At 69.8% G+C, this 54,817-nt stretch carries 53 protein-coding genes and 4 pseudogenes (2 of these 57 cut by a window edge); 28 read left to right on the top strand and 29 right to left on the bottom strand.

Translation table 11 applies throughout. The annotated features are described in order from the left end of the window. Positions 1–269 carry the start of an O-methyltransferase gene (locus tag MCHUDSM44219_RS11685; protein ID WP_048418400.1) on the bottom strand. It extends 412 nt beyond the left edge of the window, so only the first 269 of its 681 coding nucleotides appear in the window; the start codon lies at positions 267–269; its stop codon lies beyond the left edge, outside the window. 180 nt (positions 270–449) lie between these two features. Here MCHUDSM44219_RS11685 and sigE point away from each other — a divergent pair, with 180 nt between their 5' ends. The 4 genes from sigE (at position 450) to tatB (ending at position 3,723) form a co-directional block, all read left to right on the top strand. Next, positions 450–1,244, top strand: coding sequence for an RNA polymerase sigma factor SigE (sigE, locus tag MCHUDSM44219_RS11680; RefSeq protein WP_082162154.1), 795 nt, complete (start codon positions 450–452; stop codon positions 1,242–1,244). Between the two features lie 82 nt (positions 1,245–1,326). Then, positions 1,327–1,722 (top strand): anti-sigma E factor RseA, encoded by a 396-nt coding sequence (rseA, locus tag MCHUDSM44219_RS11675; RefSeq protein ID WP_048418459.1) that lies wholly within the window; start codon positions 1,327–1,329, stop codon positions 1,720–1,722. A 108-nt stretch (positions 1,723–1,830) separates the two neighbouring features. Then, positions 1,831–3,318 carry a serine protease HtrA gene (gene htrA, locus MCHUDSM44219_RS11670; RefSeq protein WP_048418399.1) on the top strand — a complete coding sequence of 496 codons (1,488 nt, stop codon included), beginning with the start codon at positions 1,831–1,833 and terminating at the stop codon, positions 3,316–3,318. A 3-nt stretch (positions 3,319–3,321) separates the two neighbouring features. After that, the gene (gene tatB, locus MCHUDSM44219_RS11665; protein ID WP_048418398.1) at positions 3,322–3,723 is read left to right on the top strand and encodes a Sec-independent protein translocase protein TatB; all 402 of its coding nucleotides are present in this window, start codon (positions 3,322–3,324) and stop codon (positions 3,721–3,723) included. A 2-nt stretch (positions 3,724–3,725) separates the two neighbouring features. On the opposite strand, the gene MCHUDSM44219_RS11660 is transcribed toward tatB, so the two are convergent. The 4 genes from MCHUDSM44219_RS11660 to MCHUDSM44219_RS11645 form a co-directional block, all read right to left on the bottom strand. Then, positions 3,726–4,868, bottom strand: coding sequence for an Mrp/NBP35 family ATP-binding protein (locus tag MCHUDSM44219_RS11660; RefSeq protein WP_048418397.1), 1,143 nt, complete (start codon positions 4,866–4,868; stop codon positions 3,726–3,728). 51 nt (positions 4,869–4,919) lie between these two features. Continuing rightward, complete coding sequence (locus tag MCHUDSM44219_RS11655) at positions 4,920–6,236, bottom strand: lytic transglycosylase domain-containing protein (protein ID WP_082162153.1); 1,317 nt, start codon at positions 6,234–6,236, stop codon at positions 4,920–4,922. Positions 6,237–6,324: 88 nt separating this feature from the next. Continuing rightward, positions 6,325–6,867 carry a DUF1003 domain-containing protein gene (locus MCHUDSM44219_RS11650; protein WP_048418395.1) on the bottom strand — a complete coding sequence of 181 codons (543 nt, stop codon included), beginning with the start codon at positions 6,865–6,867 and terminating at the stop codon, positions 6,325–6,327. Next, the gene (locus MCHUDSM44219_RS11645) at positions 6,864–8,159 is read right to left on the bottom strand and encodes a magnesium transporter MgtE N-terminal domain-containing protein (protein ID WP_048418394.1); all 1,296 of its coding nucleotides are present in this window, start codon (positions 8,157–8,159) and stop codon (positions 6,864–6,866) included. Before MCHUDSM44219_RS11645 ends, MCHUDSM44219_RS11650 begins: the two co-directional genes overlap by 4 nt. 25 nt (positions 8,160–8,184) lie before the next feature. Here MCHUDSM44219_RS11645 and MCHUDSM44219_RS11640 point away from each other — a divergent pair, with 25 nt between their 5' ends. Next, entirely contained in the window at positions 8,185–9,144 is a 960-nt protein-coding gene (locus MCHUDSM44219_RS11640; RefSeq protein ID WP_048418393.1) for an HpcH/HpaI aldolase/citrate lyase family protein, read from the top strand. Here MCHUDSM44219_RS11640 and MCHUDSM44219_RS11635 read toward each other — a convergent pair. After that, a complete protein-coding gene (locus tag MCHUDSM44219_RS11635; protein WP_048418392.1) occupies positions 9,141–9,563 on the bottom strand; it encodes a DUF4190 domain-containing protein in 423 nt (140 codons plus the stop codon). The genes MCHUDSM44219_RS11640 and MCHUDSM44219_RS11635 overlap by 4 nt on opposite strands. Positions 9,564–9,599: 36 nt before the next feature. Continuing rightward, a complete protein-coding gene (locus MCHUDSM44219_RS11630; RefSeq protein WP_048418391.1) occupies positions 9,600–10,199 on the bottom strand; it encodes a DUF4190 domain-containing protein in 600 nt (199 codons plus the stop codon). 119 nt (positions 10,200–10,318) lie between these two features. On the opposite strand from MCHUDSM44219_RS11630, the gene MCHUDSM44219_RS11625 reads away from it, so the two are divergent. Beyond that, on the top strand, positions 10,319–10,834 hold the full coding sequence (locus MCHUDSM44219_RS11625; RefSeq protein ID WP_048418390.1) for a YflT domain-containing protein: 516 nt from the start codon (positions 10,319–10,321) through the stop codon (positions 10,832–10,834). Position 10,835: 1 nt separating this feature from the next. Further along, positions 10,836–11,414, top strand: a complete 579-nt coding sequence (locus MCHUDSM44219_RS11620; RefSeq protein WP_048418389.1) for a suppressor of fused domain protein — start codon at positions 10,836–10,838, stop codon at positions 11,412–11,414. 7 nt (positions 11,415–11,421) lie between these two features. Here the strand turns inward: MCHUDSM44219_RS11620 and corA are convergent, their stop codons facing one another. Beyond that, positions 11,422–12,528, bottom strand: coding sequence for a magnesium/cobalt transporter CorA (gene corA / locus MCHUDSM44219_RS11615; RefSeq protein ID WP_048418388.1), 1,107 nt, complete (start codon positions 12,526–12,528; stop codon positions 11,422–11,424). Between the two features lie 186 nt (positions 12,529–12,714). On the opposite strand from corA, the gene MCHUDSM44219_RS11610 reads away from it, so the two are divergent. Together MCHUDSM44219_RS11610 and MCHUDSM44219_RS11605 are read left to right on the top strand one after the other, a co-directional pair. Then, entirely contained in the window at positions 12,715–13,857 is a 1,143-nt protein-coding gene (locus MCHUDSM44219_RS11610) for an NAD(P)-dependent malic enzyme (RefSeq protein WP_048418387.1), read from the top strand. Positions 13,858–13,862: 5 nt separating this feature from the next. Beyond that, on the top strand, positions 13,863–14,708 hold the full coding sequence (locus MCHUDSM44219_RS11605; RefSeq protein ID WP_413783599.1) for a glycine betaine ABC transporter substrate-binding protein: 846 nt from the start codon (positions 13,863–13,865) through the stop codon (positions 14,706–14,708). 11 nt (positions 14,709–14,719) lie between these two features. On the opposite strand, the gene MCHUDSM44219_RS11600 is transcribed toward MCHUDSM44219_RS11605, so the two are convergent. After that, a complete protein-coding gene (locus tag MCHUDSM44219_RS11600; protein WP_048418385.1) occupies positions 14,720–15,091 on the bottom strand; it encodes a DUF732 domain-containing protein in 372 nt (123 codons plus the stop codon). Between the two features lie 124 nt (positions 15,092–15,215). On the opposite strand from MCHUDSM44219_RS11600, the gene MCHUDSM44219_RS11595 reads away from it, so the two are divergent. Beyond that, positions 15,216–16,043: an SDR family NAD(P)-dependent oxidoreductase gene (locus MCHUDSM44219_RS11595; protein ID WP_048418384.1), complete on the top strand. Its 828-nt coding sequence runs from the start codon at positions 15,216–15,218 to the stop codon at positions 16,041–16,043. 3 nt (positions 16,044–16,046) lie between these two features. On the opposite strand, the gene MCHUDSM44219_RS11590 is transcribed toward MCHUDSM44219_RS11595, so the two are convergent. Further along, entirely contained in the window at positions 16,047–19,814 is a 3,768-nt protein-coding gene (locus MCHUDSM44219_RS11590) for a multifunctional oxoglutarate decarboxylase/oxoglutarate dehydrogenase thiamine pyrophosphate-binding subunit/dihydrolipoyllysine-residue succinyltransferase subunit (protein ID WP_236695437.1), read from the bottom strand. A 255-nt stretch (positions 19,815–20,069) separates the two neighbouring features. Then, positions 20,070–20,813 (bottom strand): hypothetical protein, encoded by a 744-nt coding sequence (locus tag MCHUDSM44219_RS11585; protein WP_048418382.1) that lies wholly within the window; start codon positions 20,811–20,813, stop codon positions 20,070–20,072. A gap of 149 nt (positions 20,814–20,962) precedes the next feature. Between MCHUDSM44219_RS11585 and MCHUDSM44219_RS11580 the strand changes: the two genes are divergently transcribed. Next, positions 20,963–22,237 (top strand): multidrug effflux MFS transporter, encoded by a 1,275-nt coding sequence (locus tag MCHUDSM44219_RS11580; RefSeq protein WP_048418381.1) that lies wholly within the window; start codon positions 20,963–20,965, stop codon positions 22,235–22,237. Positions 22,238–22,306: 69 nt separating this feature from the next. Beyond that, positions 22,307–24,097 (top strand): MFS transporter, encoded by a 1,791-nt coding sequence (locus MCHUDSM44219_RS11575; protein ID WP_048418380.1) that lies wholly within the window; start codon positions 22,307–22,309, stop codon positions 24,095–24,097. On the opposite strand, the gene MCHUDSM44219_RS11570 is transcribed toward MCHUDSM44219_RS11575, so the two are convergent. The 4 genes from MCHUDSM44219_RS11570 to MCHUDSM44219_RS11555 all read right to left on the bottom strand — a co-directional run bounded on the left by MCHUDSM44219_RS11570 (position 24,094) and on the right by MCHUDSM44219_RS11555 (position 30,954). After that, positions 24,094–25,485 (bottom strand): NAD(P)/FAD-dependent oxidoreductase, encoded by a 1,392-nt coding sequence (locus MCHUDSM44219_RS11570; RefSeq protein ID WP_048418379.1) that lies wholly within the window; start codon positions 25,483–25,485, stop codon positions 24,094–24,096. The genes MCHUDSM44219_RS11575 and MCHUDSM44219_RS11570 overlap by 4 nt on opposite strands. 28 nt (positions 25,486–25,513) lie before the next feature. Continuing rightward, positions 25,514–26,872 (bottom strand): FAD-binding oxidoreductase, encoded by a 1,359-nt coding sequence (locus tag MCHUDSM44219_RS11565; protein ID WP_048418378.1) that lies wholly within the window; start codon positions 26,870–26,872, stop codon positions 25,514–25,516. Beyond that, entirely contained in the window at positions 26,869–30,285 is a 3,417-nt protein-coding gene (locus MCHUDSM44219_RS11560; RefSeq protein ID WP_048418377.1) for a TM0106 family RecB-like putative nuclease, read from the bottom strand. Before MCHUDSM44219_RS11560 ends, MCHUDSM44219_RS11565 begins: the two co-directional genes overlap by 4 nt. Positions 30,286–30,402: 117 nt before the next feature. Then, positions 30,403–30,954: an LppP/LprE family lipoprotein gene (locus tag MCHUDSM44219_RS11555; protein ID WP_048418376.1), complete on the bottom strand. Its 552-nt coding sequence runs from the start codon at positions 30,952–30,954 to the stop codon at positions 30,403–30,405. 89 nt (positions 30,955–31,043) lie between these two features. Here MCHUDSM44219_RS11555 and MCHUDSM44219_RS11550 point away from each other — a divergent pair, with 89 nt between their 5' ends. From MCHUDSM44219_RS11550 to MCHUDSM44219_RS11540, 3 genes are read left to right on the top strand one after another with little or no spacing between them, the layout of a single operon-like run. Further along, positions 31,044–32,744, top strand: coding sequence for a DEAD/DEAH box helicase (locus MCHUDSM44219_RS11550; protein WP_048418375.1), 1,701 nt, complete (start codon positions 31,044–31,046; stop codon positions 32,742–32,744). A 6-nt stretch (positions 32,745–32,750) separates the two neighbouring features. After that, on the top strand, positions 32,751–33,908 hold the full coding sequence (locus MCHUDSM44219_RS11545) for an acyltransferase family protein (protein ID WP_048418374.1): 1,158 nt from the start codon (positions 32,751–32,753) through the stop codon (positions 33,906–33,908). 14 nt (positions 33,909–33,922) lie between these two features. Continuing rightward, positions 33,923–34,627: a siderophore-interacting protein gene (locus MCHUDSM44219_RS11540; protein ID WP_048418373.1), complete on the top strand. Its 705-nt coding sequence runs from the start codon at positions 33,923–33,925 to the stop codon at positions 34,625–34,627. Here MCHUDSM44219_RS11540 and MCHUDSM44219_RS11535 read toward each other — a convergent pair. Then, positions 34,612–35,202 carry a TetR/AcrR family transcriptional regulator gene (locus MCHUDSM44219_RS11535; RefSeq protein WP_048418372.1) on the bottom strand — a complete coding sequence of 197 codons (591 nt, stop codon included), beginning with the start codon at positions 35,200–35,202 and terminating at the stop codon, positions 34,612–34,614. The two genes, MCHUDSM44219_RS11540 and MCHUDSM44219_RS11535, sit on opposite strands and share 16 nt — an antisense overlap. Beyond that, a complete protein-coding gene (locus MCHUDSM44219_RS11530; RefSeq protein ID WP_048418371.1) occupies positions 35,202–36,455 on the bottom strand; it encodes a cytochrome P450 in 1,254 nt (417 codons plus the stop codon). The genes MCHUDSM44219_RS11535 and MCHUDSM44219_RS11530 overlap by 1 nt, the downstream gene beginning before the upstream one ends. 145 nt (positions 36,456–36,600) lie before the next feature. Here MCHUDSM44219_RS11530 and MCHUDSM44219_RS11525 point away from each other — a divergent pair, with 145 nt between their 5' ends. Next, the gene (locus tag MCHUDSM44219_RS11525; RefSeq protein ID WP_048418370.1) at positions 36,601–36,867 is read left to right on the top strand and encodes a putative quinol monooxygenase; all 267 of its coding nucleotides are present in this window, start codon (positions 36,601–36,603) and stop codon (positions 36,865–36,867) included. 20 nt (positions 36,868–36,887) lie between these two features. Here MCHUDSM44219_RS11525 and MCHUDSM44219_RS11520 read toward each other — a convergent pair whose 3' ends face one another. Both MCHUDSM44219_RS11520 and MCHUDSM44219_RS11515 read right to left on the bottom strand, forming a co-directional pair. Beyond that, positions 36,888–38,255 carry an FAD-binding oxidoreductase gene (locus tag MCHUDSM44219_RS11520; protein WP_048418369.1) on the bottom strand — a complete coding sequence of 456 codons (1,368 nt, stop codon included), beginning with the start codon at positions 38,253–38,255 and terminating at the stop codon, positions 36,888–36,890. Positions 38,256–38,273: 18 nt separating this feature from the next. Beyond that, positions 38,274–39,929: an L-lactate permease gene (locus tag MCHUDSM44219_RS11515; protein WP_048418368.1), complete on the bottom strand. Its 1,656-nt coding sequence runs from the start codon at positions 39,927–39,929 to the stop codon at positions 38,274–38,276. 200 nt (positions 39,930–40,129) lie between these two features. Here MCHUDSM44219_RS11515 and MCHUDSM44219_RS11510 point away from each other — a divergent pair, with 200 nt between their 5' ends. Next, positions 40,130–41,173: a class I SAM-dependent methyltransferase gene (locus MCHUDSM44219_RS11510; RefSeq protein ID WP_109777706.1), complete on the top strand. Its 1,044-nt coding sequence runs from the start codon at positions 40,130–40,132 to the stop codon at positions 41,171–41,173. Between the two features lie 2 nt (positions 41,174–41,175). Here the strand turns inward: MCHUDSM44219_RS11510 and tap are convergent, their stop codons facing one another. Both tap and MCHUDSM44219_RS11500 read right to left on the bottom strand, forming a co-directional pair. Beyond that, a complete protein-coding gene (tap, locus tag MCHUDSM44219_RS11505) occupies positions 41,176–42,402 on the bottom strand; it encodes a multidrug efflux MFS transporter Tap (protein WP_048418367.1) in 1,227 nt (408 codons plus the stop codon). A 28-nt stretch (positions 42,403–42,430) separates the two neighbouring features. Further along, positions 42,431–43,108, bottom strand: a complete 678-nt coding sequence (locus MCHUDSM44219_RS11500; protein WP_048418366.1) for a sensor domain-containing protein — start codon at positions 43,106–43,108, stop codon at positions 42,431–42,433. A 139-nt stretch (positions 43,109–43,247) separates the two neighbouring features. Between MCHUDSM44219_RS11500 and MCHUDSM44219_RS11495 the strand changes: the two genes are divergently transcribed. Further along, a complete protein-coding gene (locus MCHUDSM44219_RS11495) occupies positions 43,248–44,078 on the top strand; it encodes a uracil-DNA glycosylase (RefSeq protein ID WP_048418365.1) in 831 nt (276 codons plus the stop codon). 38 nt (positions 44,079–44,116) lie between these two features. Next, positions 44,117–45,166 carry an LLM class flavin-dependent oxidoreductase gene (locus tag MCHUDSM44219_RS11490; RefSeq protein ID WP_048418364.1) on the top strand — a complete coding sequence of 350 codons (1,050 nt, stop codon included), beginning with the start codon at positions 44,117–44,119 and terminating at the stop codon, positions 45,164–45,166. Here the strand turns inward: MCHUDSM44219_RS11490 and MCHUDSM44219_RS11485 are convergent. Genes MCHUDSM44219_RS11485 through MCHUDSM44219_RS11475 form a run of 3 tightly spaced genes read right to left on the bottom strand, consistent with a single transcriptional unit; the run spans position 45,163 to position 46,546 of the window. Further along, positions 45,163–45,621, bottom strand: a complete 459-nt coding sequence (locus MCHUDSM44219_RS11485; protein ID WP_048418363.1) for a nitroreductase family deazaflavin-dependent oxidoreductase — start codon at positions 45,619–45,621, stop codon at positions 45,163–45,165. The two genes, MCHUDSM44219_RS11490 and MCHUDSM44219_RS11485, sit on opposite strands and share 4 nt — an antisense overlap. Before the next feature lie 4 nt (positions 45,622–45,625). Then, positions 45,626–46,063, bottom strand: coding sequence for an HIT family protein (locus MCHUDSM44219_RS11480; protein ID WP_048418362.1), 438 nt, complete (start codon positions 46,061–46,063; stop codon positions 45,626–45,628). Between the two features lie 9 nt (positions 46,064–46,072). Next, entirely contained in the window at positions 46,073–46,546 is a 474-nt protein-coding gene (locus tag MCHUDSM44219_RS11475; RefSeq protein WP_048418361.1) for a VOC family protein, read from the bottom strand. A 27-nt stretch (positions 46,547–46,573) separates the two neighbouring features. Here MCHUDSM44219_RS11475 and MCHUDSM44219_RS11470 point away from each other — a divergent pair, with 27 nt between their 5' ends. Beyond that, positions 46,574–47,413 (top strand): helix-turn-helix domain-containing protein, encoded by an 840-nt coding sequence (locus MCHUDSM44219_RS11470; RefSeq protein WP_048418360.1) that lies wholly within the window; start codon positions 46,574–46,576, stop codon positions 47,411–47,413. Here the strand turns inward: MCHUDSM44219_RS11470 and MCHUDSM44219_RS11465 are convergent. Further along, on the bottom strand, positions 47,403–47,894 hold the full coding sequence (locus MCHUDSM44219_RS11465; protein ID WP_048418359.1) for a DNA-deoxyinosine glycosylase: 492 nt from the start codon (positions 47,892–47,894) through the stop codon (positions 47,403–47,405). The genes MCHUDSM44219_RS11470 and MCHUDSM44219_RS11465 overlap by 11 nt on opposite strands. A 32-nt stretch (positions 47,895–47,926) precedes the next feature. Between MCHUDSM44219_RS11465 and MCHUDSM44219_RS11460 the strand changes: the two genes are divergently transcribed. The 6 genes and pseudogenes from MCHUDSM44219_RS11460 to MCHUDSM44219_RS30940 all read left to right on the top strand — a co-directional run. After that, a complete protein-coding gene (locus tag MCHUDSM44219_RS11460) occupies positions 47,927–49,054 on the top strand; it encodes an adenylate/guanylate cyclase domain-containing protein (RefSeq protein WP_048418358.1) in 1,128 nt (375 codons plus the stop codon). A 201-nt stretch (positions 49,055–49,255) separates the two neighbouring features. After that, a pseudogene (locus MCHUDSM44219_RS29410) lies at positions 49,256–49,545 on the top strand (DUF222 domain-containing protein); the annotation flags it as partial. Positions 49,546–49,670: 125 nt separating this feature from the next. Continuing rightward, positions 49,671–49,772 (top strand): annotated as a pseudogene (locus tag MCHUDSM44219_RS31705) (hypothetical protein); the annotation flags it as partial. 53 nt (positions 49,773–49,825) lie between these two features. Then, positions 49,826–50,037: pseudogene (locus tag MCHUDSM44219_RS30950) on the top strand (DUF222 domain-containing protein); the annotation flags it as partial. A 1-nt stretch (position 50,038) separates the two neighbouring features. Next, positions 50,039–50,422: pseudogene (locus MCHUDSM44219_RS30945) on the top strand (DUF222 domain-containing protein); the annotation flags it as partial. A gap of 1 nt (position 50,423) precedes the next feature. Continuing rightward, positions 50,424–51,000 (top strand): HNH endonuclease signature motif containing protein (locus MCHUDSM44219_RS30940; RefSeq protein ID WP_236695430.1); only part of this gene is annotated, 577 nt, incomplete at its 5' end. Between the two features lie 72 nt (positions 51,001–51,072). Here MCHUDSM44219_RS30940 and MCHUDSM44219_RS11440 read toward each other — a convergent pair. From MCHUDSM44219_RS11440 to MCHUDSM44219_RS11435, 3 genes are read right to left on the bottom strand one after another with little or no spacing between them, the layout of a single operon-like run. After that, positions 51,073–53,286: a heavy metal translocating P-type ATPase gene (locus tag MCHUDSM44219_RS11440; RefSeq protein WP_048418355.1), complete on the bottom strand. Its 2,214-nt coding sequence runs from the start codon at positions 53,284–53,286 to the stop codon at positions 51,073–51,075. Next, positions 53,283–53,426: a hypothetical protein gene (locus MCHUDSM44219_RS30285; protein WP_165762009.1), complete on the bottom strand. Its 144-nt coding sequence runs from the start codon at positions 53,424–53,426 to the stop codon at positions 53,283–53,285. Before MCHUDSM44219_RS30285 ends, MCHUDSM44219_RS11440 begins: the two co-directional genes overlap by 4 nt. A gap of 5 nt (positions 53,427–53,431) precedes the next feature. Beyond that, on the bottom strand, positions 53,432–53,638 hold the full coding sequence (locus tag MCHUDSM44219_RS11435; RefSeq protein WP_048418354.1) for a heavy-metal-associated domain-containing protein: 207 nt from the start codon (positions 53,636–53,638) through the stop codon (positions 53,432–53,434). A 94-nt stretch (positions 53,639–53,732) separates the two neighbouring features. Here MCHUDSM44219_RS11435 and MCHUDSM44219_RS11430 point away from each other — a divergent pair, with 94 nt between their 5' ends. Continuing rightward, positions 53,733–54,359 carry a DUF305 domain-containing protein gene (locus MCHUDSM44219_RS11430; RefSeq protein WP_048418353.1) on the top strand — a complete coding sequence of 209 codons (627 nt, stop codon included), beginning with the start codon at positions 53,733–53,735 and terminating at the stop codon, positions 54,357–54,359. After that, positions 54,360–54,791: a D-aminoacyl-tRNA deacylase gene (dtd, locus tag MCHUDSM44219_RS11425; RefSeq protein WP_048418352.1), complete on the top strand. Its 432-nt coding sequence runs from the start codon at positions 54,360–54,362 to the stop codon at positions 54,789–54,791. It begins immediately after the preceding gene. Between the two features lies 1 nt (position 54,792). On the opposite strand, the gene MCHUDSM44219_RS11420 is transcribed toward dtd, so the two are convergent. After that, on the bottom strand, positions 54,793–54,817 hold the 3' portion of the coding sequence (locus tag MCHUDSM44219_RS11420) for an AIM24 family protein (protein WP_048418457.1). It continues 869 nt past the right edge of the window; only the last 25 of its 894 coding nucleotides appear in the window; its start codon lies beyond the right edge, outside the window — the gene reads right to left on this strand; its stop codon occupies positions 54,793–54,795.

Raw genomic sequence — 54,817 nt, 5'->3', positions numbered from 1 at the left:
CCCGAGAGCAGCCACAAACCGCTGACACCCGCCCCGGTGCCGACCTCGACCACCGCCTTGGCGCTGGTCAGCTTCGCGAGAACGCACAGGAGGGCGCCGACGGCCGGGGTCACCGCGCCCGCGCCGATGTCGACGGCGCGTTCCCGCGCGGCGGCGACGATCGCGTCCTCGGAGATCGAGTGCTCGGCGTGACGGACGATCGCCTCGGCCGGGCTGGGCCGGGATCCAGAATCGCCGGCGCCGCCTGCGGGCTCGTCGGTGCTCGCCATGCCCGCGAGCGTAGAGCGTCGGCGGCGACGCCGGGACGTCGACACGCCCGTCCCCGGAATTCGCCCGCCGCGGCCCCGACCCGCACCGTTTCCGCAGGTCGAAATTGGGTAGCACTCATTCTCAGGAAATGTTCAGTTTGCTCATATGCCTGGCACACCAGCACGGGAGAACGTGATCGCATGACAGACGGCGCGCACCGCGACCAGATCGGACTGCCCGACGGCGGGAAGAAAGCGTCACTGCGCCGTGTTGACTCCATCGAGCGGTCTCTCGACGACCGCGACTCGCACGACATGGAGGATCCGACGACCACCACTGTGACCGGCCCTACCGCCGCTCCTGTTTCGATGGCACACCTCGAGCAGTTCACCGATGCCGAATGGGTGGAGACGACCGACGAGCTCACCGGCACCGCGGTCTTCGACGCCACCGGTGATCAGGCCGCGATGCCCAGCTGGGACGAGTTGGTGCGTCAGCACGCCGACCGGGTGTACCGGCTGGCCTACCGCCTCTCGGGTAATCAGCACGACGCCGAGGACCTGACGCAGGAGACCTTCATCCGGGTGTTCCGCTCCGTGCAGAACTACCAGCCCGGCACGTTCGAGGGCTGGCTGCACCGCATCACCACCAACCTGTTCCTCGACATGGTCCGCCGCCGCGGCCGCATCCGGATGGAAGCGCTGCCCGAGGACTACGAGCGGGTGCCCGCCGACGAGCCCAATCCGGAGCAGATCTACCACGACTCCCGGCTGGGCCCCGACCTGCAGGCCGCGCTCGACTCCCTTCCCCCGGAGTTCCGCGCCGCCGTGGTGCTGTGCGACATCGAGGGGCTCTCCTACGAGGAGATCGGCGCGACGCTGGGCGTCAAGCTGGGCACCGTGCGCAGCCGCATCCACCGTGGCCGCCAAGCGCTGCGCGACTACCTGGCCCGGCACTCCGACACCGACGTGCGCGACGCGGCCAGATCGGCCTGACGTTCGTCGGCGGGTTCACAGCATGCCGCGCTACATTCGAGGAAGACCCGTCGATACGACATGACCGGAGAGGAGTCAGGTGGTGTTCGATCCCGGACACGCGTTCCGTCGCGCTTTCTCCTGGCTCCCCACCCAGTTCGCCTCGCAGAGTGACGCCCCTGTCGGGCCGCGGCAGTTCGGTTCCACCGAGCATCTGTCCACCGAGGCCGTCGCCGCGTTCGTCGACGGTGAGTTGCGGATGAGCGCGCACCTGCGCGCCGCGCACCACATGTCGATGTGTCCGCAGTGCGCCACCGAGGTCGACGCCCAGCGTCAAGCGCGCGAGGTGCTGCGTGACGCCTGTCCGGTGGCGATGCCGAGTTCACTTCTGGGGCTGTTGTCCCAGATCCCGCAGCACGCACCGATCGAGCACCCGGAACCGGCCGACTCGGCGCAGTGGGCCGACGGCGCGCCGCGCGCCCGTCGCAAGCGTCGGTAGGGTGAGGGCGCGTCGACCGGACATGCGCGTCGGGGAATCGCCGGCACCGTGATCGTGGTGCGTTGGGTACGGAAGGGCACGAATGGTGCACGAAAGGTTGATGTACGGGTGACCAATCTGGACCAGACCGGTCGGGAACGTCTCGAACCGCGCCCCGTGTCGCGTCCGCCGGTTGATCCGGCGGCTCAGCGCGCCTTCGGCAGGCCCGACGGCGTGGACGGCTCGTTCGTCAACAAGGGTCAGGCGCGCGATCAGGGCGAGTACGCCCCCAAGGACCAACCCCCGGACCCGGTGCTGGCCGAGGCCTTCGGTCGGCCGTACCAGGGCGGCGACTCGCTGCAGCGACACCCCACCGACGCGGGAGCGCTCGACTCCGAGCGCGACGGCGCCGGGGACGATGCCGACGATCCGTGGCGTAATCCGGGCGCGCCCGTCGGGCTGGGCACCCCGGCGCTCACCCACAGCGCCCCCGCCGCGGTCAGCGCGCCGGCCGCCAAGTTGGGTGTGCGCGACGTGCTGTTCGGCGGGAAGGTGTCCTACGTCGCGTTGGGCGTGCTGGCCATCGTCGCGCTGGTGATCGGCATCGCCGGCGGCCTGGTGGGCCGCAAGACCGCCGAGGTGGTCGAGGCGTTCACCACGTCGAAGGTGACGTTGGAGACCAGCGACAACGGCGAGCCGCCGCAGGGTCAGTTCGCGAAAGTGGCTGCCGCCGTTGCCGATTCGGTGGTGACTGTGGAGGCGACCAGCGACACCGAGGGAGCCCAGGGCTCCGGGGTCATCGTCGACGGCCGCGGCTACATCGTGACCAACAATCACGTCATCTCCGAGGCGGCCACCAACCCGAGCAAGTTCAAGATGTCGGTCGTCTTCAACGACGGCAAAGAGGTCCCCGCCAACCTGGTCGGCCGTGACCCGAAGACCGACCTGGCGGTGCTCAAGGTCGACAACGTCGACAACCTCGTCGTTGCCCGGCTCGGGGACTCCGAGAAGCTGCGCGTCGGCGAAGAGGTGATCGCCGCCGGTGCCCCGCTGGGCCTGCGCAGCACGGTCACCCACGGCATCATCAGCGCGCTGCACCGACCCGTGCCGCTGTCCGGCGACGGTTCGGACACCGACACCGTCATCGACGGCGTGCAGACCGACGCGTCGATCAACCACGGCAACTCCGGCGGCCCGCTGATCAATATGAACTCTGAGGTCATCGGCATCAACACCGCGGGCAAGTCGCTGTCGGACAGCGCCAGCGGGCTCGGGTTCGCGATCCCGGTCAACGAGGTCAAGCAGGTCGTGGAGACGCTGATCCAAAGCGGCAAGATGGCGCACCCCACCCTGGGTCTGACCGCGCGCTCGGTGAGCAACGACGTGTCCAAGGGCGCCCAGATCGCCAATGTGACGGCGGGCGGTCCCGCCGAGCGGGCCGGCATCCTGGAGAACGACGTCGTCGTCAAGATCGGCAACCGCGAGGTCGCCGACGCCGACGAGATGGTCGTCGCCGTCCGTCAGCTCAAGATCGGCGAACCCGCCCCGGTCGAGGTCGTTCGCGACGGCCGTCGCGTCACCTTGACGGTGACCCCCGGCGCCGACAACAGCACGTAGGCCATGTTCGCCAACGTCGGCTGGGGCGAGATGCTGGTCCTGGTGATCGCCGGGCTGGTGATCCTCGGACCTGAGCGGCTGCCCGGCGCGATCCGCTGGACCTCCGGTGCGGTGCGCCAGGCGCGCGACTACATCTCCGGTGCCACCAGCCAGCTGCGCCAGGATCTGGGCCCGGAATTCGACGATCTACGCGAACCACTGTCGGAGCTGCAGAAGCTGCGGGGCATGACGCCGCGCGCGGCGCTGACCAAGCATCTGCTCGACGGGGACGACTCGATATTCACCGGCCGCTTCGACACGCCGAGCACGCCGGAGAAGCCGCAGACGCCACCGGAGAAACCGCAGTCGGGGCCCGGTCCGGTCGACAACTCGGGGCCGACGCGATTCGACCCGGACGCCACCTAGCGCTAGCGGCCGGCGGGGTCCAGGCCCAGCGACATGCCGGCCAGCCCGCGTTTGCGGCTGGACAGCGAGTCCGCGACCTTGCGCAGTTCGACACCTGCCGGCGAGTCGGGGGCGCTGAGCACCAGCGGCACCCCGGTGTCCCCGGCGGCCACCAGCGCCGGATCCAGCGGCACCTGGCCCAGCAGAGGAACGTCGGCGCCGACGGAGCGCGACAGGCTCTCGGCGACCTGGCGGCCACCGCCCTCGCCGAACAGCTGCATCACCGACCCGTCCGGCATCAGCAGCCCGGACATGTTCTCGACGACGCCGGCGATGCGCTGACGGGTCTGCAGCGCGATTGCACCCGCCCGCTCGGCGACCTCGGCCGCCGCGAGCTGGGGAGTGGTGACCACCAGGATCTCCGCGCCGGGGATCAGCTGCGCCACCGAGATCGCGATGTCGCCGGTGCCCGGCGGCAGGTCCAGCAACAGCACGTCGAGGTCGCCCCAGTACACGTCGGCGAGGAACTGTTGCAGCGCGCGGTGCAGCATCGGGCCGCGCCACACCACCGGGGTGTTGCCCTGGGTGAACATCGCGATCGAGATCACCCGCACGTCGTGGGCGACCGGCGGCAGGATCATCGAATCGACCTGGGTGGGCCGGTCGGTGGTGCCCATCATGCGGGGCACCGAGTGGCCGTAGATGTCGGCGTCGAGCAGGCCCACCGAGAGGCCGCGGGCGGCCATCGCGGCGGCCAGGTTCACCGTGACGCTGGACTTGCCGACCCCGCCCTTGCCGGAGGCCACCGCGTACACGCGGGTCAGCGAGCCGGGCTGGGCGAACGGGATCACCGGTTCGCGCGAGTCGCCGCGTAGCAGCGTGCGAAGTTCGGCGCGCTGTTCGTCGTTCATCACGTCGAGCGTGACCCGCACCGCGCCGGTGCCGGGCACGTCGCTGGCGGCCCGGGTGACGCGCTCGGAGATCTCGGTCTTCTTCGGGCACGCCGAGGTGGTCAGGTAGATCTCGACGTGCACGGATCCGTCGTCGTCGACGGTGACGTTCTTGACCATGCCGACCTCGGTGATGGGGCGCCGCAGTTCGGGGTCGATCACCTTGGTCAGCGACGCGCGCACAGCCGCGGTCAGGTCAGCAGTATTCGCAGGCATCACCCGCGAGTGTAGGCCGCAGTCGACGGTCCTCCGGCGGCGGCCGAGAGCTCAGGCGGCCGGGCCGGGCGCCGGACCCAGCGCGGGAGGCAGTACGGGGCCGGGGGCCACCGGGTCGGCCGGCATGGGCGGCGCCCACGGCGCGACCGGTGGGGCGGCGGGAGCCGGGAGAACGGGCGCCGCGGCGGGAGCAGGGGTGTTGGTGATGCAGAACACCGCGCACTCGGGCTGCTGCTGGGCCGGCGGGGGCGTCACCCACGGCGGCACCCAGGCCGGCGGCGGGGGCGCCACGGGTTGCGGCGCGGCCTGCGGGGCCGGCGCGGGACCGGGCAGCGGGCCGAGTGACTGCCCGGGCGCGAAGCCGGGCACGTTGGTGCTGATCAGGCTGGCGACGTCGGTGCGCTGCCCGAGTTGGAGCAGGGCCAGCGGATCGTTGGCGGGCAGGCCGGCGGCGTTGAGCGGCAGGCCGGGCCCGAGCCCTTCGGGTCGGTCGAGGTGGCTGTCCCCGAGGGCGGGCACCTCACCGGTGATCGGCGGCAGGTCGACGGGCACCACGCCGGTGGCGTACGACGCGGCCCAGGCCAGCACGTTGCGGGCGTAGGCCATCGAGTTGTTGTAGCGCAGAATCGCGCTCAGGACATCGGTCTGGCTGCGCAGGTTCAGGCCGCCGCTGCACAGGTATCGGGCGGCGGCCAGCGACGCGTCGAAGACGTTCTGCACGTCGGCTTTGCCGTCGCCGTCCCCGTCGGCGGCGTACCGCGACCAGGTGCCGGGCAGGAACTGCATGGGTCCCAGCGCCCTGGCGTACACGACGCGATCGGCGTTGCGGCTCTGCACGATGACCTCGTTACCGGGCAGGGTGCCGTCGAGGCTGGGGCCGTAGATCGGCCGCACCGCGGTGCCCCGCGCATCGGTGGCGCCGCCGTTGGCGTGCATCGACTCGATGCGGCCGATGCCGGCCAGCAGATTCCAGCTCACGCCGCAGCCGGGCGCGGCCGAGGCCATCTTTGTTTCGGCGTTCCGGTAGGCCGCCAGTGCCATCGACGGGATACGCAGCGTGCCAGGCGAATTCACGACGACCGCGGGTGGGGGAGCAGACACCGTGGCCGCGGCGATGCGCATCGGGGTCGGGGTCTTGGCCACCGCCACCACCGACACGCCGGATTCGCCGGGCGATGGCGCAACGGCCGCCAGCGGCATCACCGCCGCATCGCGGGTCGGGGCGTTGGTCGACGGCGCGGAGGCGCCGACGGCGCCGGCGAGCACCAGGGGGGTCAACACTGCGGCAACGCCGAAAGCCGGCATCCGGACGATGCGTCCGGCACGACTCCTCGCTGCTCCGAGGGCCGCTCCTCCCCCTATGTGCACTCAACCGTCCTAGCTGTGAGATCGCCTGTGAACCCCGTCACCATACCTATTCGGCTACGACCGTGTAACAGCATTGGCCACAGCTGTCTCATCCGGATTTCCGGGACCGCCGCTCAGCGTCGGGTTTGCTCGATTCGCCGTCGCCCGCGGCATCGTCGGGACGGAGCTCAAAGATCATCTCGCGGATCTCCTCGAGCTCGCGGCGCAGGTAGTCACGGGTGGCCACCTCGCCGACCGCGAGCCGCAGCGCCGCGAGTTCGCGGGCCAGGTACTCGGTGTCGGCCTTGGTCTGCTCGGCGCGCCGGCGGTCCTCTTCGAGCGACACCCGGTCCCGGTTCTCCTGCCGGTTCTGCGCCAACAGGATCAGCGGTGCGGCGTAGGCCGCCTGGGTGGAGAACGCCAGGTTCAGCAGGATGAACGGATAGGGGTCCCACTGCCAGGCGAAGGCGCCGATGTTCAGGAACACCCAGACGATGACGAAGATCGTCTGGATGGCCAGGTAGCGCCCGGTGCCGAGGAAGCGCGCGATCCGCTCGCTGACCCGGCCGACCGCCTCGACGTCCAGCCGCGGCGCGAACGAGCGGGAGCTCTTGGGCGTGTCGAGGCGCTGCCGAGCTGACAGGTCGCTCATGTCGTCCTCTCGGCGGTCACGATCTCGGGTTCGGCTTCGCGTTCCCGCCAGTCGTCGGGCAGCAGGTGGTCGAGGACGTCGTCGACGGAGACCGCGCCGAGCAGGTGGCTCTCCTCGTCGACGACCGGGCCGCACACCAGGTTGTAGGCGGCGAAGTATCGGCTCAGCGCGCCCAGCGAATCCTCCGGCCGCAGGCTGGGCAGGTCCTTGTCGACCATGCCGCTGACGAGCGCGGCCGGGGGTTCGCGCAGCAGCCGCTGCAGGTGCACGCAGCCCAGATAGCGTCCCGTCGGTGTCGCCGTCGGCGGCCGGACCACGAACACCAGCGACGCCAGCGCCGGCGTCAGATCCGGATCACGCACGCGCGCAAGGGCTTCGGCAACCGTGGTGTCGGGTGCGAGCACCACCGGCTCCGAGGTCATCAGACCGCCGGCGGTGTTCGGTGAGTGGCTGAGCAGGCGCCGGACGTCCTCGGAGTCCTCCGGGTCCATCCGGCGCAGAAGCTGCTCGGCGTCGGCCGGGGTCATCGTTCCCAGCAGGTCGGCGGCGTCGTCGGGGTCCATCGCCTCGAGCACGTCGGCGGCGCGCTCGGTCTTGAGCTGCCGCAGCAGCGCGACCTGTTCGTCTTCGGGGAGCTCCTGCAGCACGTCGGCGAGTCGTTCGTCGTCGAGCGCGTTGACCACTTCGTTGCGCCGCTTGGCGGGCAGTTCGCGGATCGCGTCGGCCACCTCGATGGGGCGCTGACCCTCGAACTGCTCGAGCAGCTGAGCCACGCCCTGGTCGGGCATCGCCAGCCCCGAGGGCGTCAGGCCTTGGACGTGCTGCCAGTCCACGGTGTGGACGTTGCTGCGCCGGCCCAGCCGCCGCTGTGGACGGACGGCGACCCTGGTGACCACCCAGTCGCGCGTGCGGGTCTGCTCGATGCCCAGATCCACCACCACGACGTCGATCCCGGCCAGCTCGGTCAGGTCGGGATCGTCGACGCGCACCCGGGTTTCGAGTACCTGGCCCAGCACCAGCACCTCGCCGGGGCGCTGGGAGAAGCGGCGCAGCGACACACTTCCGGTGGACAGTGTGACCGCCCCCGGCTCGATCGCCGTCACGCGCAGGATCGGCACGAAAATTCGCTTGCGCGTGAGCAATTCGATGACCAGGCCGAGAACACGAGGTTGTTGCCGGACCAGGCTGATACTGATCACCACGTCACGCACGCGGCCGATCGATTCGCCGTCGGGACCCAGCACCACCATTCCCGCGAGCCGGGCCGCATAGACCCTGTTGACCGACGCCATGGTTGTCAGAGTAGAGAGTGTGGTTGTGGAAAACCGGTATCGACCCCGTCGAACGTGCCTGTCAGTGCCGGGCAGCAGCGCGAAGATGATCGAGAAGGCCAAGACGCTGCCCGCCGACGAGGTGTTCCTCGACCTCGAGGACGCGGTGGCCGCCGACGCCAAAGCCCAAGCGCGCGAGCAGGTCGCGGCCGCGCTGGCGGCACCGGGATGGGCGGGACAGCTGCGCGGTGTGCGCGTCAACGACTGGACCACGCCGTGGACCCATACCGATGTGATCGACGTGATCGGCCGGGCGGGAGCGTCGGTCGACATCGTCGTGCTGCCGAAGGTGACCGACGTCTCACATGTGCATGCGCTGGATCTGCTGCTCGGTCAGGTGGAGGCCGCGCACGGTCTGCCGGTCGGACGCATCGGCATCGAAGCCCAGATCGAGGACGCCCGCGGGCTGACGAACGTCGACGCGATCGCCGCCGCCCCGCGCGTGCAGGCGCTGGTGCTCGGTCCCGCCGACCTGATGGCCAGCCTGAACATGCGCACGCTGGAGGTGGGGGAGCAACCCGAGGGGTACGACGTCGGCGACGCCTACCACCATGTGCTGATGCGGATCCTGATCGCGGCGCGCGCCAACGGGATCAACGCGATCGACGGGCCGTATCTGAAGGTGCGCGACGTCGAGGCCTTCCGCCGGGTGGCCGGTCGGGCCGCGGCGCTGGGTTTCGACGGCAAGTGGGTGCTGCACCCCGACCAGATCGCGGCGGGCAACGAGATCTTCAGCCCCCGCCAGGAAGCCTACGACCACGCCGAGCTGATCCTCGAGGCCTACGAGTGGCACACCTCCCGGGCGGGCGGGGCCCGGGGTGCGGTGATGCTGGGCGACGAGATGATCGACGAGGCCAGCCGCAAGATGGCGCTCGTCATCGCCGGCAAGGGCCGAGCGGCCGGTATGCGCCGCCTGGGCGAGCGGTTCGTCCCCCCGAGTGGCTAGGGCGCCCACTGCCAGTTGCCGGCGTACAGCACCGTCGTGAGCGCGACATAGAGGACGCCGACGATGATCAGCAGCGTGCTGATCACCACGGCGGCCACGGCCAGCCCGAAGCCCTTCTGGCCGGTGCGCCGGGTCTCGCGCATCGCGATCACGCCGAGCACCAATCCCACGATCGAGGGCAGCCCGCAGCAGATCAGACCGCCCAGCGCCGTCGCCAGCGCGGCGATCGCCTTGCCGTTGGTGCCCGGCGGCCGCGCCGGATACCCCGGATACGACGGATAGGCCGGGTACGACGAATAGTCCGAGTACGACGGATAGGCCGGGTACGGCACGGCGCCGTAGCCGGGCGGTGCACCCGGATACACCGGCGGCGGCAACCCGGCGTCGTCGTAGGGTTGCTCGGGGCCGCTCGTGGTCATCGGTGCAACTTCGGGAAGGTCAGGAACTGAAGACTGTCATGAACTGAAGACGTAGATGTTCCACACCAGGCTGATCACCAGCGATACCGCGCCGACCGCGATACCGGCGACCGCCAGCCCGTGACCGGCCTGACGGGTCTGCTTGATCTGGTTGAGCGCCAGGATGCCGAGCACGATCCCGATGATCGAGCCGATACCGCAACACACCCCGACGATCGACGCGACCAGCGATGCGATCGCCATCGTGTTGGTGCCCGGGGGAGCCTGCGGCGCTCCGTAGCCGTAGTCGGCGTTCGGGTAACCGCCCATCGGCGGCGGCGGGTACCCGCCAGGCGCGGTCCCGTAGGGCGGGGGCGGCGGGTAGGACGGACCCCCGTAGCCGGCGCCCGGGTAGGGCGACGGGCCGGTGTTCTGATCCGGGTACGGCGGTGCGTAGCCGGACGGGGGCGGGGGATAGTCCGTCGGCGACGAGTACTGCGGCGGCGCCGGGTTGTATGCCGGCGGCGGCGTGTAATCGGGGGGAGTGGAGGACTGCTCGATCGGGGGGGCTTCGTAGCCCGCGGACGACTGCTCGGACCCGCCGGCAGGGGAGTCGGAACGGTCGTTTCGGCCTGCGTCGTCGTCCGAACTTGTCATGCTGATCAACCTAGCGTACGTACAGGTGAGTCGAGAGGAACGCGCAGCGGGGCACCTTTGGCCCGTCCCGGGCGTTGACAGAGCAACGAGGTTCTTGCGGATCGAAGGAGTGCACGACCATGACCAGCCCGTTCCAGCCAGGCCAGACACCGGGTGCTGCCGCGTCGGGCCGTGGCCGTCCGGTGGGTCTGCCCACCCCGCCGAAGGGGTGGCCCATCGGGTCCTACCCGACGTACGCCGAAGCCCAGCGCGCGGTGGATTACCTGTCCGACCAGCAGTTTCCGGTCGAACAGGTCACCATCGTGGGCGTCGATCTGATGCAGGTCGAACGGGTCACCGGCCGACTGACCTGGCCCAAGGTGCTCGGCGGCGGCGTGCTCACCGGCGCCTGGTTGGGCCTGTTCATCGGCCTGATCCTGGGATTCTTCAGCCCCAGCCCCTGGGGGTCGCTGATCACCGGTCTGATCGCCGGTGTGTTCTTCGGCCTGATCACCTCCGCTGTGCCGTACGCAATGGCCCGCGGCACAAGGGATTTCAGCTCCACGCTGCAACTGGTGGCCGGGCGCTACGACGTGCTGTGTGACCCGCAGAGCGCGGAGCGGGGCCGGGATCTGTTGGCCCGTTTGAAGATCTGACGTGGCCGATGTCCTGGCGACGGTGCGGGCGAGCTTGCTCGACCACTTCGCGACGGAGCCCGACGAGGCCAGCGTGACCTTCCTGGGTGCCGACCGGATGGTCATCCTGCGCTTCGGCAGCCCCGATGACGGTGCAGCGCACTATGTTTCGCTCGGATGTTCGGCGCACCCGATGGGGGATCCCGCCGACCTGATGGCCGATCCGGTGCGGGGTCCCCGGGCCGAGGTGATCGTGTCCCTGCGCGGCCCGTCGCCGGTCGGGCTGGCCCGGTCGGTGGCGGTGGTCGCGGCTGCGCCGGCCGTCGAGGGCCTGGTGCTCGAACCCGACGCGCTGATCGACCTGGAGACGCCGCTGTGGCAGGGCGCGCCGTTCACCGCGTTCCTGTTGGGCCGCAGCGACATCGACGACGTCGCGCTGCCGGGGCCGTTGTCGCCGGTGAGCGTGCTGTCGGCGGTGCCGATCACCGCGACCGAGGCCGCCTGGGTCCGGCTCAAGGGCGCGCCGGCGATGCGGGAGGCCTGGGAACAGGACGGCGTCGACGTGACCGACCCACGCCGACGGGCGGCCAGCCCGGCCTGACGGGCCGCTACAGCCAGTGGTTGTGCCGGAACGTGCGGTGCAGCAGCAGGCACACGGTGACCATCACCAGCAGCACGGCCGGATACCCCCACGTCCAGTGCAGTTCGGGCATGTTGTCGAAGTTCATGCCGTAGATGCCCGCCATCGCGGTCGGCACCGCCGCGATCGCCACCCAGGCCGAGATCTTGCGCATGTCGACGTTCTGCTGCATGGCGACCTTGCCGAGCGCGGCCTGCACCAGGGAGCTGAGCAGTTCGTCGAAGCTGGCGATGCGGTCGGCCGCCTTGATCGTGTGGTCGAGCACGTCGCGCATGTAGCGGCGGATCTCGACATCGACCAGGTCGTCGTGGTGGGTGCCGATCCGTTCCAGGTCGGTGGCCAGCGGGCTCACCGCACGGCGCAGCTCGACGACCTCACGCTTGAGCAGATAGATGGTCTCGATCTCGGTCAGCGGCCGCGGCGAGAAGATGTCCTCCTCCATCGCGTCGATGTCGGTCTCGATCAGATCGGTGACGTCGAGGTAGGTGTCGACCACGCTGTCGGCGATCGCGTGCATCACCGAGTAGGGCCCCAACCTGAGCGAGGCGGGCGTGGCCTCCAGCCGCTTGCGTACCCCGGCCAGTCCGCCGTGTTCGCCGTGGCGCACGGTCACCACGAAGTCGGGGCCGACGAAGATCATGATCTCCCCGGTCTCGACGATCTCGCGCACGTTGGCGATCGACTCGTGGTCGACGTACTTCACCGTCTTGAGCACGAGGAACAGCATGGTGTCGTAGCGCTCGAGTTTGGGTCGCTGGTGGGCGTGCACGGCGTCCTCGACGGCGAGCTCGTGGAGACCGAACACATCGGCCACGGCCTGCATCTGGTGCTCGTCGGGTTCGTGCAGGCCGATCCAGACGAACGCCGGCCGGCCCTCGGCCTCGATCTGGTGCACCTTGTCCAGCGCCGCGGCGTGGGTGTACTTGCCGGGCAGCCGGTTGCCGTCGCAGTAGACGCCGCAGTCGACCATCGCGCGCGCGACCGGCACGTGGATGCGGCGGGCGTCCGGATCGTCGGGGCGGGGCCGGCCGCCCTGACGCATGAGCGACGGCGGCAACGCGCGAAACGACGGCATGCGCAGACCTCCCTCCGGGCACGCCGTGCCCTCCAGCTAGTCGGATCGTACGCGGGGAGCCTGATCGAAACCTCTCAGCGACGGCCAACCCGGTCCTGAGAGAACGGGTGGTCGGTTACCCTGACGCCCGTGGCGGACAGTGTGGTTTCCCCTTCGCGTGAGCCTTCGGCGGCGCGGACCCCCCAGGTGGTCGTCGAGGACCACGAGATCTTCGAAGCGCACGAGGGCGGCAAGCTCTCGGTCGGGATGAGCTCGCCGCTGGACACCCAGCGGGCGCTGTCGATCGCCTACACCCCCGGGGTGGCGAAGGTCAGCCGGGCGATCGCCACCGACAAGACGCTGGCGGCCCGCTACACGTGGGCGCACCGGCTGGTCGCGGTGGTCAGCGACGGCAGCGCGGTGCTCGGACTCGGCGACATCGGCGCCGCTGCGTCGCTTCCGGTGATGGAAGGCAAGAGCGCGCTGTTCAAGGCCTTCGGCGGGCTGGACTCAATCCCGATCGTGCTCGACACCAACGATCCCGACGAGATCGTCGAGACGCTGATCCGGCTGCGTCCGACCTTCGGGGCGGTGAACCTCGAAGACATCTCGGCGCCACGCTGTTTCGAGATCGAGCAGCGGGTGATCGAGGCGCTCGACTGCCCGGTGATGCACGACGACCAGCACGGCACGGCGATCGTCGTGCTCGCGGCGCTGCACGGCGCGGCCACGGTGCTGCAGCGGGACATGCACACGCTCAAGATCGTGATCTCCGGCGCCGGTGCCGCCGGGATCGCCTGCGCGAACATCCTTCTGGCCAAGGGCATCAACGACATCACGGTGCTCGACAGCAAGGGCATCCTGTCGTCGGCCCGCACTGACCTCAACCCGTACAAGGCCGAGCTGGCCACCCGGTCGAACCCGCGCGGCCTGCACGGCGGGCTGGCCGAGGCGCTCGACGGCGCCGACGTGTTCATGGGGGTGTCGGCGGGGCTGGTGCCCGAGGAGCTGATCGCCACGATGGCCCCGGGCGGCATCGTGTTCGCGATGTCCAACCCCGATCCCGAGATCCACCCGGACGTGGCGCGCAAGTACGCCGCGGTGGTCGCGACCGGACGCAGCGACTTCCCGAACCAGATCAACAACGTGCTGGCGTTCCCGGGCGTGTTCCGCGGGGCGCTCGACGCCGGCGCCCGGCGCATCACCGAGAAGATGAAGGTCGCGGCGGCCGAGGCGATCTTCTCGGTCGTCGGCGACGAGCTGGCCGTCGACCACATCGTGCCCAGCGCACTGGATCCGCGCGTGGGCCCGGCGGTGGCGGCGGCGGTGGCCGCCGCGTCCGAGGACTGAGTCGGCTGCGCAGGACATGGCGGCTGGCGGCCGCACTGGCCGTGGCGGTGCTCGTCGGCGCCTGCGGCGCACGGCCGGGACCGCCCCCGGTCCCGGTGGCGGCGAGCGCTGAGCCCGAGTCGCAACTCGTCGCGCACCTCTACGCGGCGGCGCTGGGGTTCTACGGCAGCCCCGCCTATGTCCGCGCCTCGGAGGATCCGCTGGCGGAGCTCGACTCGGCCGAGGCCACCGTCGTGCCGGGATTCACCGGGCGACTGCTCGAGCGGTTCGACCCGGACGCGCCTGCCCGCTCCGACGTCCAGGTGTACCGCTCGCTGCTCTCCGCGCTGCCCGAAGGCGTCGCCGCCGGCGATTACACGGTCTCGGCCGAGGACAAACCCGCCGTGGCGGTCACCGACGCCGCGGCCGGGGAGTGGGGCCGGGACGTGTCGGCGTTCGCGCGCCGCTGCCCGGACATCTCGGTCGGCGCGGTGACCGGCGCGCCGCGGCCATCGTCGCTCGGCACGTGCACACTGCCCCGCGCCCGTGAGTTCGCCGATCCGACAACGCTTTTCGCGTCACTGCGGGCCGGGGAGGTGGACGCGGCGTGGACGTCGACGGCCGCCGCCGATGTGCCGTCGGACGTGGTGGTGCTCTCGGACAAGACGTCGCTGATCCGCGCCGAGAACCTGGTCCCGCTGTACCGGCGCAACGTGCTCAGCGAGTCACAGGTGCTCGCGCTCAACGAGATCGCGGGCGTGCTCGACACCGGGTCGCTGGCCGACATGCGGCGCAAGATCGCCGAGGGCGCCGACCCGGGCCTGGTCGCCGGGCAGTGGCTCGACGCCCATCCGCTCGGCACCAGCAACTAGCCCGGCAGCGATCAGCCGAAGAAGGAGAACGGCACCCCGTCGGTCAGCGCGGTGACCGCCCGCGGGCAGAAGATCTGGATCGCCAGTCCGGTGAACATCGTCGCCGGCCCGAGGGGGCGGCCCAGTTCGTCGGCCACCTTCGCGGCGACGTTCGCGGCGTTCTGTCCCGGTTCGGCCAGCATCGGGCACACCTGTTCGCCGACGCGGGTGGCGGTGCCGGCATCGATGTCACCGAGGCGGTAGTGGTCGAGCGCCGAGAGGAAGACATCGGTGGTGGAGTCGGCCCGGGCGGGGGCCGCCGCCGCGACGGTCACGGTGGCCGCCGCCGCGATCGTCACGGTGGCCGCCACCAAGGTCGCCACGGCCGGGAACTTCAACGTCATGCCTTTATTGTCGTCGATGGGACGCGCGGCATTACGCGTCCCGGCCCGCCCCCTGCGGATACCGGTACCCGCGGTACCGCTATGGTGGGCCGAACTGGACACACGTCGAACAACAGGAGCGGATATGCAGGGCTTCGCCGGAAAGGTGGCCGTCGTGACCGGCGCCGGCTCGGGCATCGGTCAGGCGCTGGCGATCGAACTGGGCCGCTCGGGCGCCCACGTCGCGATCAGCGACGTCGACACCGAGGGGCTGGCCGCCACCGAGGAGCGGCTCAAGGCGATCGGGGCGCAGGTCAAGGCCGACCGCCTCAACGTCGTCGAGCGTGAGGAGTTCCACCTCTACGCCGACGGCGTGGCCGAGCACTTCGGCAAGGTCAACCAGATCTACAACAACGCCGGCATCGCGTTCACCGGCGACGTCGAGATCTCCCAGTTCAAGGACATGGAACGGGTGATGGACGTCGACTACTGGGGTGTCGTCAACGGGACGAAGGCGTTCCTGCCGCACCTGATCGCCTCTGGCGACGGTCACGTCGTCAACGTCTCCAGCGTGTTCGGGCTGTTCGCCGTGCCGGGGCAGGCCGCCTACAACTCCGCGAAGTTCGCGGTGCGCGGGTTCACCGAGGCGCTGCGCCAGGAGATGGCGCTGGCCGGACATCCGGTCAAGGTCAGCTGCGTGCATCCCGGCGGCATCAAGACCGCCATCGCCCGCAACGCCACCGCCGCCGAAGGGCTCGACGCCGACGAGCTGGCCAAGACGTTCGACAAGAAACTCGCCAGCACCACGCCGGAGAAGGCCGCCCGGATCATCCTCGACGGCGTCCGCAAGAACAAGGCCCGGATCCTGGTCGGCAACGACGCGCGGATGTTCGAGTACGTCATCCGCTTCGTCGGCGCCGGCTACCAGGGCCTGTTCCCGCGGGTCGTCGCCCGGTTGACCCCCAAGCAGTAGGGGTCAGGCGAACGCCTCGTCGATGATCTCCTGCTGCTCGACGGCGTGCACCTTCGACGATCCTGACGACGGCGCCGACATCGCCCGCCGGGAGATCCGCTTGATCCCGGCGAGGTGGTCGGGCAGCAGCTCGGGCAGCGTCAGCCCCATCGTCGGCCACGCACCCTGGTTGGCCGGCTCCTCCTGCACCCAGAACTTCTCCGTGGCGTTCGGGTAGCGGTCCAGCGTCTCGGCGAGCCGCCGCTTCGGCAGCGGCGCCAGCTGCTCGACGCGCAGAATCGCCACGTCCTCGCGCTTGTCCTTGCTCTTGCGCGCCGCCAGCTCGTAGTACAGCTTGCCGCTGGTCAGCAGGATGCGGGTGACCTTGGACCGGTCGCCGTCACCCTCGTCGTAGGTGGGCTCCTCGAGCACCGAGCGGAACTTCTGCTCGGTGAACTCCTTGAGGTCGCTGACCGCGGCCTTGTTGCGCAGCATCGACTTCGGCGTGAACACGATCAGCGGCCGGTGGATCCCGTCGAGGCCGTGACGGCGCAGCAGGTGGAAGTAGTTCGCGGGGGTCGAGGGCATCGCGATCGTCATCGACCCCTCGGCCCACAGCAGCAGGAACCGCTCGATGCGGCCCGACGTGTGGTCGGGGCCCTGCCCCTCGTGACCGTGCGGCAGCAGCAGCACGACGTCGGAGAGCTGACCCCACTTGGCCTCACCGGAGCTGATGAACTCGTCGATGATCGACTGCGCCCCGTTGACGAAGTCGCCGAACTGCGCCTCCCACAGCACCAGCGCGTCGGGGTTGCCCACCGAGTAGCCGTACTCGAAGCCGACCGCGGCGTACTCCGAGAGCGCCGAGTCGTACACCATGAACCGGCCGCCGGTCGGGTTGCCGTCGGAGTCGACGGTCAGCAGATCCAGCGGCGTGAACTCTTTGCCGGTCTTGCGGTCGATGATCACCGAGTGCCGTTGGGTGAACGTGCCGCGACGGGTGTCCTGCCCGGTCAGCCGGATGGTGCGGCCCTCGGACAGGAACGACCCGAGCGCCAGCAGTTCCGCGAAGGCCCAGTCGACCTTGCCCTCGTAGGCCATCTCGCGGCGCTTCTCGAGCACCGGCTTGACGCGTGGGTGGACGTTGAAGTCCTCGCCGGCCGCCAGGTGGGCGTCGCCGATGCGCTGCAGCAGCGACTTCTCCACCGCCGTGTTGGTGCCGGCGGGGACCATCTGGTCAGCCTCGACCGAGTGGCTGGGTTCGATGGCGTGCTTCTCGAGGTCCCGGACCTCGTTGAAGACCCGCTCCAGCTGCCCCTGGTAATCGCGCAGGGCGTCTTCGGCTTCCTTCATCGAGATGTCGCCGCGGCCGATCAACGCTTCGGTGTAGCTCTTGCGGACGCCGCGCTTGGTGTCGATGACGTCGTACATGTTGGGCTGCGTCATAGACGGGTCGTCGCCCTCGTTGTGCCCGCGCCGGCGGTAGCACAGCATGTCGATGACGACGTCCTTCTTGAACTTCTGCCGGAAGTCCATCGCGAGCTTGGCCACCCACACCGCGGCTTCGGGGTCGTCGCCGTTGACGTGGAAGATCGGGGCGCCGATCATCTTCGCGACGTCCGTGCAGTACTCCGAGGAGCGCGAGTCGAACGGCGAGGTGGTGAAGCCGATCTGGTTGTTGACGATGATGTGGATCGTGCCGCCGGTGCGGTAGCCGCGCAGCAGCGCCAGGTTGAGCGTCTCCGCCACCACGCCCTGCCCGGCGAACGCCGCGTCGCCGTGCAGCATCATCGGCACGACGGTGAAGTCGTTGGACCCGTTGGTCTCCTCGCCGGTGTCGAGCATGTCCTGCTTGGCGCGCACGATGCCCTCGAGCACCGGGTCGACGGCCTCGAGGTGGCTGGGATTGGCGACCAGGGACACCGCGATGTCGTTGTCGCCGAACATCTGGATGTAGGTGCCGGTCGCGCCGAGGTGGTACTTGACGTCGCCGGAGCCGTGCGCCTGCGACGGGTTCAGGTTGCCCTCGAACTCGGTGAAGATCTGGCTGTAGGGCTTGCCGACGATGTTGGCCAGCACGTTGAGTCGGCCGCGGTGCGGCATGCCGATGACGACCTCGTGCAGCCCGTGTTCGGCGGCCTGGTCGATCGCCGCGTCCATCATCGGGATGACGGTCTCGGCGCCCTCCAGCGAGAACCGTTTCTGCCCAACGTATTTGGTCTGCAGGAAGGTCTCGAACGCCTCGGCGGCGTTCAGCTTGCTCAGGATGTACTTCTGCTCGGCGACCGTCGGCTTCTCGTGCTTGATCTCGATGCGGTCCTGCAGCCACTGCTGCTGCTCGGGCTCGAGGATGTGGGTGTACTCGACGCCGACGTGGCGGCAGTACGCGTCGCGCAGCAGGCCCAGGATGTCACGCAGCTTCTTGTGCGTCTGGCCGGCGAAACCGTTGACCTTGAACTCGCGGTCGAGATCCCACAGCGTCAGCCCGTGGGTGTTGACGTCCAGGTCGGGGTGGCTGCGGAAGCGGGTGTTGTCCAGCCGCAGCGGGTCGATGTCGGCCATCAGATGGCCGCGGTTGCGGTAGGCCGCGATCAGCTCGATGACGCGGGCGTTCTTGTCCTCGATCGAGTCCGGGTTGTCGATGCGCCAGCGCACCGGCTCGTAGGGGATGCCGAGCTCGCGGAAGATCTCGTCGTAGAACTCGTCGTCGAGCAGCAACTGGTGGATGGTGCGCAGGAAGTCGCCCGACTCCGCGCCCTGGATGATGCGGTGGTCGTAGGTCGACGTCAGCGTCATCAGCTTGCCGATGCCGACCTCGTTGATGCGCTCCTCGCTGGCGCCCTGGAACTCCGCCGGGTACTCCATCGCGCCGGCGCCGATGATCGCGCCCTGGCCCTGCATCAGTCGCGGCACCGAGTGCACGGTGCCGATGGTGCCCGGGTTGGTCAGCGAAATCGTCACGCCCGCAAAGTCTTCGGCGGTCAGCTTGCCGTCGCGGGCCCGGCGCACGATGTCCTCGTAGGCCGCGATGAACTGGCCGAACCGCATGGCCTCGCAGTTCTTGATCGACGCCACGACGAGCTGGCGGCCGTTCTTACCCACCAGGTCGATCGCCAGACCCAGGTTCGTGTGGGCCGGCGTGACCGCGGTGGGCTTGCCGTCGACCTCGGCGAAGTGCCGGTTCATGTTCGGGAACTTCTTGACCGCCTGCACGATCGCGTAACCCAGCAGGTGGGTGAACGAGATCTTGCCGCCGCGCGTGCGCTTGAGGTGGTTGTTGATGACGATGCGGTTGTCGATCATCGCCTTGGCCGGGATGGCCCGCACGCTGGTGGCAGTCGGCACCTCCAGCGACGCGGACATGTTCTTGACGACGGCCGCCGCGGCGCCGCGCAGCACCTGGGTCTCTTCGCCGTCGCTCGCCGGCGCGGCCTTCTTCTCGGGGGCCTTCTCCGGGGCCTTGGCGGCCGGGGCCGGTTCCTTCTTCTCCGGAGCCTTCTCCGACGTCTTCTCGGACGCCTTGGGCTTCTCGGCGGATTTCTCCACGGGCTTCTCGGGCGCCTTGTCCTTCGGCGCCGCCTCAGCGGTTTTCGGTGTGCCGTTGCTGCTCGCGGCCTTCGGCGGCGGTGCCGGCGCGGGTTCGGGCGGACTCACCGGGGTCGACCGGCGTGGGGCGGAGGCGCCGTTGCCGCCGGAGGTGGCGTCGGTGGTGGGTTCGGGGGAGTAGTCGACGAGGAACTCGTGCCAACTCGGGTCCACCGACGAGGGATCCTCGCGGAACTTGCGGTACATCTCTTCGACCAACCACTCGTTCTGACCGAATGGTGAAGGTGAATTCACGGCTGCTGTTCGCCTCAATTCTTCGTTCCCGGCCAGTGCTCCGCTGCAGCCGGCCACCCCTTGTTGAACCCGGTGTGCGGTTACCCGCGTTTCCGCCGTATAAAGGCTAGCGCTTCGGCGACCGGCGGGACCACGCAACGTCCTTATGGTCATTGCGGACACGGCGAGCGGCGCACGGGGTGCCGCTCAACGGTCTGCGGAGCGCGCTCAGGCGCGCGGTGCGGGCAGCAGATGCAGCGGCGCAGGCCACCGCGGCGGCGGGGCGCCGAACGCATTGCGGGCGTTCGCGACGATCTTCTTGCCCATCATCCGGTTGCCGACGCCGCCGACGACCGCCCCGATGCCGACCGGCAGCATCTTGCCGAACATCATCACGCCGCGCTTGAGCGTGTAGCGCTTGACGAAGTATCTGAGCAACCGGTTGTTGAGCTGGGACACCGCGGGCAGCGGCAGCGACGCCGCGCCCTCGGACAGCCAGCCGCCGCTGGTGCGGCCGCGGCCGAGCAGGTCGGCCACCGCACCCTTGCTGTCCTCGCCGACGAGCACCGCCAGCACGAGCGCGCGGCGCCGTTCCCGGTGGTCGGCGGGAATGCCGTACACCTCGGCGACGGCCAGCACGTAGACGGCCGTCGCCTCCAGGAACACGACGGTCTCGCCGGCCACCGCGGACATCGCCACCAGCGTGCCGATGCCGGGGAAGGCGGCCGCCGAGCCGACGGCCGCTCCGCTGGCCATCACCGCCGCCATGTAGTGCTTCTCGAGCTTGCCGACGATCTCGGCCGGGCCGGCTTCGGGGTTGGCGGCCCGCAACCGTGCGACATACGACCGGACGGCGGGCCCCTGCACCCGCGCTCCACGCTCGATGATCTGGCTCAGCGCCTTGGCCGCGGCGCCGGGGTCCTCGTCGTTGACTGCGAGCTCCTGGCTCTTGGCCCGTGACCATGCACTCATCGGCGACCTCTCGTCGTGCGAACCTCCAGGCTAGTCCCTGGAAACATGCAGACAACGAACGGCGGTCCGCGCGGGGTGCCGCACCGTGACGGCGGTCACTGTTCGCCGCGAGGGGAAGGATTTATCGGGAAGCCGCGCTAACCAATTGCATGGCAGTATCCCCAGACGTGGACGTGACGCCGCTGGACACCGCACCCGCGGCCCAGCCCGGCCGAATCCGGATGATCGTGGTGCTGGGCCTGCTCGTGGCACTGGGCCCGCTGACCATCGACATGTACCTGCCCGCGCTGCCCAAGATCGCCGACGACCTGTCGGTGTCGTCGTCGGTGGCGCAGTTGACGTTGACCGGCACGCTGGCCGGCCTGGCGCTCGGGCAGCTGATCATCGGTCCGCTGTCGGACTCGCTGGGCCGCCGCAAACCGCTGATCGGCGGCATCGTGCTGCACATGCTGGCGTCGCTGCTGTGCCTGTTCGCCCCGAACATCGCGGTGCTGGGCATCGCCCGCGGGCTGCAGGGCGTCGGCGCCGCGGCGGGCATGGTGGTGGCGATCGCGGTGGTCGGCGATCTGTACAAGGACAACGTCGCGGCGACGGTGATGTCGCGGCTGATGCTGGTGCTCGGCGTCGCACCCGTGCTGGCTCCGTCGCTGGGCGCCGCGGTGCTGCTGCACGCCTCGTGGCACTGGGTGTTCGCCGCCCTCGTCGTCGCCGCGGGTGCACTCCTGGTGATGGCGGTGCTGGCGCTGCCCGAGACTCTCCCGGTGCGGCATCGGCGGCCGCTGAAGGTGACCGGCATCGCCCGGACCTACGTCGAGCTGCTGCGCGACACCCGGTTCGTGATGCTGGTGCTGGTCGGCGCGCTGGGCATGTCCGGGCTGTTCGCCTACATCGCGGGCGCCTCGTTCGTGCTGCAGGGCCGCTACGGCCTCGGGCAGACGGCGTTCGCGCTGGTGTTCGGCGCGGGCGCGATCGCGCTGATCGGGTCCACCCAGTGCAACGTCGTGCTGCTGCGGCGCTTCTCGCCGCAGCAGATCATGGTGTGGGCGCTGGCCGCCGCCGCGCTGGCCGGTGTGGTGTTCGTCGCGGTGTCCGCGGCGCACGTCGGCGGACTGTTCGGCTTCGTCCTGCCGGTGTGGGCCATCCTCGCCGCGATGGGTCTGGTCATCCCGAACGCCCCCGCGGTCGCGCTGACGCGCCACCCCGACGCCGCGGGCACCGCCGCGGCGCTGCTGGGCGCGTTCCAGTTCGGGATGGGCGCCGCCGTCGCGCCGGTCGTCGGCGTGCTCGGCAACGACGAACTGGCGATGGCGGCCGTGATGGCCACCGGCGTCATCGTCGCGCTGGGCGCACTCCTGCTGACCGGCGAGCACCGTGCCCCCGCCGCCGACCCGGACGCCGTCGCGGCGGGCGCCGACTTGTCGTGAATCTCGCCGGTCCGTAGCGTCGGCCGAAACCGTAGCCATTCGTCGATTGATGCCCAGTTGTCTTCCACCATGCTCGAATCCGTGACGCCGCGCGCGCCGGGGGTCAACCCCTGGCACGCCCTGTGGGCGCTTCTCGTCGGCTTCTTCATGATCCTGGTCGACGCGACCATCGTCGCGGTCGCGAACCCGGCGATCATGACCAACCTCGGGGTCGGCTACGACGCGGTGATCTGGGTGACCAGCGCCTACCTGCTGGCGTATGCGGTGCCGCTGCTGATCGCCGGGCGCCTCGGCGACCGGTACGGGCCCAAGAACGTCTACCTGCTCGGGCTCACGGTGTTCACGCTGGCCTCGCTGTGGTGCGGGCTGGCCGACACGATCGGCGTGCTGGTCGCGGCCCGCGTGCTGCAGGGGGTGGGCGCGGCGCTGCTCACCCCGCAGACCCTCTCGGTGATCACCAGGACGTTCCCGGCGGAGCGGCGCGGTGTCGCGATGAGTGTGTGGGGGGCGACGGCCGGGGTGGCCACGCTGGTGGGGCCGCTGGCCGGCGGCGTGCTGGTCGACCACCTGGGGTGGCAGTGGATCTTCTTCGTCAACGTGCCGGTCGGCCTGATCGGGCTGGCGCTGGCCGTGCGGCTGGTGCCCTCGCTGCCGACCCAGAGCCATCACTTCGACCTGCCGGGTGTCGTGCTCTCCGGGGTCGGCATGTTCCTGATCGTGTTCGCGCTGCAGGAGGGCCAGTCCCACGACTGGGCGCCCTGGATCTGGGCGACGATGGCGATCGGTGTCGCGGTGATGGCGGCGTTCGTGGTGTGGCAGTCGGTCAACCGCGGGGAGCCGCTCATCCCGCTGGTGATCTTCGGTGATCGCGACTTCTCGATGTCCAACATCGGTGTCGCGACGATCGGGTTCGTCGCGACGTCGATGATCCTGCCGCTGATGTTCTACGCCCAGGCGGTGTGCGGGCTCACCCCGACGCGGGCGGCGCTGCTGACCGCGCCGATGGCGGTCGCGACCGGGGTGCTCGCCCCGGCGGTCGGCAAGATCGTCGACCGCGCGCACCCGCGCCCGGTCATCGGCTTCGGGTTCTCGGTCATGGCGATCGGGCTCACCTGGCTGTCGGTGGAGATGACGCCGACGACCCCGATCTGGCGGTTGGTACTTCCGCTGACCGCCATGGGTGTGGGGATGGCGTTCATCTGGTCGCCGTTGGCCGCCACGGCCACCCGCAACCTGCCGCCGCAGCTCGCCGGCGCCGGATCCGGGGTGTACAACACGACGCGGCAGGTCGGCTCGGTGCTGGGCAGCGCCGGCATGGCCGCGTTCATGGCGTCCCGGCTCTCGGCGGAGATGCCCGGCGCGGCCGACGCGGCTCCGCAGTCCGAGGGCTCCGTCGCGCAGCTGCCCGGCTTCCTGCACGCCCCGTTCGCGGCCGCGATGTCGCAGGCGATGCTGCTGCCCGCCTTCATCGCGTTGTTCGGTGTGGTGGCCGCGCTGTTCCTGATCGGCATGGTCGGCAGCCGTGTCACCCCGGCCGCGCCGCAGGCCGAGCCGGACGCTCGCGTCGACGATGACGGTGACTTCGCCGCCGACGACGACGAGTACGTCGAGTACGTCGTCGACTGGGGCGGCACCGATTCCGGCACTGATTCCAGCGCCGAGGCCGACACCGACGTCCTGAACCGGGCCACTCCCGAGCCGCCGGCCGGCCCGGACGCCGAGACGACGACCCACGAGTGGCGCACCATCCTCGACCAGCTGCTGGCCGAGTCGGCGCCCCGCAACGGGCGCAACGGATCCGGCGCCGACGGCGAGGCGAACTCCTACGGCCGGCACTCGCGCGGCCCGGAATCCGCTTAGCCGCGCTCCATCAGGGCTTCGAGCTGCGCGTTGGTCTTCGTCAGCGCCGAGGTCAGTGCCCCGAACGCCCGGTCACGCACCCGCGGCTTGTCGGTGAAGTCGGGGAACAGGTCACGCAGCACATTGAGCCGGCACGCCTTCAGCCAGTCCATCAGCTCGGGGTCCTTGAGCCAGCGCACCTGGGCTTCGTTGTCGGAGAGCAGGATTCGCAGCCAGTCGACCGGCGCGTCGGGGTGGGGGATCGGCGCGCACAGGTCGTTGCGAGTGGCGTCGTCGGCGTAGCCGGCTTCGACATGGGCGATGAACGCCGAGCTGAACACCTGCTGGCATCCGCGCACGCTCTGCAGCGTGATCCGGTCACCGTCGAACACCGGCACCGACGGGGGTCGCGGCAGCCCCTGGGTCGTGCAGTCCACGTACAGCGACGGCGCCGGCACCTCCAGTTCGCCGCCGCGCAGCACGATGCGGTCGTGCTCGGCGCGTTCGAGGTGGCCCTGCCGCACCACGTCCTGGATGAGACGCAGTTGCTCGAGTTCCCCGGCGGAGACGATGGCGCAGTGGTACATCGTCGGCGTCCTGTCCGGGTCCAGCCGGAAGACGGTGCCGTCGGCCTCGAGTCGCAGGAACAGGTCGTCGATCGACGTCGCCTCGGCGATCGCGGCCATCCGGGAGGCGATCGACTCCCGCAACGTCTTGACGAACCGTTCGCCGGGCTGGATGTTGGCACGGTTGAGCAGCCACGAGTCACGCGGCATGATCCACCGCAGTCTCTCGGGCCCGACTCCGGAGCGCATCAGCCACAGGCAGCAGTCCATGCCGGTCTTGCCGCCGCCGACGATCGTGTAGTGCTCACGGCCCGCCGCCCGGCGCGGCAGGTCGTTGGGGGTGACGACGTCCACGCCGTCGTCGACCGAGAACGGCGCCGAACGCATCGACTGCACGACCGTCAGCAGGTACGTCGCATCGACCACCCGGCGCCGCACCGCCACCGTGTGTTCGGCGCCGTCGAGGGTCCGAAACCTGTTGTCGCCCAGATAGTGTGACGAGGGAAAGTACGACAGTCGGCCGGTGGGCAGCAGCTGGTGGCGCATCACCTGGTCGTAGTAGGCACACACCTCGTGTCCGGTGGCCAGCTCGAAGAAGCCCGCGTTCGGCCCGGCCTCGTCGATCCAGTCCTCGTTGCCCAGCGCCCGCGAGTTCACGCCGTAGTACGCGGACGGCTGATGCAGCCGCACGAACGGATACACCCAGTTCCAGTGGCCCCCGGGCTGGTGATTGTCGTCGACGAGCACGATCGTCGAGCCGGTCTCGGTGAGCATCGTGTCGACGAACGCCATACCCATCGCGCCCGCGCCGATGACGAGATAGTCAGCCTCGATGCTGGTCATCGCCGCCACGCTACGTCACGTCGCCGCGTCAGCCGAACAGCACCGCGGGGTTCAGGTAGCCGGTGGGGTCGAACGCCGCCTTGACCGCCCGCATCGCCGCGATGTCGGCGTCGGTGCGCGACATCGACACGTAGTCCCGCTTGCGGGTGCCCACCCCGTGTTCGGAGCTGACGTTGCCGTCGTGACGGGCGATCAGCGCCATCATCGCGGTGTAGAGAGCGTGCTCGCGGTCGCCGCTCAGTGTGCACCGCACGATGTTCAGGTGCAGGTTGCCCTCCCCGACGTGCCCGAACAGCACGGGGATGGCGTCAGGGGCGTGGTCGGCGATCAGCCCGGCGGACTCGGCCGCGAACCCGTTGATCGATGAAAGAGGCAGCGACACATCGAATTTCAGCGGGGGCCCGTAGACGCCCAGCACGTCGGCCACCGCCTCGCGCACCTGCCACAGCCGCTGCTGGGCGGCACCGTCGATTCCCACGGCGGGCTCTCCGCACAGATCGGCCTCCGACAGCGCCTCGGCGAGCCGGTCGGTCAGGTCGGTCTCCCCGGCCAGCTCGATCAGCAGCTGCCAGGCGCCCTCGACCGGGGCGGCGACGCCGGCGTGCTCGGCGGTCAGCGCGCTGGCCCGGGCGTCGATGAGCTCCAGAGCCGCGATGCCGTCCATGTCGCGGAACACGCGGGCGGTCGCGATCAGCGCTTCGAGATCGGCGTAGCCGCAGATCGCGGTCACCCGCTGCCGCGGGGTGGGGTGCAGGCGCAGATCGAGCCCGGTGATCACCCCGAGCGTGCCCTCGGCGCCGACGAACAGCGATGCCAGGTCGTAGCCGGTGTTGTCGCTGCGCACCTGGCTGTGCCGGTGCACCACCGACCCGTCGGGCAGCACCACGTCGAGGCCGAGCACCTGCTCGCCCATGTTGCCGTAGCAGACGGTGCGCAATCCGCCGGCGTTGGTCGACGCCATGCCGCCGACCGTGGCCGAGTCGCGCGCCGCCAAGTCCACCCCGAACACCAGTCCCGCCGCCGTCGCGGCCCGCTGCACCTCGGCCAGCGTCACCCCGGCGCCGACGTGCACCCGGCGCTCCACCGTGTCGACCTCATCGATCCCGCGCAGCCGCTCGGTCGACAGCAGCACGTCGTCGTGCTCGGGCACGGTGCCCGCCACCAGCGACGTCCGGCCGCCCTGCACGGTCACGCTCACCCCGGCGTCGCGGCACGCGGTCAGCACCGCCGCGACCTCCTCGGCCGACCCCGGCCGCACCAGCACGGCCGCGCGGCCCCGGTACCGGCCGGTGTAGTCGACGCTGCGGCCGCCGAGCACGTCGGGATCGGTGCTCACCTGCGAGGCGCCCACGATCGCGGCGAGCCGTCCGGTCAGCGCTTCGGTCATCGGCCCGGTGTATCACATGAGCTCAGCGACAGGAACGCGCCCAGCTCGACCAGGCGGTCGGGCGTGCCGGGCAGGTAGTCCGTCAGCTGGGCCGACCGCACGATCACCGCCAGGTACTTCGCCCGGCTCACCGCGACGTTCAACCGGTTCCTGTTGAGCAGGAACGCGATTCCGCGGGGCACGTCGTCGATCGAGGACGCGGTCATCGACAGGAACACCACCGGCGCCTGCTGACCCTGGAACTTGTCGACCGTGCCGACCGCCACGTCGGTGAACCCCGCCGCGTCGAGGTGGCTGCGCATCAGCACCACCTGCGCGTTGTAGGGGGTCACGACGAGCACGTCGCCCTGGCCGAGCGGTCGGGTGCCGTCCTCGTCGGTCCACGGGGTGCCGAGCAGTTCCCGCAGCGTGGCGACGATGGCCGCGGCCTCCTCGGGGCTGTCGGTGGCGTTGCCCTGATGGTCGACGGCCAGGGTGCGGACCCCGGGCGCGACGCCGTCGAGCCGGCGGGCCGCGGTGACGTCCACATGGGAGTGCAGCCGGTTGTCGTAGGACAGCCGGGACACTCCACGGCACACGTCGGGGTGCATCCGGTAGGAGCGGTCCAGGAAGTAGCCGCGTTCGGCCGGCAATGTGTGGTGACCGTCGACCAGCCAGGCCAACGCCGACCCGTCGACCGGCTCGGGATGGGTGCCCTGGCTGACCTGCGGCAGCTGCTGCGGATCGCCGAGCAGCAGCAGGTTGCGCGCCGCGCGCGCCACCGCGATCGTGTTGGCGAGGCTGAACTGGCCCGCCTCCTCGACGACGAGCAGGTCCAGCGATGCGGCCGGAACACGACGGTCGTTGGCGAAGTCCCATGCGGTACCGCCGATCACGCAGCCCTCGCAGTCGGCGATGAACGCCGGATATTCCTTCTCGTCGATGTCCCGCCATGGTGCGCCCGCGGACTTCTTCTTGCCCACCCGATCGGCGTCGACACCCGCCCGCAGGATGCCGGCGAACAGGTTCTCCACGACGGCGTGCGCCTGCGCGACCACCCCGACCCGCCAGCCGTGTTCCACGACCAGCGATGCGATGACCTGCGCGGCGGTGAACGTCTTGCCGGTGCCCGGCGGGCCGTGCACCGCGAGGTACGACGCGTCGAGATCGAGCAGCGCCGCGGTGATGTCGGCGACGACGGCGCCGGTGCCGGGCAGGGCGGCGCCGCTGAGAGTGCGCGGCGCACGCCGCAGCAGCAGGTCGGTCATCGCGCCCGGACGGAGCCGGGGGAGCGCGTCGGCGACCTCCTGCGCGGCGGCGGCGATCGACTCGGCCAGCGGCTTGGTGCTGATCGGCGGTCCCGGGGTCAGCGCGAACGGCACCTGGGTGAAGACGTCGCCGCCTTTGGGTTGCCGCTCGACGACGGTCACCTCGGTGGGCGCCTCGACGTTGTCGCAGTCGACGACCGTCACGGTGCCGTAGCCGCGGCGGTCGGGGTCGTCGGCCAGTCCCGCCGGGGCGGGTGGGTCGTAGAGCGCGTACATGTCGCGGTCCAGGTCGCCGTTGGCGATCTCGCCGCGAAGGATCAGGCGGCGCTGCGGTTTCCGGGCTTTCGGCGGCTGGTGCCAGTCCTCGGCGATCTCGTGGCTGTCGACGAGGAACACGCCGCTGCTGTCGGACCACTCCTCCACCGGGTTGTTGACCCGGTCGAAGTGCCCCCACCAGAACGGTTTGTCCTCACGTTTGTGGAAGCCCTTCGCGGCGGCGATCAACGCGACCGCCGTCTGCTCGGGCGTGCGCGCCTGGACGCCGTCCCCGGCGAACTTCAGTAGCCGGCGCTCGACGGCGTCCACCTGGACCGCGTCGGGCTTGGCGCCGTCGACCGGCACCGGTCCGCGCGGTGGCACCCCGCACTCGATGGCGCGCGCCACCAGCCAGTCCCGCAGCCGGCGGGTCGACCGGCAGTCGTAGCGGTTGTACTCCTCGATCTCCTTGAGCACCGTCGCGGCGTCGTCGGCGCGGCCCGCGTCGCGCAGCTCGCAGTAGCGGGCGTACTCGGTGATCGACGCGGTGGCCGTGGTGACCTCGCCGTCGCGCAGCTCGTTGCCCATGTAGAGCGGCTCGAGCGACTTGATGCTGTAGTTCTCGGTACCGACGCGAATGCTCTTGCGCACCAACGGATACAGGTCGACTAAAACGCCCTCGCGCAGCAGCTCGTCGACGTCGCGCTCCCCGACGCCGTAGCGGCCGGCCAACCGCAGCAGCGTGCTCTTCTCGTAGGCCGCGTAGTGGTAGATGTGCATGCCGGGGTAGCGCCGCCGCCGCTTGCGCACCAGGTCGAGGAACGCGCCCAGCGCCGCGCGTTCCTCGGCGCGGGTGTGCGCCCACAGCGGGGAGAACTCGTCGGCGACGGTCAGCACACCCCAGAGGTATTCCAGCCCCCACTCGTGGCCGTCGGCGGTCCACAGCGGATCGCCCTCGAAGTCGAAGAACAGGTCGCCCTTGTCGGCGTCGGGCAGCACCATCAGCGGTTGCGGATCGACAAGCCGATAGGGCGGTTTGCCGTCGGGCCGCTCGGCGATCTGCAGCCGGGCCTGCGCCGTCAGGGCGCCGACGGTGCGGGCCGGGAGTTCGGCGACCGGGCCCTCGTGGGCGGCGAGGTCGCGCACGGTGGTGATGCCCGCGTCGAACAGCCGGGCCCGTTGACTGACCCGCATGCCGGCGACAAGCAGCAGATCGTCGCGGGCGCGGACCTCCTGCTCGCATTCGGCGCAGCGGAAGCAGGCGCGCACCGACTCGTCCTCCCAGGCCACCGGCGCGTCGCCGGCCAGGTGGTCGTCGAGCAGGCGTTGCAACGCGGCGCGGCGGGGGCGGTACACCGGCAGCAGCTCGTCGACGGGGTAGCTGACGGTCGCGCCGTCGCCGAGCACCAGGTCCACCTCCGGTGCGACCGGCACCCCGGCCGCGGTGAGGGTGTCGACGTAGGCCGCCAACTGCAGCAGCGCCTCGACCTTGACCGAGCGGGCCAGCTTGGTGTCCCGGAGCCGGTAGCGCGGCCCCTGCTCGGAATCCTCGAGCAGCAGGAAGTCCGCGAAACCGACGAACCGGCCGTCGAACATCGCGGCCTGGAAGATCACCGGCGCCCTGCGCTCGATCGCGCGCAGCGTGTGGTCGGCGGCCGCGGTCAGGCCGGCGAGGGTGTAGTCGGGACGGCCGATGACGGTGACCTCGCTGTCGCGGCGCAGCGCGTCGAGGTGCCGCTGCTCGTGCTGGTCGCCGAGTTGCGAAGTGCGAGCCAGCAATTCGTCGTCACCGGACACCGCGGGCCCGCGGCCGAGCTTGACGTCGAAGGCCCGTAGCAGCGCGTACTCGCAGCGCGCGGCCGCGGCGAGATCCGAGGCGCTGTAGACCACGCGGCCCTCGATGACGAACACGTCGCCACTGTAAGGCAGGGGTCCGACGCCCTCGTCCTCCGCGGAAGCGCATTCCTGGTCGCTGCCCGGCGGAAATCGCAGCCCGGAATGCTATTCCGCGGCGGGGTCAGCCGCGGGTCAGCGCGGCGTGTTGCCGATCAGCTCGACACCGCTGCCGTTCCAGCGGAACTTCACGATGCTGTCGAGGCCGGGCACGCCGTTGGAGTACTTCAGCGCCACGGTGTCGCCGGTGGTGCCGACGCTGTCGAGGCCGTTGAAGCCGTAGGTGTCGGGCACGCCGGTGGGGATGAACTTGCCGCGGTGGAACATCACCGCGCGGGTGTTGGGGTTCTGCGAGTTCGTGTTCGCCTTGACGATCACCGCCGACAGTTGGGCGCACTCGTTGTAGTTGCCGGCCACCGGTTCGGGGCTCCACGCCTGGTTGCTGCGCGGGTCGCGGGGCAGTTCGGAGACCGCCTTGGCGATCTCGGGCGCGGCCAGGTCGGTGGCGCACGGGTCCTCCGACGCCGTCGGCCCCGGCGGCGGACCCAGGGGCGCCGGCGCTGACGGCGGGGAAGCCGCGGGCGGTGACGCCGCCGTCGGCCCGGGGGTTTTCGACGCCGTCGAGTCCCCGGAGCCGCACCCCGCCAGAACGAGCGCGGCGGCGCCGACGACCGCTGCCCATTTCACAAGTGGCGACCGTACCGTCCCCACCCTGGGGCTGGCCAACAGGCGCGCGGTGCGGTAAGGCGCCCGAAGGGCACTAGACTGCCACCACGATGACCTCCTCCGATACCGCCTCCGACACCGTGGATCTGCCTGGTGAAACGACGTTCGCCGACCTGCAGATCCACCCGTCGGTGCTGCAGGCGGTCAACGACGTCGGCTACGAGTCGCCTTCGCCCATCCAGGCGGCGACGATCCCGGCGATGCTGGCCGGCTCCGACGTCGTCGGTCTGGCGCAGACCGGCACCGGCAAGACCGCCGCGTTCGCGATCCCGATCCTCAGCAAGATCGACACCTCCAGCCGCACCACGCAGGCGCTTGTGCTCGCCCCGACCCGGGAATTGGCCCTGCAGGTCGCCGAGGCGTTCAGCCGCTACGGCGCGCACCTGAACGTCAACGTGCTGCCGGTGTACGGCGGCAGCTCCTACGGCCCCCAGCTGGCCGGGCTCCGGCGCGGCGCCCACATCGTGGTCGGCACGCCGGGCCGGGTGATCGATCACCTGGAGAAGGGCACGCTGGACGTCAGCCACCTGGACTACATGGTGCTCGACGAGGCCGACGAGATGCTGCAGATGGGCTTCGCCGAGGACGTCGAGCGCATCCTCGCCGACACCCCGGAGTACAAGCAGGTCGCCTTGTTCTCCGCGACGATGCCGCCCGCGATCAAGAAGATCACCGCCAAGTACCTGCACGACCCGGTCGAGGTGACGGTCAAGTCCAAGACCCAGACCGCCGAGAACATCACCCAGCGCTACATCCAGGTGTCGTATCCGCGCAAGATGGACGCGCTGACGCGGTTGCTCGAGGTCGAGCAGGGCGACGCGATGATCGTGTTCGTCCGCACCAAGCAGGCCACCGAGGAGGTGGCCGAGAAGCTCAAGGCCCGCGGGTTCGCCGCGGCGGCCATCAACGGCGACATCCCGCAGGCGGTCCGGGAACGCACGATCAACTCGCTCAAGGACGGCTCGATCGACATCCTGGTCGCCACCGACGTCGCCGCGCGCGGGCTGGACGTGGAGCGCATCTCGCACGTGGTGAACTTCGACATCCCGCACGACCCGGAGTCCTACGTGCACCGGATCGGTCGCACCGGGCGGGCCGGTCGTTCCGGCACCGCGCTGCTGTTCGTGACGCCGCGGGAGCGCCATCTACTCGGCGCGATCGAGCGGGTCACCCGGCAGAAGCTGATCGAGTCCGAACTGCCGTCCGTCGACGACGTGAACGAGCGGCGCGTGCAGAAGTTCCGCGACTCGATCACCGCGGCGCTGGCGGCCCCCGGCATCGAGTTGTTCCGCAAGCTGGTCGAGGGCTACGAACGCGATCACGACGTGCCGATGGCCGACATCGCTGCCGCGCTGGCGCTGCAGAGCCGCGACGGCGAGGAGTTCCTGCTGACCGAGCCGCCGCCGGAGAAGCGCCGCGAGAAGCGCGACCGGCCGGACCGGCCCGACCGCGACGACCGCGGACCGCGCAAGCCGCGAGAGCGCCGCAGCGACCTGGCGACGTACCGCATCGCGGTGGGCAAGCGGCACAAAGCCATGCCGGGTGCGATCGTGGGCGCGATCGCCAACGAGGGTGGCCTGCACCGCAGCGATTTCGGCCACATCGCGATCAAACTGGACTACTCGCTGGTGGAGTTGCCCGCCAAGCTGTCCAAGGAGACGCTGAAGAAGCTGGAGAACACCCGTATCCAGGGCCAACTGATCCACCTCGAACCCGATCGCGGGCCGAAGGCGCGCCGCAACTCTCCCTAGCGCCCCATGACGCTCTCCCGCGACGCCGACGCCCAGGGCGGCCTGGAATCGGTCACGGCCACCGGCCGGGTCGACTCCCTGACCGGAATCCGCGCCGTTGCGGCGTTGCTCGTCGTGCTCACCCACGCCGCCTACACGACCGGCAAGTACGGGCAGGGCTACCTCGGGCTGGTGTTCTCCCGGATGGAGATCGGTGTGCCGATCTTCTTCGTGCTCTCGGGATTCCTGCTGTTCGGTCCGTGGGTGAACGCCTGCGCCGCCGGCGCGCCTGCGCCGTCGGTGCGCCGCTACGCGTGGCACCGGGTGCGCCGCATCATGCCGGCCTATGCGGTCACCGTCCTCGCGGCCTATCTCGTCTATCACTTCCGCACGGCCGGGCCGAACCCCGGACACACCTGGGAGGGGCTGGTGCGCAACCTGACCCTGACTCAGATCTACACCGACAACTATCTGTATTCGTTTCTGCATCAAGGTCTTACGCAGATGTGGAGCCTCGCCGTCGAGGCAGCGTTCTACGTGGCGCTGCCGGTGATGGCCTACCTGCTGCTCGTCGTGCTGTGCCGTCGGCAATGGCGGCCGCGCCTGCTGCTGGCCGGGCTGGCTGCCCTGGCCCTGATCTCTCCGGCCTGGCTGACGCTCGTCCACAAGACCGACTTCCTGCCCGACGGCGCCCGGCTGTGGTTGCCCGGATACCTGGCGTGGTTCGTCGGCGGCATGGTGCTCGCGGTGCTGGCGCCGATGCGGATGCGCGCCTACGCGCTGGTGTGTCTACCGGTCGTGGTCGTCAGCTATTTCATCGTGTCGACGCCGATCGGGGGTGAGCCGACGACGTCTCCGGCAATGCTGTGGGAGGCGTTGGCCAAGACGGTGTTCTACGCGGTGATCGCGACGCTGGTGGTGGCGCCGCTGGCGCTGGGAACCCAGCACGGTCTGTACGCCCGGCTGATGGCCAGCAGGCCGATGGTGTTCCTCGGCGAGATCTCCTACGAGATCTTCCTGATCCATCTGGTGACGATGGAGCTGGTGATGGTCGAGATCCTGCACTACCCGATCTACAACGGCTCGGTGTGGCTGCTGTTTCTCGGCACGCTCGTGGTCACCGTTCCGCTGGCATGGCTGCTGCACCGCGTCACCCGCGTGCGACCCACCGTCCGTTCGAGTTAGGTTACCCTCGCCTAATGGCGACGGTGAGACAGTCCCGCGGTTTCGCGGGGGCGGTGCTCAAGCTGATGCGTGCGGGCGACTACGAACTGACAGTGACGGGTCGCCACCAGATCGGGCCGCACTACCTGCGGCTGAGCTTCGCCGCGGGCGGCCTGCTGGCCGACCGGGCGGTGCATCCGACGATGTGGATCCGACTGTGGTTCCCCGACGGCGAGCGGCTGCACCAGCGTGGCTACACCCTGGTCGATCCCGATCCGGCCGCCGACACCGTCGATATCGAGTTCGCCCTGCACGACGGGGTCGCCGCGCGCTGGGCGCAGCAGGCCGAGCCGGGGGACACCATCGAGGCGACTGTCCTCGGCAGCATCTTCGCACTGCCCACCCCGGCGCCGGCCGGGTACGTCGTCGTCGGCGACACCGCCTCGCTGCCGGCGATCAATTCCCTGCTCGACGCCATCGGGGACGCGCCCGCCCACATCTTCCTCGAGGCCGCCCGTGCCGAGGACCGGTTGCTGCCGGTGCGGCGCCCCGCGACGTGGGTCGACCGTGACGGGGACGCGCTCGTCGATGCCGTCGCCGCCGCGGCCTTCGAGGCTCCCCATCACTTCGGCTGGGTCGCCTGTGACAACCGCACCACCCGCGCGGTGGCCCGGGTGCTGCGCGAGGACTACGGGATCGCGCGCAGATCGGTCAAGGCACAGGCCTACTGGGTGGCCTGACCGGCTTCGCGGGTCGGGAGCACGATCGGCACGACGAACTCTTCGAGCATGCTGCGCTCGTCGGCCTCGTCGTGTCCGGGGAAGACGAGCAGGGACGTCATGACGCGGACCAGCCAGCGGGCCCGGTGCTCGATGGTGTGCGGTTCGTCGGGTCCCAGCGAGATGACGAAAGCCTCGGTGAGGGCCTTGATCACCTCCGACTGCTCGGCCATCTCGCCGCCGATGGGCCGCTGCGTGGTTGCGAACCACGAGGCCAGCGCGGGGCTGCTGCGGACGTTGCGCAGCGAGGAGAGCATGCCCTCGATGAGCCGTTCGCGCGGGTCGACGATCGACGTGATCTGCTCGGTCATCTCGCGGTAGAGGCGGTAGCTCTCGCGGTGCACGTAGGCGGTGTAGAGCGCATCCCGGTTCTCGAAGTAGCGGTACAGCGTTGCGCGGGAACACCCTGCGGCCGAGGCGATCTCGTTCATGCCGACGGTGGCGGCCTCCTTGTGGACGAACAACTCGCCGGCGGCGTCGAGAATGCGGTCGGCCGCGACCTCGGTGCGGCGCGAGGCCAGCCAGTCCCCGGCCATCAGCTCGTCACCGTGAACGGCACCGACAGCGGGCGGCGCACGTAACTGCCGCCGGCCCAGACGATTCCGGCCTCGTCGACCTCGAAATCCGGGATGCGGGTGAGCAGTTCGTGCAAAGCCACCCGTGACTGCATCCGCGCGGCCGCCGAGCCGAGGCAGAAGTGCGCGCCGTGGCTGAACGTGAGGATGTTGCGGGGGTGCCGGGTGACGTCGAGTTCGTCTGCGTCCGGCCCGTATTCGCGTTCGTCGCGATTGGCCGAGCCGTAGAGGAAGAGCACCTTGCGGCCCTCGGGGATGGTGCGATCGCCGATCGTGACGTCGCGGGCGGCTGTGCGCGCGAGGCCCTGTACCGGCGAGGTGAGCCGCAGGAACTCGTCGACGGCATCGGGGATCAGGCCCGGATCGTCGGTGAGCAACCGGCGCTGATCGGGGCGTTGGTGCAGCAGGTGCACCGAGCCGCCGAGCATGCCGGTGGTGGTGTCGTTGCCGCCCGTGACCATGGTGAACGTGAACGCGAGGATCGACAGTACACCGGCGATGTCGCCGTCGGCGCCGACGCCCGCGGCCACCAGGTGGGAGACGGTGTCGTCGGCCGGATCGGTGCGCCGCCGTTCGATCAGCGCGGTGAAGTAGGCCATCATCTCGCCGAGTGCATCGCCCAGGCCTCCCAGCGCGCCGGCGATCCCGCCCTCGGTGGTGCCTGCGGCGACGATCGCCTCGGTCCAGCCGTCGAACTTGCCGCGGTCGGCCTCGGGCACGCCGAGGTAGTGCGCGACGACCATCGAGGGCAGCGGCTTGAACAACTCGGTGACGATGTCCCCGCCGCCGTGGGCGCGCAACCTCTCGATGCGCTCGACGACGAATTCGCGAACTGTCGGTTCCACCGCCTCGACCTGGCGGGGCGTGAAACCCCTCGAGACCAGCTTGCGGAACTCGGTGTGCACAGGCGGGTCCTGCATGACCATGGGCGGGTTGTCGGCCAGACCGATCATCTCGAGTTCGCCGTAGTTGACGGTCAGGCCCTGCGCCGACGAGAACGTCTGGTGGTCGCGCGCGCCGGCCCAGATGTCGGCGTGCCGGGACAGCACGTAGTAATCGTGGTCAGGCCTGTCCTCGGGCACGACGTGATGCACCGGATCGTGGTCGCGCAGCGCGCGGTACATGTCCCACGGCGCCGGCCACGTGGCCGCGGAAGCCAGCTGAAAGCGTGCGGGCGTCGACGGCGGGGCCAGATGAGACAGATGCGCTGACATATCTCATGTATGCGACATACGGGGCTGCTTTGTCAATACCCGAGTCATCGCCGAGGGGGACTTCTTGGTGATGTAGGCGTGCGTACTATGCGTGATATGTCACTTATCGGCGCCGGCCGCCGATGACGTCGCAGGAGGCTTTGCCATGGCAGACCACGACAAGACGGTGGCAACCGACATCGTCGTCAGCGCTTACTACCGAGTGCATCCGGACTACCGCCAGGCGTTCATCGACGCGGTCACGCCGGAAATGGCCGCGGCGCAACAGATGCCGGGCTGCGTCTTTTACGCCGAGACTTTCCTGTCAGCCTTGTCGAGCGTGGTGAGGACCGTCCGCATCCTCGATCGTCAAGGGATGAGGTACGACGTGGCTCGAATGCATCTCGACGATCCGCGGGGACGGATCGGCTGACGGCGACGAACCCGGAGGGGTCAGATGGCCGCACCCGGGTTCAGGATGCCGTCGGGGTCCAGCGCGGCCTTGATCCGCCGGTTGAGCTCCATGACCTCCGGCCCGAGCTGACCGGCGAGCCAGGGCCGCTTGAGCCGGCCGACACCGTGCTCGCCGGTGATCGTGCCGCCCAGTCCGACGGCGAGATCCATGATCTCCCCGAACGCCTGCTGGGCGCGCTTCTCCATCTCCGCGTCGGCGGGGTCGAACACGATCAGCGGGTGGGTGTTCCCGTCGCCGGCGTGCGCGATCACCGAGATCAGCAGGTTGTGGTTGGCGGCGATCTTCTCGACGCCGGCCACCAGTTCGGCCAGCGCGGGCAGCGGCACACCGACGTCCTCGAGCAGCAGCGATCCCCGCGCCTCGACCGCGGGGATCGCGAAGCGCCGCGCTGCGACGAAGGCCTCGCCCTCCTCGGGATCCGAGGTCGAGAACACCTCCTTGGCGCCGTGCTCGGTGAACACCTCGGCCATGTACTCGGCGTCCCGCGCCCCCGCCGGGCCTCGGTCGTCGCTGGCGGCGACCATCATCGCCGCGGCGTCGCGGTCCAGACCCATGCGCAGTTTGTCCTCCACCGCGTTGATGGCCGCGGCGTCCATGAACTCGAGCATGGAGGGCCGGATCTTGCCGGTGATCGTGACCACGGCGTTCGCGGCGGCCTCGACGGAGTCGAAAGTGGCGACCACCGTGCACGCGCCGTGCTGGGCGGGCAACAGCTTCAAGGTGACCTCGGTGACCACGCCGAGCGTCCCCTCACTGCCGACGAACAGCTTCGTCAACGACAGTCCCGCAACGTCTTTCAGGCGGGGGCCGCCCAGGCGCACCGCGGTGCCGTCGGCCAGCACCACCTGCATGCCCAGCACGTAGTCGGTGGTGACGCCGTACTTGACGCAGCACAGCCCGCCCGCGTTGGTGGCGACGTTGCCGCCGATGCTGCAGATCTCGTAGGACGACGGGTCCGGCGGATACCAGAGCCCGTACTCGGCGACCGCCTTCTTCACCTCGGCGTTCAGCAGCCCCGGTTGCGCGACGGCGGTGCGGGTGACGGGGTCGACGGAGATGTCGCGCATCTTCTCGGTGGACAGCACGATTCCGCCGTTGAGTGCGGTGGCGCCGCCGGACAGTCCGGTGCCCATGCCGCGCGGGACGACGGCGACGCGGTGCGCGCTGGCCCACCGCAGCACCGCCTGGACCTCCTCGGTGCGGCGCGGACGGACGACGGCCATCGGGGTGCCGGCGCCGGGATCGGCCGCGCGGTCGTACCGGTAGGACTCGAGGATGTCGGGATCGGTGACGACGGTGCCGTCGGGAAGCGCGGAGATCAGTTCAGCGAGCACGTCGGAGACCACCTGTCGATGCTAGAAGAGTCACGGGACCATCCACGACAGCACGGAGGCCTGCAGTCCGGACAGGATGCACATCAGGGCCAGGAAGCCCAGGCTCCACAGCACAACCCGCCGGAAGATGTCGCCTTCCTTGCCGTTCAGTCCGACCGCGGCGGCGGCGATCGCGAGGTTCTGCGGGGAGATCATCTTGCCCAGCACCCCGCCGGAGCTGTTCGACGCGGCCATCAGCACCTCGGAGAGCCCCGCCTGGTTGGCCGCGGTCACCTGCAGCGCGCCGAACAGTGAGTTCGCCGATGTGTCGGAACCGGTGACCGCGACGCCGAGCCACCCCAGGATGGGGGACAGCAGGGCGAACGCACCGCCCGCACCCGCCATCCAGGTACCCAGGGTGATCGTCTGCCCCGACAGGTTCATCACGAAGGCCAGTGCGAGGACGGCCATCACGGTGACGATGGCCCAGCGGAGCTGGTGCAGCGTGGCGCCGTAGGCCTTGAGTGCGCGCGGCACCGAGAGCCGCAGCGCCACCATGGTGAGGACGCCGGCCACGAGCATCTGGGTGCCCGGGGTGGTGAGCAGGTTGAGCGTGAACTTGGTCAGCGAGGACGGGTCGCCGTCGGCGTCGACGACGTTCAGGCCCGGCCAGGTGAACGCGAACGTCGCACCGTCGAGCAGGTGCTTGACCGCGGGGATCTGACACACTACGAAGACCGCGATGATGATGCCGTAGGGCGCGTAGGCGCGGACCACATCGGCCCGCGCATCGGGCTCCTCGTGTGCCACGCGGCCGGCGCGCGCGGCGAATTCCGGTGTCGGTTCGTCGGCCGCGCCGCCGGCGACGACCGCGGGGTGCGTTTCCGGCGAGCGCCGCGGCTGCCAGACCCGGACCAGCGCGACCACCGCAGCCGCGGAGAGCAGCGACGCCACCACGTCGGCCAGCGGTACGGACAGGAAGTTCGACGTCGCATACTGCGCGACCGCGAAGACCACGCCGCAGATCAGTGCTGCGGGCCAGGTGTCGCGCACGCCGCGGCGGCCGTCGACGATCAGCACCAGGACCAGCGGTACGAACAGCGCGAGGATCGGGGTCTGCCTGCCGACCATTGCGCCGAGGGTGTCGGCGGGCAACTCGGTGACCCGGCCCAGCGTGATGATCGGGGTGGCCATCGCTCCGAACGCCACCGGAGCCGTGTTGGCGACCAGGGCCAGCACCGCCGCCTTGAGCGGCCGGAATCCGAGCGCCATCAACATCACCGACGTCACCGCCACCGGAGTGCCGAAGCCGGCGAGGGCCTCGAGCAGTGCGCCGAACGAGAACGCGATGATGACGGCCTGGATGCGCTGGTCGTCGCTGACGGAACTGAACGACCGCCGCAGGACGTCGAAATGTCCCGTCTCGACGGTCATCTGATACACCCAGATGGCGTTGATGACGATCCACAGGATCGGGAAGAAGCCGAAGGCGGCGCCTTCCGTGCCGGCCAGCAGGGTCTGGCCGACGGGCATGCCGTACACGGCAACGGCGATCACGATGCTGACGGCCAGCGAGATCAGCGACGCCACCCAGGCCGTCATCTTCACCGCCCCGAGCAGTACGAACAACAGGAGCAGGGGTATCGCCGCCACCGCGGCGCTCAGTGCGAGGGATCCCCCGACCGGATCGAGAACTTGCTGATACACGGCTGACCTCGATTGTGGCGCTGATCACATGTCATCGAGGGCTACCCAACAGGTCGATTGTCTAACCTGCCGCGCGGGTGCCGGAAGTTACGTAGTGCATTACTGAGGGCGGGGCCGCGACGGGGCCCGAGGATTTCTCTGACCGCGGTACATCCCGCGAGCTCGATCCGCACTTCTGATCCGCCTTTCGAGGAGACGCGATGACCCTGATCGACGACGCCCCCCGCAACGGTCGTACCGTCCCGTCATTTCCCCTCTCCGACAGGGGAATCCCTCATCCTGTGGCGGTGGCCACCGCGGACTTCAAGGCGGCGATGCTGACCGCGGACAAGCTGATCGTCTCCGGCCGGACAACCGAGGACGAGGTGCAGGTCCGCGTCAGCGCCGCCTGCGATGCCCTGTCGGAGCAGGTCCGCACGCACCTGAGGGCCGACGAGCCGGGCGTCGAGGTCATCGGCGCTTTCGTGCACGGTGAGGCTTACCCGTACCTCAGCCTCAGCGCCCTGGTCGACCGCTCCTACACCAAGCCCCGCGGGTACGCCGGAGACTTCCTGACGTTGCAGATGGTCTACGACGACCAACCGCAGGGCGTGCGCAGGCTCGGCCCGTACGTCGATCGGTGGTTTCTCGGGATCCCGGCCTCGTGTGCGGTCAAGAACCGACGAGGGTTGTTGCGCGACATCATCGTCGACACCGCGCGAGCCCGGCCGGGCGCGCCGACCGCGATCATGAGCCTGGCCTGCGGGCCGGCCCGGGAGATCTTCGATGTCTTCGGCGAACCGGATCCTCCGGATGTCGTCGCCACCTGCCTGGACATCGACGATCAGGCGTTGGCCTACGCCGGGGCCATCGCGCGCAGCCTCGATGTGACGGAACGGGTTTCGTTCGTCCAGGCCAATGTCGTCAAACTGGCCCTCGGGCACAACACTCTCGGGTTGGCCGATCAGGATCTCGTGTATTCGATCGGCCTCATCGACTACCTGTCCGACGGTCTCGTCGTCCGGCTGCTCGACTGGATTCACGGGGTTCTGCGCCCCGGTGGAACCGCTGTCGTGGGCAACTTCGACGTGGGCAACCCGGACAGGGCGTTCATGGACCATCTGCTGGATTGGCGGCTCATCCATCGGTCGCCGGCCGACCTCGAAGGCCTGTTCGCGCAATCGGCCTTCGGCGATACGCCCGTCGAGGTGCGGCGCGAGGCCACGGGCATCAACCTGTTCGCGGCTGCGCTTCGCGCGGCGTGACGCTACCGGTGCTCGATTGGCCGGTCGAGTTCGCGCAGCGCCGGCAGGAACACCGCGGCCACCCCGAGCGCCAGCATCGGCAGCGACAGCGCCAGGAACGTCGCGTGCAGCCCCGCGGCGTCAGCGAGCGGTCCGGCCAGGATCAGACCGAGCGGCCCGGCCGCATAAGCCAGCGATCCCATCACCCCGACCACGCGGCCGCGCAGGTGCTGCGGCGCCCGGGTCTGCATCACGTAGTTGTAGATCGGCGCGATCGGGCCGTAGACGAATCCGACGACCGCGCACAGCACCAGGATCACCGGCAGCGGCGGCAGGAACGCGATGATCGTCATCGCCACCCCCAGGGTCAGCACCGCGGTCAGCATCACCGTGCGCCGGCGCGCGTACTTCGACATCACCGCATAGCCCAGCGCCCCGATCAACCCGCCGACGCTCAGCGCCATCAGCACCCAGCCCAGCTGGGCGGGTTCGTTGCGGTCGGTGAAGTACTTGGGAAACAGCACGCTCTCCATCGGCATGTAGAGCCCGGTCGCGGCTAGGTCGACGAACGCCAGGGTGCGCAGCACCTTGTTCCGCCACACGAAACGCAACCCTTCGACGATGCCCGCCCACACCCCGTCGCTCATGGCCGTCGGGTCGGGCCGGCCCGCGCCTTCGAGGCGCAGCACCGCGATCGCCGCGATCGACAGCACGAACGCCGCGGCGGTCACCCACATCGTGTTGATGCCGCCGAGCGTCGCGATGAGCAGACCGCCGATGCCGGGCCCCACGATGTAGGCCAGGTTGAACACGGCCTCGTAGACGCTGTTGGCGTGGTCGAGGGTCCAGCCGGCCCGGCCTGCCGCCTCGGGCAGCATCGTCTCCCGGGCCGTCATGCCGGCCGGGTCGAAAAGCGCTCCGAGGGCGGCCAATCCGGCGAGCACCGCGACGTTGACGGCCTGTGCGCCGAACAGCAGGGCCAGCACCGGGACGGTGGCCACCGACAGCGCCGACAGCGCGTCGGAGATCATCGACACCCGGCGCCGGCCCAGCAAGTCGACCGCGGCGCCGGCGATCAGTGTCGCGGCGAGCAGTGGCAGCGTGCCGGCCATCGCGACGATCGACGCGTCCAGCGCGGATCCGGTGCGCTGCAGCACCAGCCACGGGAACGCGACGATCGAGATGCCGTTACCCGCGCCCGCCATGAGCGCGGCGAACAGGATCAGCAGCAGCGGGCCGCGCCGATTCATGGCCGCACGGTAGCAAGTCCCGGGGCGGCTACCACGTCGCCGCGACGTTCGCGGCGATCTGGTCGGCGATCTTGACCGCCGTGTCGGCGGGGTTCGCGCTGCAGGTGTTGACGTCGATGATGATGTTGTTGCGCTGCATCAGCGCCCGTCCGCAGCCCCACCCCGGGGCGGCGGCGTCGCGCTGCATCGCAACGGTGCTCAGCACGTGGTCGGCGTTGCGGATCTCGCCGACCGTCCACTGCGACTCGCTCTGGGTGTGGGTGTATTCGTGGCAGGCCGGCCACTGGTTGGCCGACGCGTCGAAGAACTCGGCGGCCTTCTCCAGGTAGGGGAACATCACGACGGCCTGCTTGGAGTAGTGCTTGAACGCGTCGCCGTCATTGAAACTCTGGTCGCGCTCGGCGCCGAAGCCGCTGTTGGCGTACACCTGGGCTTCGGCGGCGCCGTCGATCGCCAGGCACTCCGGCGGGGCCATGATCGCGCTGTTGTCCGACATCGCGGACTGTGACTCGGTGACCGCCATCGGCGCGCCCATCGTGGCGGAGATCTGCTCGGGGCGCAGCAGCAGACCGGCGAGCTCACGCTCCATCAGCGGGCGCGGGATCATCGTCCTGGTCGGTGTCGGCGACTCGGCGTTGCTGATCGTGTCGCCGCACCCGGTCACCAGGACGCAGATTCCCACCACCGCAGCGCTCGCTCGTCGCATGAACTTCTCCCCACCTCACCCCGTGGCCAATGACTCTCAGGCGATCCATGGTGCGGGACGTGCGGCGACGCTCGGCTGAGGCGAAGGGTGTTTCGTGGTAACGATGAACCGTGCGATCTGGTAACGAACAGGTGGACCGGTGAGTTTGCCCCATCCGCGCACGGGTGCGCTGTTCGACTCCCCGGTGCGCCCCGGTTCCGGGTGGCCGGGCGACCCGGCGAACGCACGCACCGTGGTCGCCGGGACGCCCGCCGAGGTGGCCGCGCTGGCGCAGGCCGCCACCGCCGTCGCCCAGCTCGACGCCGAGGTGTCGGTGTGCCGGGCCTGCCCGCGGCTGGTCGCCTGGCGTGAGGAGGTGGCGACGGTGAAGCGCAAGTCCTTCGCCGACCAGCCGTACTGGGGCCGGCCGGCCCCGGGCTTCGGCGCCGAACAGCCGCGGATCCTTGTCGTCGGGCTCGCGCCTGCGGCCAACGGCGCCAACCGCACCGGGCGGGTGTTCACCGGCGACCGGTCGGGCGACTTCCTGTTCGGGTCGCTGCACCGCACGGGCCTGGCCAATCAGCCGACAGCCACCGACAGCGCAGACGGTTTGGTGCTCAACGACATTCGGGTGGCCGCAGCCGTGCGCTGTGCACCGCCGGGCAACGCTCCGACGCCGGCCGAACGCAGCACCTGCGCGCCGTGGCTGGACGCCGAGTGGAGGCTGATCGGCCCGCACGTGCGGGTGATCGTCGCCCTCGGCGGAATCGCGTGGCAGGCAGCGCTGGCGCTGATCCGCCGGGCCGGCGGGGCGGTGGGCACGCCGGCGCCCAAGTTCGGTCACGGTGTGACGGCACCGCTGTCCACACCGCAGGGGGACCTGGTGCTGCTGGGCTGCTATCACCCCAGCCAGCAGAACACGTTCACCGGGCGCCTGACACCCGCGATGATGGACGACATCTTCGCCCAGGCCCGTGCGATTTCGGCGTGATCGGGAACGTCGCGACACCTCGGCGCGTTGCAAAGTCAATGCGCCTTTCCGTCCTCGACCTCGTGCCCGTGCGCTCCGACCAGAACACCTCCGATGCGCTGGCCGCGACGACGCGCCTGGCCCAGACCGCCGACCGGCTCGGATACACCCGCTACTGGGTGGCCGAGCACCACAACATGGCTTCGGTGGCGGCGACCAGCCCGCCGGTGCTGCTGGCCCATCTCGCCGCGCACACGTCGGCCCTGCGTCTCGGTTCCGGCGGGGTGATGCTGCCCAACCACGCGCCCCTGGCGGTCGCCGAGCAGTTCGCACTGCTCGAGGCGGCCCATCCGGGGCGGATCGACCTGGGGATCGGCCGCGCCCCCGGCTCGGACCCGGTGACGTCGATGGCGCTGCGCGGTGCTGCCGGCCGGGACGATCGGGACATCGAGGCGTTCCCCGAGTACCTCGACGACGTCGTCGCCCTGATGAGCGCCCGGGGAGTACGGGTGGCGTTGCCGCGTGACCTGATGCGCGACAACTACATCCTCAAGGCCACGCCGGCCGCCGCGTCGGAGCCGACGCTGTGGTTGCTCGGGTCGTCGATGTACTCGGCGCACCTGGCCGCGGCCAAGGGTCTGCCGTACGTGTTCGCCCACCACTTCTCGGGTCAGGGCACCGCGGAGGCGCTGCAGACCTACCGGGACGAGTTCCGGCCCAGCGAGCTGACCCCCGAGCCTGTCACGTTCCTGACCGTCAACGCCGTCGTCGCCGAAACACACGACGAGGCAATGCGTCTGGTGCTGCCGAACCTGCAGATGATGGCCCGGCTGCGGACCGGGGCCCCGCTGGGTGCGGTGGATCTGGTGGAGGACGCCGAGAGGACCGACCTCGGTCCCCGTGCACAACAGGTCATCGATGCGGGCCTGCGGCAGGCCGTGGTGGGCAGCCCGGCCGAGGCCGCCGAGCAGGTACGTGCGCTGGCTGCCGCGTTCGACGTCGACGAGGTGATGATCCATCCGGTCGCCTCGGCGCACCGCGGCACCGATCCGGCGACCGCGCCGGCCCGCGAGGCCACCCTGGAGCTGCTCGCCAAGGAGTTGTTCTAGCTCTTCGGCGTCAGCCGCACCAGCGGGATCTTGCGGCTGGTCCGGCTCTGGTAGCCGTTGTACCGGTTGCTGTTGTCCCGGTTGACCAACTCCCACAGCCGCGGATAGGCGGGATCGTCGGCCAGCACCGGCGTGGCCTTGACCGCCAATCTCCGTGGCCCGATGTTGATCTCGATGTCGGGATTCGCCTTGAGGTTGTGATACCAGCCGGGCGCCCTGGGGTCGCCGCCCTTGGAGGCGACGACGTAGTAGTGGCCGCCGTCGGGGAAGTACGACAGCGTGTTGGTCCGCTGCTTGCCGGTCTTCGCGCCGACGGTGTGCAGCAGCACGCTCGGCGGCACGCCGGGCAGTGGGATGCGGTGACCGATTCGGCCGTTGGTGCGTTTGTACAGGCTGTCGTGCACCATCAGCAGCCGGGTCCCGATGTTCTGCTCGATCCACAGAGCGATGTTCATCTGCTCAATCCAACTCGGCGGTGTCGATCTGCGCCAGTGCCTCGCGCAGCAGTCGCCCGGTCTCCTCGCGGTCGCTGTCGCGGCGCACCAGCATGCCCTTGGCGAAGGACAGCTTGTCGCCGTCGCGGCGCGGTACGACGTGCAGGTGGATGTGGAACACCGTCTGGAAGGCCGCTTTGCCGTCGTTGATCGCGATGTTGTTGCCGTCGGCGTGCAGACCCGAGGCACGTGCCGCCTTGGCGATGCGCTGGCCGAGCACGGTCATCGCGGCCACGGTCTCCGGCGGGGTGTCGGTCAGGTCGACGGTGTGGCGCTTCGGGATGACCAGCGTGTGGCCGCGGGTGAAGGGCCGGATGTCGAGGATCGCGAGGTAGTCGTCGTCCTCGTGGATCCTGATGGCGGGAGCGGCACCCTCGACGATGGCGCAGAAGACGCAGGACATCCCGCCACGCTAGTGGACGTTCTGCTCGGCCCATTCGCCCAGCCGCCGGTCCCGCTCCTCGGCCGAGACGTCCTCGATGCGTGTCATCACGGTCCAGCGGACCCCGAACGGGTCGCGCAGGGAGGCGAACCTGTCGCCGGTGGCGAAGTCCTGCGGTTCCTCCCGCACCGTCGCGCCTGCCCGGCGCGCCCGGTCCACGACGTCGTCGACATCGCTGCAGTACAGCGCGATCGAGAATGTCGCGACATCGGCAGAGGGGTCGGGCGCGGCGGTCTTGTAGGCCTCGGCCGGATCGCCGAGTTGCAGACGGCCGGAGCCGAAGTCGAGTTCGGCGTGGGCGACGGTGCCGTCGGGGCCGTCCATCTTCTCGACGAGCGCGGCGCCGAACGCCGCGGTGTAGAAGTCGATGGCCGCAGTGGCTCCGTCGACACAGAGGAACGGGGTCAGGCTGGTGTATCCGGAAGGGATCGGGTGTGCAGACATGCCCCCGAGTTTCGTAGCCTCGATGCCATGGGGGCTTGGAAAAAGGCGACAGTCGAGCCGCCGATGCGCGGTGTGGTCGGCCGGTCCGCGAGTTCGTCGCTTTTCGACCTGCAGCGCTGGGCACCCAGTAGCGACACCGCGCGGTTCGTCGAGCACTTCTGGTCGGTCACGTGGGACCTGCGCGGCCGGTCGCCGGTCGAGAACACGGTGATCACGTTTCCTTCGCTGCATCTGACGCACGAATGGGGTTCCGACGGCGTGCGACACGGGTTTTCGCTACCGGCCACGCTGGTGCACGGCGTCGTGGCGCACGTGTTCCGAACCACCCTCAGCCAGCGGGGTGCCGTCGTCGGTGCGCGGTTCCGGCCCGGTGGATTCACCGCGAGGTTCGGCGGGGACGCCTCGGCGATGACGGGCCGGATCCGGGCCGTCGACGACGATCTGTTCGGCGGCCCTGTCCAGATCGCTGATGACGTGAACGATGCTGCGGGACAATGGGATCGGCTCATCGGTGCGGCGCCTGAGCCGGACGCGACCTACCGGGCGGTGACCGGCCTGGTCGACCGGATGCGCGACGACACCGGCATCCATCGGGTTGAGCAGGTGATGGCGCTGTCGCCGTGGAGCGCGCGCACGACGCAGCGTGTGTTCCGGCGCTACGTCGGGGTGCCGGCCAAGTGGGTGCTGTGCCGCTACCGGCTGCAGAACGCCGCGCTGGAGATCGAGAGCGGCACCGACGTCGATTTCGCGGACCTGGCGGTCCGGCTGGGGTGGTACGACCAGGCTCACTTCATCAACGACTTCCGCGCGATGCTGGGGTGCACGCCGGGGGAGTACGCCGTCGCGCACACTCGCCTCACGCCGTGATCGCGCGCCACGCGGCGAGTTTCGTCTCGACGGTCCAGGTGTGGGCCGGGCTGGTCGATGGCAGCCGCGTGTACTGCCGCGGCCCCGTCACCTCCACCAGCCGACGGTAGTTGCGTTCGGCCGCCGCTCCGTTGAAGTAGACGTGGCTGATTCCCGGGTGCGCGGCGTAGAAGGCCGCGAAGTCGTTGGCCACCATGCTGTCCGGTTCGACGGCGGCGTCGAGGCTGCCGATGCGGCGGCACGACTGCAGGACGTCCCAGACGGCGACCCCGGCCCCGGTGAGCCGGCGGACGCGGTCGTCGTACGGTGCCTCGGCGTCGAACCCGAAAAGCTGTGCGGTGATCCGCCAGAACGCGTTGCGCGGATGCGCGTAGTACTGGTCGGCCTGCAGCGACACGACTCCGGGCATGTTGCCCAGGATCAGGATCCGGGCGTCGGCCGTCGCGAGCGGCGGAAAGCTGCGCACCGTCGGTGAGGTCATGACTCCTGTGTAGCGCACGGTAGGTTGAGCCGGTGACCGACGACGTCGATCTCGAGGCGACCGGGCTGCTCGACGGGCTCGAGGGGAGCGCGCGCGCCGAGCGTGCCGAGCTGATCCCCTGGCTGCTCGAACGGGGGGTGACGATCGAGCAGATCAAGGCGAGCACTTCGCCGATGCTGCTGGCGTCGCGCCGTGTCATCGGCGACGACGGCGTGTACGTGTCGGCGCGGGAGGCGGCCGAGAAGCACGGCGTCGAGTTGGAGCTCTTCGAGCGGATCCAGCGGGCGATGGGGCTGCCGCGGATCGAGGATCCCGACGCGGCCGTGTTGTTGCGTGCCGATGCCGAGGCGGCCAAGTTCACCCGCGACTTCTTGGCGGCCGGTATCGATCCCGACGAGCTGGTGCAGATCACCCGGCTGCTCGGCGATGGTCTCTCGCGCGCCGCGGAGGCGATGCGCTATGCGGCTCTGGCGGCCGTGCTGCACCCGGCGGCAACGGAATTGGAGATCGCGAAGGCGTCGGAGTCGCTCGTCTCTGGGCTGGCGCCTCTGCTCGGGCCGCTGATCCAGGACGTTCTGCTGTTGCAGCTTCGGCATGCGATCGAGACCGAGGCCGTCAACGCCACCGAACGCGCCGAGGGGCAGCACCTGCCGGGCGCACGGCTGGTGACCATCGCATTCGCCGACCTCGTCGGGTTCACCCGGCTCGGGGAGGCGTTGCCGCCTGAGGATCTCGAGCGGCTCGCGCAGCGGCTGGCGGACATGACGCGCGAGGTCGCCGTCGCGCCGGTGCGCTTCATCAAGACCATCGGCGACGAGGTGATGCTGGTTAGTCCGGAGCCGGCGCCGCTGCTGGAGGCGGTGCTGCGCCTGGTCGACGCGACCGACGACGACGGTGATTTCCCGCGGCTGCGGGTGGGCGTGGCGACCGGAATGGCGGTGAGCCGGGAGGGGGACTGGTTCGGCAGCCCGGTGAACCTCGCCGCCCGCGTGACCGGGGCTGCACGCCCCGGATCGGTTCTGGTGTCCGAGTCCGCGCGCGAGGCGATCGGCGACGACGAGCGGTTCACGTGGTCGTTCGCCGGCGCCCGACACCTGAAGGGCTTCAAGTCCGACATCAAGCTGTTCCGGGCCCGGCACGCGGGAGCGGACGGAGAGTAGGCGCCGGGCTGTATTGGCGCCGCCAACCTCTCGAAAATCTTTGGCCACTTGCGTTTCAGCTGTCACAATCGGTGACTGATCTGTCGGTGGTTCGAACTAGTGTTCGATGTATGGGTGAAGTCGCGAGCGCGGTGGAGGCGATCCGGTCGCAGATCGCGATGCTGCACGAGGTCTGCGANGGTTCGAACTAGTGTTCGATGTATGGGTGAAGTCGCGAGCGCGGTGGAGGCGATCCGGTCGCAGATCGCGATGCTGCACGAGGTCTGCGACACCCTGTCCCACCGCGAGCTGGTGGAGCTTTTGGCCGAGGTGACGACGGTGCTCAGGACCGTGCCGGCGTTGGAGCATCGGGTGTTGGCCCGGCTGACCGCCGAGACCGAACCGCGCCGGTTGGGTGAGTCGTCGTGGAAGACGGTGCTCACCACCGCGCTACGGGTGTCGGATCGCGAGGCCAAACGACGGCTGGCCCACGCGGCCTCGTTGGGACCGCGNGTTGGGTGAGTCGTCGTGGAAGACGGTGCTCACCACCGCGCTACGGGTGTCGGATCGCGAGGCCAAACGACGGCTGGCCCACGCGGCCTCGTTGGGACCGCGACAAGCGTTGACCGGGGAGCCGATGGCGCCGGTATGGGAGGCGACCGCCGCCGCGCAGTCTCAGGGTCTGCTCGACGCGGAACACGTGGCCGTCATCGCGACATTTCACGACAACCTGCCGTCGNATGGGAGGCGACCGCCGCCGCGCAGTCTCAGGGTCTGCTCGACGCGGAACACGTGGCCGTCATCGCGACATTTCACGACAACCTGCCGTCGTGGGTGGATGGGGACACCCGCGCCTCGGCCGACCGCCAACTCGCCGGACTCGGCGCCGGGTTGTGCCCGGAGGAGTTGAAGGCGGCCGCGAAGCGGCTGGCCACCATGATCGATCAGGACGGCCCCGAACCCACCGACGCCGAACGCGCCCGTCGCCGCGGCGTCACCCTGGGNGTTGAAGGCGGCCGCGAAGCGGCTGGCCACCATGATCGATCAGGACGGCCCCGAACCCACCGACGCCGAACGCGCCCGTCGCCGCGGCGTCACCCTGGGTGACCAGCAGGCCGACGGCATGAGCCGGCTCTCAGGCTGGGTCACCCCGGAATGGCGGGCGGTCTACGAAGCGGTCGAGGCCAAACTCGCCGCCCCCGGTGTGTGCAACCCCGACGACGAGCAGCCGTGCATCGAAGGCGAACCCGACGAGCAGCAGCGCCGCGCTGACACCCGCAGCCCAGCCCAGCGCCGCCACGACGCCTGGCTGGCCGTGGGCCGCATGGCGCTGTGCTCCGGGGAACTGGGCCAGCACAACGGGTTACCGGTCACCGTGATCGTGTCGACNCGACGCCTGGCTGGCCGTGGGCCGCATGGCGCTGTGCTCCGGGGAACTGGGCCAGCACAACGGGTTACCGGTCACCGTGATCGTGTCGACAACGCTGCAGGAGGTGGAGAAGGGGGCGGGGGTGGCGGTCACCGGCGGCGGCTCCCTGCTGCCGATGGGTGATCTGATCCGCATGGCGTCGCATGCGTTCCACTATCTGGCGGTGTTCGATCAGCACACCAGCCAAGCCCTGTATCTGGGCCGCACCAAACGGATCGCGAGCCCGGCGCAGAGGATCGTGCTGCACGCCCGCGACCGCGGCTGCACCCGCCCCGGCTGCACGGTGCCGGGCTACTGGTGCCAGGTGCATCACGTCACGGACTGGAAGAACGGCGGGCGCACCGACGTCGACACCCTGACCCTGGCCTGCGGCCCGGAAAACCGGATGATCGAGACCACCGACTGGACCACCCAACGAAACACCAAAGGCCAGACCGAATGGGTGCCCCCACCCGACCTCGACACCGGCCAGCACCGCGTCAACGGCTACCACCACCCCGAACGTCACCTTCTGCCCGAAGACGACCAAGGACCGTGAGGTGCGTTCCCCGACAATCTTTTCCGTGGGCTCGAGCGATGCGCAACTCGCACGCGCCACGCTGCGGTCCGGTCAGCGCGCCGGCGTGAAACCGCGGAGCCGTAGGCTGTTGCTCACCACGAAGACCGAACTGAACGCCATCGCGGCACCGGCGATCATCGGATTGAGCAGGCCTGCGGCCGCCAGCGGCAGCGCGGCGACGTTGTAGGCGAACGCCCAGAACAGGTTTCCCTTGATCGTCGCCAATGTCCTGCGCGACAGCCGGATCGCGTCCGGCACGGCGCGCAGGTCGTCGCGCACCAGCGTCAGGTCGCTCGCCTCGATCGCGACGTCGGTGCCGCTGCCCATCGCCAGACCGAGGTCGGCCTGCGCCAGCGCGGCCGCGTCGTTGACACCGTCGCCCACCATCGCGACGACCTTGCCCTCGCCCTGCAGGCGCACCACGGTGTCTACCTTCTCCTGCGGAAGCACTCCCGCAATGACCCGGTTGATCCCGACCTGCGCGGCCACCGCGCGGGCGACCGCCTCGTTGTCGCCGGTCACCATGATCGGCTCGAGGCCTAGCCTCTTCAGCAGTGAAACCGCTTCCGCTGACGTGGCTTTGACAGCGTCGGCCACTGTCAGCACACCACGTGCCCTACCGTCCCAGCCCACCACCACTGCGGTGCGGCCGTCCGACTCGGCCATGTGCGCGGCGGCCGTCAGCTCCGCCGGGACCTCGAACCCGCGCTCGTCGAGCAACCTGATCCGGCCCAGCACCACGGCCCCCCCGTCGACGGTGCCCTGCACGCCGAGGCCGCGCAGGTTCTCGAACGCCGTCACCGCCGGCAGTTCCCCGAGCTTGTCCCGCGCTCCGGCGGTGATCGCCCGCGCGATCGGATGCTCGGACGCACTCTCCACGGCGCCGGCGATGCGCAGCACCTCGTCGGGCTGCTCGCCGTCAGCGGCGACGACATCGTCCAGCGTCATCGTGCCGGTGGTCACCGTCCCCGTCTTGTCGACGATGACGGTGTCCACCCGCCGGGTCGACTCCAGCACTTCCGGGCCTTTGATCAGGATCCCCAGCTGCGCACCGCGGCCGGTGCCGACCATCAGCGCCGTCGGCGTCGCCAGTCCCAGCGCGCACGGGCACGCGATGATCAGCACCGCGACCGCCGCGGTGAACGCGGCCGCCACCGGCGCGCCGGTGCCGAGCCAAAACCCGAGTGTCGCAACGGACAACGCGATCACGATCGGGACGAACACGCCGGAGATCCGATCGGCGAGGCGCTGCGCGTGGGCCTTGCCGTTCTGCGCGTCCTCGACCATCCGTGCCATCTGCGCCAGCTGGGAGTCGGCACCGACCCGACGCGCCCGCACGACGAGGAGCCCGTCGACGTTCACGGTCGCACCGACCACCTCGTCACCGGGCGCCACTTCGGCGGGCACCGACTCCCCGGTCAGCATCGAGGCGTCCACGGCCGAGCACCCTTCGACCACCACGCCGTCGGCGGCGATCTTCTCGCCGGGCCGCACCACGAACTCGTCGCCGGAGTTCAGCTGATCGATCGGAATACGTTGTTCGGCGCCGTTTTTGCGGACCGACACCTCCTTGGCACCCATGTCGAGCAGCGCCCGCAGAGCCGCGCCCGACTGTCGCTTGGCCCGTGCCTCGAAGTAGCGGCCCGCCAGGAGGAACGTCGTGACCCCGGCCGCGGCCTCCAGGTAGATGTTGCCGCTGCCGTCGGTGCGGGCGATCGTCAGCTCGAAAGGGTGCGTCATCCCCGGCATGCCCGCGCTGCCCCAGAACAGCGCATAGATCGACCAGCCGAAGGCGGCGAGCGTGCCCACCGAGATCAGCGTGTCCATCGTCGCAGCGCCGTGCCTCAGGTTCGTCCATGCGGCCGCGTGGAACGGGAAGGCCCCCCAGACCACGACCGGCGCCGCGAGCGTCAGCGACAGCCACTGCCAGTACGTGAACTGCAGCGCCGGCACCATCGCCATCGCGACCACCGGAATCGTCAACGCCAGGCAGATCAGCAGTCGGCGTCGCAGCGCCGCGGCGGGGTCGTCGACGGCCGCCTCAGCCGCGGGAGCCTGCTGCGGCAGCTCGGCGTGATACCCGGCCGCCTCCACCGCGGCGACGAGGTCGTCGGGCGTCACGGCTCCGCCGTACTCGACGCGCGCCTTCTCGGTCGCGAAGTTGACCGTCGCTGTGACGCCGTCGAGTTTGTTGAGTTTCTTTTCGACCCGGGCCGCGCACGACGCGCACGTCATCCCGTCGATCGACAGCTCGACCGAGGTCATGGCCGGCCTCCCTCGTGCTGGTGGGTCACCTCGGCCGGGGCGGCCGGCTCGGGGCCGAGGGTGCGCCCGATCCACAGCGATACGGCGAACACCGCCCCGAGCAGGGCGGTGAAGGCGCCGATCCTCGTCGCGGCCGACACCGCGATCAGCTCGCCAGCTGGTAGCCGGCCTCTTCGACCGCGGCACGGATGTCGGCGGCGTCGATGGGGGCGTCGCTGGCGATCGTGACCGTACCGTGGGAGAGGTCGATGCCGACGTCGTGGACGCCGGGGATGTGGCTCAGTTCGGCTCGCACCGAGTTGGCGCACCCCCCGCAGGTCATACCCTCGACGCTGATGGTCGTGGTGCTCATGGGAGTCCTTTCCTCAGGCGGTGTGAAGCGCCCGCTCAGACATGTGTACCATACCCCCCTAGGGTATTCAATGAGGTTCGAAGGGAGCGCGACAATGAAGTCCACACGCAGACTGCAGGCCGTAGCGGCAGCCGGGGGAGCTGCCCTGGTTCTCTCACTGTCGGGGTGTACCGACAGCTCCAGCAGCACCGAGGATGCCGGTGCGTCGCCCACGCACGATCACGGGTCGATGTCGCAGACTGCCGATCCGGCAGCGGCGCACAACGATGCCGACGTCTCCTTCGCCTCCGGCATGGTTCCCCACCATGAGCAGGCGATCGTGATGAGCGACATCATCCTCGCCAAGCAGGGCATCGATCCCCGCGTGGTCGAGCTCGCCAACCAGATCAAAGCCGCCCAGGGCCCGGAGATCGCGACGATGCAGAACTGGCTCACCGAGTGGGGCGCCCCGGCGATGAACCACGAGGGCCACGACATGAGCGACATGGGCATGGGGATGATGAGCGACCAGCAGCTCGAGCAGCTCCGCCAGGCCCAGGGTGTCGACGCCACGCGACAGTTCCTCACCGGCATGATCGCCCATCACGAGGGCGCGGTGCGCATGGCGCAGACCGAGCTCGACACGGGCAAGGCTGAGGACGCCAAGAAGCTGGCCCGCGACATCATCGACGCCCAGCAGCGCGAGATCGCCACGATGAAGCAGATTCTCGGATCGCTCTAGATGCGGGTGCTCGTGCAGCGGGTGACGTCCGCGCGCGTGACGGTGGCCGGCGAGGTGGTCGGCGAGATCACCCCGGCCACCCAGGGGCTGCTCGCGCTGGTCGGCGTCACCCATGACGACGACCCGGCCAAGGCGCAGCGTCTGGCCGAAAAGCTCTGGCAGTTGCGGATTCTCGACGGCGAGAAGTCGGCCAGCGACATCGGTGCGCCGATCCTGGTCGTCAGCCAGTTCACCCTCTACGGCAACACCACCAAGGGTCGGCGGCCGACGTGGAACGCCGCCGCGCCCGGGGCCGTCGCCGAGCCGCTGGTCGACGCGTTCGCCGACGCGCTGCGCGCGCTGGGGGCGCACGTGCAGACCGGCGCGTTCGGCGCCGACATGGCCGTCGCACTCGTCAACGACGGTCCGGTGACCGTGCAGCTGGAGCTGTGAGCTACTGCGTCGTGGTGATCTGCACG

The organism is Mycolicibacterium chubuense (assembly GCF_001044255.1).
Classification (GTDB): domain Bacteria; phylum Actinomycetota; class Actinomycetes; order Mycobacteriales; family Mycobacteriaceae; genus Mycobacterium; species Mycobacterium chubuense.
This window is presented reverse-complemented; position numbering and strand designations above follow the sequence as displayed.

What these genes read in the sequence shown, in the direction of transcription:
- MCHUDSM44219_RS11480 (WP_048418362.1), bottom strand. Translation starts at nt 46,063, where the DNA reads ATGTCCTGCGTCTTCTGCGCCATCGTCGAGGGTGCCGCTCCCGCCATC.
- MCHUDSM44219_RS11580 (WP_048418381.1), top strand. Translation starts at nt 20,963, where the DNA reads ATGGCAGTATCCCCAGACGTGGACGTGACGCCGCTGGACACCGCACCC.
- MCHUDSM44219_RS11645 (WP_048418394.1), bottom strand. Translation starts at nt 8,159, where the DNA reads ATGGCGTCGGTCAACAGGGTCTATGCGGCCCGGCTCGCGGGAATGGTG.
- MCHUDSM44219_RS11625 (WP_048418390.1), top strand. Translation starts at nt 10,319, where the DNA reads ATGACCAGCCCGTTCCAGCCAGGCCAGACACCGGGTGCTGCCGCGTCG.
- MCHUDSM44219_RS11470 (WP_048418360.1), top strand. Translation starts at nt 46,574, where the DNA reads ATGGGGGCTTGGAAAAAGGCGACAGTCGAGCCGCCGATGCGCGGTGTG.
- MCHUDSM44219_RS11490 (WP_048418364.1), top strand. Translation starts at nt 44,117, where the DNA reads ATGCGCCTTTCCGTCCTCGACCTCGTGCCCGTGCGCTCCGACCAGAAC.
- sigE (WP_082162154.1), top strand. Translation starts at nt 450, where the DNA reads ATGACAGACGGCGCGCACCGCGACCAGATCGGACTGCCCGACGGCGGG.
- dtd (WP_048418352.1), top strand. Translation starts at nt 54,360, where the DNA reads ATGCGGGTGCTCGTGCAGCGGGTGACGTCCGCGCGCGTGACGGTGGCC.
- MCHUDSM44219_RS11575 (WP_048418380.1), top strand. Translation starts at nt 22,307, where the DNA reads ATGCTCGAATCCGTGACGCCGCGCGCGCCGGGGGTCAACCCCTGGCAC.
- MCHUDSM44219_RS11650 (WP_048418395.1), bottom strand. Translation starts at nt 6,867, where the DNA reads ATGAGCGACCTGTCAGCTCGGCAGCGCCTCGACACGCCCAAGAGCTCC.
- MCHUDSM44219_RS11500 (WP_048418366.1), bottom strand. Translation starts at nt 43,108, where the DNA reads ATGCGACGAGCGAGCGCTGCGGTGGTGGGAATCTGCGTCCTGGTGACC.
- MCHUDSM44219_RS11600 (WP_048418385.1), bottom strand. Translation starts at nt 15,091, where the DNA reads ATGACGTTGAAGTTCCCGGCCGTGGCGACCTTGGTGGCGGCCACCGTG.
- MCHUDSM44219_RS11590 (WP_236695437.1), bottom strand. Translation starts at nt 19,814, where the DNA reads ATGTACCGCAAGTTCCGCGAGGATCCCTCGTCGGTGGACCCGAGTTGG.
- MCHUDSM44219_RS11595 (WP_048418384.1), top strand. Translation starts at nt 15,216, where the DNA reads ATGCAGGGCTTCGCCGGAAAGGTGGCCGTCGTGACCGGCGCCGGCTCG.
- MCHUDSM44219_RS11465 (WP_048418359.1), bottom strand. Translation starts at nt 47,894, where the DNA reads ATGACCTCACCGACGGTGCGCAGCTTTCCGCCGCTCGCGACGGCCGAC.
- MCHUDSM44219_RS11635 (WP_048418392.1), bottom strand. Translation starts at nt 9,563, where the DNA reads ATGACCACGAGCGGCCCCGAGCAACCCTACGACGACGCCGGGTTGCCG.
- MCHUDSM44219_RS11565 (WP_048418378.1), bottom strand. Translation starts at nt 26,872, where the DNA reads ATGACCGAAGCGCTGACCGGACGGCTCGCCGCGATCGTGGGCGCCTCG.
- MCHUDSM44219_RS11540 (WP_048418373.1), top strand. Translation starts at nt 33,923, where the DNA reads ATGGCGACGGTGAGACAGTCCCGCGGTTTCGCGGGGGCGGTGCTCAAG.
- MCHUDSM44219_RS11435 (WP_048418354.1), bottom strand. Translation starts at nt 53,638, where the DNA reads ATGAGCACCACGACCATCAGCGTCGAGGGTATGACCTGCGGGGGGTGC.
- MCHUDSM44219_RS11535 (WP_048418372.1), bottom strand. Translation starts at nt 35,202, where the DNA reads ATGGCCGGGGACTGGCTGGCCTCGCGCCGCACCGAGGTCGCGGCCGAC.
- MCHUDSM44219_RS11530 (WP_048418371.1), bottom strand. Translation starts at nt 36,455, where the DNA reads ATGTCAGCGCATCTGTCTCATCTGGCCCCGCCGTCGACGCCCGCACGC.
- MCHUDSM44219_RS11545 (WP_048418374.1), top strand. Translation starts at nt 32,751, where the DNA reads ATGACGCTCTCCCGCGACGCCGACGCCCAGGGCGGCCTGGAATCGGTC.
- MCHUDSM44219_RS11430 (WP_048418353.1), top strand. Translation starts at nt 53,733, where the DNA reads ATGAAGTCCACACGCAGACTGCAGGCCGTAGCGGCAGCCGGGGGAGCT.
- corA (WP_048418388.1), bottom strand. Translation starts at nt 12,528, where the DNA reads ATGCCGTCGTTTCGCGCGTTGCCGCCGTCGCTCATGCGTCAGGGCGGC.
- MCHUDSM44219_RS11550 (WP_048418375.1), top strand. Translation starts at nt 31,044, where the DNA reads ATGACCTCCTCCGATACCGCCTCCGACACCGTGGATCTGCCTGGTGAA.
- MCHUDSM44219_RS11570 (WP_048418379.1), bottom strand. Translation starts at nt 25,485, where the DNA reads ATGACCAGCATCGAGGCTGACTATCTCGTCATCGGCGCGGGCGCGATG.
- MCHUDSM44219_RS11440 (WP_048418355.1), bottom strand. Translation starts at nt 53,286, where the DNA reads ATGACCTCGGTCGAGCTGTCGATCGACGGGATGACGTGCGCGTCGTGC.
- tatB (WP_048418398.1), top strand. Translation starts at nt 3,322, where the DNA reads ATGTTCGCCAACGTCGGCTGGGGCGAGATGCTGGTCCTGGTGATCGCC.
- MCHUDSM44219_RS11630 (WP_048418391.1), bottom strand. Translation starts at nt 10,199, where the DNA reads ATGACAAGTTCGGACGACGACGCAGGCCGAAACGACCGTTCCGACTCC.
- tap (WP_048418367.1), bottom strand. Translation starts at nt 42,402, where the DNA reads ATGAATCGGCGCGGCCCGCTGCTGCTGATCCTGTTCGCCGCGCTCATG.
- MCHUDSM44219_RS11525 (WP_048418370.1), top strand. Translation starts at nt 36,601, where the DNA reads ATGGCAGACCACGACAAGACGGTGGCAACCGACATCGTCGTCAGCGCT.
- MCHUDSM44219_RS11660 (WP_048418397.1), bottom strand. Translation starts at nt 4,868, where the DNA reads ATGCCTGCGAATACTGCTGACCTGACCGCGGCTGTGCGCGCGTCGCTG.
- MCHUDSM44219_RS11475 (WP_048418361.1), bottom strand. Translation starts at nt 46,546, where the DNA reads ATGTCTGCACACCCGATCCCTTCCGGATACACCAGCCTGACCCCGTTC.
- MCHUDSM44219_RS11485 (WP_048418363.1), bottom strand. Translation starts at nt 45,621, where the DNA reads ATGAACATCGCTCTGTGGATCGAGCAGAACATCGGGACCCGGCTGCTG.
- MCHUDSM44219_RS11510 (WP_109777706.1), top strand. Translation starts at nt 40,130, where the DNA reads ATGACCCTGATCGACGACGCCCCCCGCAACGGTCGTACCGTCCCGTCA.
- MCHUDSM44219_RS11585 (WP_048418382.1), bottom strand. Translation starts at nt 20,813, where the DNA reads ATGAGTGCATGGTCACGGGCCAAGAGCCAGGAGCTCGCAGTCAACGAC.